This window comes from Paractinoplanes pyxinae, from assembly GCF_026626335.1.
GTDB lineage: Bacteria > Actinomycetota > Actinomycetes > Mycobacteriales > Micromonosporaceae > Actinoplanes > Actinoplanes pyxinae.
The window spans coordinates 56288-113142 of the sequence record NZ_JAPNTZ010000002.1; the positions used below are offsets into that span (position 1 = coordinate 56288).

At 70.3% G+C, this 56855-nt stretch carries 57 protein-coding genes and 1 riboswitch (1 of these 58 cut by a window edge); of the genes, 40 read left to right on the forward strand and 17 right to left on the reverse strand.

Going from position 1 to position 56855, the window contains the following annotated elements; translation table 11 throughout:
* Positions 1 to 87: 87 nt before the first annotated feature.
* The 6 genes from OWR29_RS04925 to OWR29_RS04950 all read left to right on the forward strand — a co-directional run bounded on the left by OWR29_RS04925 (position 88) and on the right by OWR29_RS04950 (position 4623).
* Positions 88 to 717 carry a hypothetical protein gene (locus OWR29_RS04925; RefSeq protein ID WP_267561274.1) on the forward strand — a complete coding sequence of 210 codons (630 nt, stop codon included), beginning with the start codon at positions 88 to 90 and terminating at the stop codon, positions 715 to 717.
* Positions 718 to 743: 26 nt separating this feature from the next.
* Positions 744 to 1172: a hypothetical protein gene (locus OWR29_RS04930; RefSeq protein WP_267561275.1), complete on the forward strand. Its 429-nt coding sequence runs from the start codon at positions 744 to 746 to the stop codon at positions 1170 to 1172.
* Positions 1173 to 1184: 12 nt separating this feature from the next.
* Positions 1185 to 1586 carry a DUF4229 domain-containing protein gene (locus OWR29_RS04935; protein ID WP_267561276.1) on the forward strand — a complete coding sequence of 134 codons (402 nt, stop codon included), beginning with the start codon at positions 1185 to 1187 and terminating at the stop codon, positions 1584 to 1586.
* Positions 1578 to 1715: riboswitch (cobalamin riboswitch) on the forward strand. It overlaps the preceding gene by 9 nt.
* A gap of 109 nt (positions 1716 to 1824) precedes the next feature.
* Positions 1825 to 2760 (forward strand): ABC transporter substrate-binding protein, encoded by a 936-nt coding sequence (locus OWR29_RS04940; RefSeq protein WP_267561277.1) that lies wholly within the window; start codon positions 1825 to 1827, stop codon positions 2758 to 2760.
* A gap of 16 nt (positions 2761 to 2776) precedes the next feature.
* A complete protein-coding gene (locus tag OWR29_RS04945; protein WP_267561278.1) occupies positions 2777 to 3853 on the forward strand; it encodes a FecCD family ABC transporter permease in 1077 nt (358 codons plus the stop codon).
* Entirely contained in the window at positions 3853 to 4623 is a 771-nt protein-coding gene (locus OWR29_RS04950; protein WP_267561279.1) for an ABC transporter ATP-binding protein, read from the forward strand. Before OWR29_RS04945 ends, OWR29_RS04950 begins: the two co-directional genes overlap by 1 nt.
* Before the next feature lie 7 nt (positions 4624 to 4630).
* Here the strand turns inward: OWR29_RS04950 and OWR29_RS04955 are convergent, their stop codons facing one another.
* The 7 genes from OWR29_RS04955 to OWR29_RS04985 all read right to left on the reverse strand — a co-directional run bounded on the left by OWR29_RS04955 (position 4631) and on the right by OWR29_RS04985 (position 10713).
* Positions 4631 to 5158: a GNAT family N-acetyltransferase gene (locus OWR29_RS04955; RefSeq protein ID WP_267561280.1), complete on the reverse strand. Its 528-nt coding sequence runs from the start codon at positions 5156 to 5158 to the stop codon at positions 4631 to 4633.
* Between the two features lie 59 nt (positions 5159 to 5217).
* On the reverse strand, positions 5218 to 5967 hold the full coding sequence (locus tag OWR29_RS04960; RefSeq protein WP_267561281.1) for a VOC family protein: 750 nt from the start codon (positions 5965 to 5967) through the stop codon (positions 5218 to 5220).
* 50 nt (positions 5968 to 6017) lie between these two features.
* A complete protein-coding gene (locus OWR29_RS04965; protein WP_267561282.1) occupies positions 6018 to 6758 on the reverse strand; it encodes an ABC transporter permease in 741 nt (246 codons plus the stop codon).
* A gap of 76 nt (positions 6759 to 6834) precedes the next feature.
* Positions 6835 to 7713 carry an ABC transporter ATP-binding protein gene (locus OWR29_RS04970; RefSeq protein ID WP_267561283.1) on the reverse strand — a complete coding sequence of 293 codons (879 nt, stop codon included), beginning with the start codon at positions 7711 to 7713 and terminating at the stop codon, positions 6835 to 6837.
* The gene (locus OWR29_RS04975) at positions 7710 to 8033 is read right to left on the reverse strand and encodes a winged helix-turn-helix domain-containing protein (protein WP_267561284.1); all 324 of its coding nucleotides are present in this window, start codon (positions 8031 to 8033) and stop codon (positions 7710 to 7712) included. The genes OWR29_RS04970 and OWR29_RS04975 overlap by 4 nt, the downstream gene beginning before the upstream one ends.
* Positions 8030 to 8662 (reverse strand): transporter, encoded by a 633-nt coding sequence (locus OWR29_RS04980; RefSeq protein ID WP_267561285.1) that lies wholly within the window; start codon positions 8660 to 8662, stop codon positions 8030 to 8032. Before OWR29_RS04980 ends, OWR29_RS04975 begins: the two co-directional genes overlap by 4 nt.
* Positions 8663 to 8718: 56 nt before the next feature.
* Complete coding sequence (locus OWR29_RS04985; RefSeq protein ID WP_267561286.1) at positions 8719 to 10713, reverse strand: HelD family protein; 1995 nt, start codon at positions 10711 to 10713, stop codon at positions 8719 to 8721.
* Between the two features lie 210 nt (positions 10714 to 10923).
* Here OWR29_RS04985 and OWR29_RS04990 point away from each other — a divergent pair, with 210 nt between their 5' ends.
* The 7 genes from OWR29_RS04990 (at position 10924) to OWR29_RS05020 (ending at position 16666) form a co-directional block, all read left to right on the forward strand.
* Complete coding sequence (locus tag OWR29_RS04990; protein ID WP_324291218.1) at positions 10924 to 11154, forward strand: hypothetical protein; 231 nt, start codon at positions 10924 to 10926, stop codon at positions 11152 to 11154.
* Positions 11154 to 11456, forward strand: a complete 303-nt coding sequence (locus tag OWR29_RS04995; protein WP_267561287.1) for a type II toxin-antitoxin system PemK/MazF family toxin — start codon at positions 11154 to 11156, stop codon at positions 11454 to 11456. Before OWR29_RS04990 ends, OWR29_RS04995 begins: the two co-directional genes overlap by 1 nt.
* Positions 11457 to 11483: 27 nt before the next feature.
* A complete protein-coding gene (locus OWR29_RS05000) occupies positions 11484 to 12071 on the forward strand; it encodes a helix-turn-helix domain-containing protein (RefSeq protein WP_267561288.1) in 588 nt (195 codons plus the stop codon).
* 44 nt (positions 12072 to 12115) lie between these two features.
* Entirely contained in the window at positions 12116 to 13363 is a 1248-nt protein-coding gene (locus OWR29_RS05005) for an MFS transporter (protein ID WP_267561289.1), read from the forward strand.
* On the forward strand, positions 13360 to 14211 hold the full coding sequence (locus OWR29_RS05010; RefSeq protein WP_267561290.1) for a menaquinone biosynthetic enzyme MqnA/MqnD family protein: 852 nt from the start codon (positions 13360 to 13362) through the stop codon (positions 14209 to 14211). The genes OWR29_RS05005 and OWR29_RS05010 overlap by 4 nt, the downstream gene beginning before the upstream one ends.
* A gap of 63 nt (positions 14212 to 14274) precedes the next feature.
* Entirely contained in the window at positions 14275 to 15750 is a 1476-nt protein-coding gene (locus tag OWR29_RS05015) for an LPXTG cell wall anchor domain-containing protein (protein ID WP_267561291.1), read from the forward strand.
* Between the two features lie 100 nt (positions 15751 to 15850).
* On the forward strand, positions 15851 to 16666 hold the full coding sequence (locus OWR29_RS05020; protein WP_267561292.1) for a class I SAM-dependent methyltransferase: 816 nt from the start codon (positions 15851 to 15853) through the stop codon (positions 16664 to 16666).
* Here OWR29_RS05020 and OWR29_RS05025 read toward each other — a convergent pair.
* Complete coding sequence (locus OWR29_RS05025; RefSeq protein WP_267561293.1) at positions 16655 to 17545, reverse strand: AraC family transcriptional regulator; 891 nt, start codon at positions 17543 to 17545, stop codon at positions 16655 to 16657. The two genes, OWR29_RS05020 and OWR29_RS05025, sit on opposite strands and share 12 nt — an antisense overlap.
* A 111-nt stretch (positions 17546 to 17656) precedes the next feature.
* Between OWR29_RS05025 and OWR29_RS05030 the strand changes: the two genes are divergently transcribed.
* Entirely contained in the window at positions 17657 to 18430 is a 774-nt protein-coding gene (locus OWR29_RS05030) for an SDR family NAD(P)-dependent oxidoreductase (protein WP_267561295.1), read from the forward strand.
* On the opposite strand, the gene OWR29_RS05035 is transcribed toward OWR29_RS05030, so the two are convergent.
* On the reverse strand, positions 18427 to 19374 hold the full coding sequence (locus tag OWR29_RS05035; RefSeq protein ID WP_267561882.1) for an aldo/keto reductase: 948 nt from the start codon (positions 19372 to 19374) through the stop codon (positions 18427 to 18429). The genes OWR29_RS05030 and OWR29_RS05035 overlap by 4 nt on opposite strands.
* Before the next feature lie 186 nt (positions 19375 to 19560).
* Between OWR29_RS05035 and OWR29_RS05040 the strand changes: the two genes are divergently transcribed.
* From OWR29_RS05040 to OWR29_RS05050, 3 genes are all read left to right on the forward strand, one after another.
* Complete coding sequence (locus tag OWR29_RS05040; RefSeq protein WP_267561883.1) at positions 19561 to 21117, forward strand: beta-1,3-glucanase family protein; 1557 nt, start codon at positions 19561 to 19563, stop codon at positions 21115 to 21117.
* A 63-nt stretch (positions 21118 to 21180) separates the two neighbouring features.
* On the forward strand, positions 21181 to 21786 hold the full coding sequence (locus OWR29_RS05045; RefSeq protein ID WP_267561296.1) for a Type 1 glutamine amidotransferase-like domain-containing protein: 606 nt from the start codon (positions 21181 to 21183) through the stop codon (positions 21784 to 21786).
* Positions 21783 to 22220 carry a cytidine deaminase family protein gene (locus tag OWR29_RS05050; protein WP_267561297.1) on the forward strand — a complete coding sequence of 146 codons (438 nt, stop codon included), beginning with the start codon at positions 21783 to 21785 and terminating at the stop codon, positions 22218 to 22220. Before OWR29_RS05045 ends, OWR29_RS05050 begins: the two co-directional genes overlap by 4 nt.
* Here the strand turns inward: OWR29_RS05050 and OWR29_RS05055 are convergent.
* Together OWR29_RS05055 and OWR29_RS05060 are read right to left on the reverse strand one after the other, a co-directional pair.
* A complete protein-coding gene (locus tag OWR29_RS05055) occupies positions 22217 to 23047 on the reverse strand; it encodes an SWIM zinc finger family protein (protein ID WP_267561299.1) in 831 nt (276 codons plus the stop codon). The genes OWR29_RS05050 and OWR29_RS05055 overlap by 4 nt on opposite strands.
* A 1-nt stretch (position 23048) precedes the next feature.
* Positions 23049 to 26114, reverse strand: a complete 3066-nt coding sequence (locus tag OWR29_RS05060) for a DEAD/DEAH box helicase (RefSeq protein ID WP_267561300.1) — start codon at positions 26112 to 26114, stop codon at positions 23049 to 23051.
* Between the two features lie 110 nt (positions 26115 to 26224).
* Between OWR29_RS05060 and mqnC the strand changes: the two genes are divergently transcribed.
* From mqnC to nuoN, 18 genes are all read left to right on the forward strand, one after another.
* Positions 26225 to 27466, forward strand: a complete 1242-nt coding sequence (mqnC, locus tag OWR29_RS05065; RefSeq protein ID WP_267561301.1) for a cyclic dehypoxanthinyl futalosine synthase — start codon at positions 26225 to 26227, stop codon at positions 27464 to 27466.
* A gap of 319 nt (positions 27467 to 27785) precedes the next feature.
* Entirely contained in the window at positions 27786 to 28481 is a 696-nt protein-coding gene (locus OWR29_RS05070; protein WP_267561302.1) for a demethylmenaquinone methyltransferase, read from the forward strand.
* A 63-nt stretch (positions 28482 to 28544) separates the two neighbouring features.
* The gene (locus OWR29_RS05075) at positions 28545 to 28814 is read left to right on the forward strand and encodes a hypothetical protein (RefSeq protein WP_267561304.1); all 270 of its coding nucleotides are present in this window, start codon (positions 28545 to 28547) and stop codon (positions 28812 to 28814) included.
* 97 nt (positions 28815 to 28911) lie between these two features.
* Positions 28912 to 30207, forward strand: coding sequence for a geranylgeranyl reductase family protein (locus tag OWR29_RS05080; RefSeq protein ID WP_267561305.1), 1296 nt, complete (start codon positions 28912 to 28914; stop codon positions 30205 to 30207).
* A gap of 109 nt (positions 30208 to 30316) precedes the next feature.
* Positions 30317 to 30682, forward strand: a complete 366-nt coding sequence (locus OWR29_RS05085) for an NADH-quinone oxidoreductase subunit A (RefSeq protein WP_267561307.1) — start codon at positions 30317 to 30319, stop codon at positions 30680 to 30682.
* A gap of 6 nt (positions 30683 to 30688) precedes the next feature.
* The gene (locus OWR29_RS05090; protein WP_267561309.1) at positions 30689 to 31360 is read left to right on the forward strand and encodes a NuoB/complex I 20 kDa subunit family protein; all 672 of its coding nucleotides are present in this window, start codon (positions 30689 to 30691) and stop codon (positions 31358 to 31360) included.
* Positions 31357 to 32085, forward strand: a complete 729-nt coding sequence (locus OWR29_RS05095; protein ID WP_438872552.1) for an NADH-quinone oxidoreductase subunit C — start codon at positions 31357 to 31359, stop codon at positions 32083 to 32085. Before OWR29_RS05090 ends, OWR29_RS05095 begins: the two co-directional genes overlap by 4 nt.
* Positions 32082 to 33407: an NADH-quinone oxidoreductase subunit D gene (locus OWR29_RS05100; RefSeq protein ID WP_267561311.1), complete on the forward strand. Its 1326-nt coding sequence runs from the start codon at positions 32082 to 32084 to the stop codon at positions 33405 to 33407. The genes OWR29_RS05095 and OWR29_RS05100 overlap by 4 nt, the downstream gene beginning before the upstream one ends.
* Positions 33408 to 34433 carry an NADH-quinone oxidoreductase subunit NuoE gene (gene nuoE / locus OWR29_RS05105; RefSeq protein ID WP_267561313.1) on the forward strand — a complete coding sequence of 342 codons (1026 nt, stop codon included), beginning with the start codon at positions 33408 to 33410 and terminating at the stop codon, positions 34431 to 34433. It abuts the gene before it with no gap.
* Positions 34430 to 35746, forward strand: a complete 1317-nt coding sequence (gene nuoF / locus OWR29_RS05110) for an NADH-quinone oxidoreductase subunit NuoF (protein ID WP_267561315.1) — start codon at positions 34430 to 34432, stop codon at positions 35744 to 35746. The genes nuoE and nuoF overlap by 4 nt, the downstream gene beginning before the upstream one ends.
* Before the next feature lies 1 nt (position 35747).
* On the forward strand, positions 35748 to 38228 hold the full coding sequence (locus OWR29_RS05115) for an NADH-quinone oxidoreductase subunit G (protein ID WP_267561316.1): 2481 nt from the start codon (positions 35748 to 35750) through the stop codon (positions 38226 to 38228).
* On the forward strand, positions 38225 to 39604 hold the full coding sequence (gene nuoH / locus OWR29_RS05120) for an NADH-quinone oxidoreductase subunit NuoH (protein WP_267561318.1): 1380 nt from the start codon (positions 38225 to 38227) through the stop codon (positions 39602 to 39604). The genes OWR29_RS05115 and nuoH overlap by 4 nt, the downstream gene beginning before the upstream one ends.
* Position 39605: 1 nt before the next feature.
* The gene (gene nuoI, locus OWR29_RS05125) at positions 39606 to 40199 is read left to right on the forward strand and encodes an NADH-quinone oxidoreductase subunit NuoI (protein WP_267561319.1); all 594 of its coding nucleotides are present in this window, start codon (positions 39606 to 39608) and stop codon (positions 40197 to 40199) included.
* Positions 40199 to 40942, forward strand: a complete 744-nt coding sequence (locus tag OWR29_RS05130; protein WP_267561885.1) for an NADH-quinone oxidoreductase subunit J — start codon at positions 40199 to 40201, stop codon at positions 40940 to 40942. Before nuoI ends, OWR29_RS05130 begins: the two co-directional genes overlap by 1 nt.
* On the forward strand, positions 40939 to 41238 hold the full coding sequence (gene nuoK, locus OWR29_RS05135) for an NADH-quinone oxidoreductase subunit NuoK (RefSeq protein ID WP_015618499.1): 300 nt from the start codon (positions 40939 to 40941) through the stop codon (positions 41236 to 41238). The genes OWR29_RS05130 and nuoK overlap by 4 nt, the downstream gene beginning before the upstream one ends.
* Before the next feature lie 12 nt (positions 41239 to 41250).
* Entirely contained in the window at positions 41251 to 43176 is a 1926-nt protein-coding gene (gene nuoL / locus OWR29_RS05140) for an NADH-quinone oxidoreductase subunit L (RefSeq protein ID WP_267561325.1), read from the forward strand.
* On the forward strand, positions 43173 to 44714 hold the full coding sequence (locus OWR29_RS05145; RefSeq protein WP_267561327.1) for an NADH-quinone oxidoreductase subunit M: 1542 nt from the start codon (positions 43173 to 43175) through the stop codon (positions 44712 to 44714). Before nuoL ends, OWR29_RS05145 begins: the two co-directional genes overlap by 4 nt.
* 2 nt (positions 44715 to 44716) lie before the next feature.
* Positions 44717 to 46249, forward strand: coding sequence for an NADH-quinone oxidoreductase subunit NuoN (gene nuoN / locus OWR29_RS05150; RefSeq protein ID WP_267561328.1), 1533 nt, complete (start codon positions 44717 to 44719; stop codon positions 46247 to 46249).
* Between the two features lie 59 nt (positions 46250 to 46308).
* Here the strand turns inward: nuoN and OWR29_RS05155 are convergent, their stop codons facing one another.
* Positions 46309 to 47343 carry a polyprenyl synthetase family protein gene (locus tag OWR29_RS05155; protein ID WP_267561886.1) on the reverse strand — a complete coding sequence of 345 codons (1035 nt, stop codon included), beginning with the start codon at positions 47341 to 47343 and terminating at the stop codon, positions 46309 to 46311.
* A gap of 40 nt (positions 47344 to 47383) precedes the next feature.
* Positions 47384 to 48583 carry an MFS transporter gene (locus OWR29_RS05160; protein WP_267561329.1) on the reverse strand — a complete coding sequence of 400 codons (1200 nt, stop codon included), beginning with the start codon at positions 48581 to 48583 and terminating at the stop codon, positions 47384 to 47386.
* Between the two features lie 152 nt (positions 48584 to 48735).
* On the opposite strand from OWR29_RS05160, the gene OWR29_RS05165 reads away from it, so the two are divergent.
* A complete protein-coding gene (locus OWR29_RS05165) occupies positions 48736 to 49530 on the forward strand; it encodes an IclR family transcriptional regulator (RefSeq protein WP_267561331.1) in 795 nt (264 codons plus the stop codon).
* Positions 49531 to 49619: 89 nt separating this feature from the next.
* Positions 49620 to 50342 carry an anti-sigma factor family protein gene (locus OWR29_RS05170; RefSeq protein WP_267561333.1) on the forward strand — a complete coding sequence of 241 codons (723 nt, stop codon included), beginning with the start codon at positions 49620 to 49622 and terminating at the stop codon, positions 50340 to 50342.
* A gap of 15 nt (positions 50343 to 50357) precedes the next feature.
* On the opposite strand, the gene rarD is transcribed toward OWR29_RS05170, so the two are convergent.
* The 4 genes from rarD to eccE form a co-directional block, all read right to left on the reverse strand.
* Positions 50358 to 51299 (reverse strand): EamA family transporter RarD, encoded by a 942-nt coding sequence (gene rarD, locus OWR29_RS05175; protein ID WP_267561335.1) that lies wholly within the window; start codon positions 51297 to 51299, stop codon positions 50358 to 50360.
* A gap of 210 nt (positions 51300 to 51509) precedes the next feature.
* Positions 51510 to 51950, reverse strand: a complete 441-nt coding sequence (locus OWR29_RS05180; RefSeq protein ID WP_267561887.1) for a GNAT family N-acetyltransferase — start codon at positions 51948 to 51950, stop codon at positions 51510 to 51512.
* 283 nt (positions 51951 to 52233) lie between these two features.
* Positions 52234 to 52614: a phage holin family protein gene (locus tag OWR29_RS05185; RefSeq protein ID WP_267561336.1), complete on the reverse strand. Its 381-nt coding sequence runs from the start codon at positions 52612 to 52614 to the stop codon at positions 52234 to 52236.
* 70 nt (positions 52615 to 52684) lie between these two features.
* Positions 52685 to 54538, reverse strand: coding sequence for a type VII secretion protein EccE (gene eccE, locus OWR29_RS05190; RefSeq protein WP_267561338.1), 1854 nt, complete (start codon positions 54536 to 54538; stop codon positions 52685 to 52687).
* Positions 54539 to 54855: 317 nt separating this feature from the next.
* Between eccE and OWR29_RS05195 the strand changes: the two genes are divergently transcribed.
* From OWR29_RS05195 to OWR29_RS05205, 3 genes are all read left to right on the forward strand, one after another.
* Positions 54856 to 55173 (forward strand): WXG100 family type VII secretion target, encoded by a 318-nt coding sequence (locus OWR29_RS05195; protein ID WP_267561888.1) that lies wholly within the window; start codon positions 54856 to 54858, stop codon positions 55171 to 55173.
* 18 nt (positions 55174 to 55191) lie between these two features.
* Positions 55192 to 55488: a WXG100 family type VII secretion target gene (locus OWR29_RS05200; RefSeq protein WP_267561340.1), complete on the forward strand. Its 297-nt coding sequence runs from the start codon at positions 55192 to 55194 to the stop codon at positions 55486 to 55488.
* A gap of 360 nt (positions 55489 to 55848) precedes the next feature.
* Positions 55849 to 56855, forward strand: partial view of an SseB family protein gene (locus OWR29_RS05205; RefSeq protein ID WP_267561342.1) — the 5' portion only. 2629 nt of this gene lie beyond the right edge of the window; the window shows 1007 of its 3636 coding nt (coding positions 1–1007); it begins with the start codon at positions 55849 to 55851; its stop codon lies beyond the right edge, outside the window.

Consider the following 56855-nt stretch of genomic DNA (forward strand, 5'->3'; position numbering starts at 1 on the left):
GCGCGAGCCGAGCGGACACCGCTGCCGGGAGAGTTGTCGGAGGGCGCACGTACTCTCGACGGCAGTTGTCGAGAGGGGCGCACAAAGATGGATGCCGGACTGAAGCGCGAGCTCGAGGCCAAGGTGTACGCCGGCGACCGGCTGACCCGGGCCGAGGGCGAGGCGTTGTACGCGAGCGACGACCTGGCGTGGCTCGGCCGGCTGGCCCACCATCGGCGCACCGAACTGAACGGCGACCGGGTTACCTTCTTCGCCGGCCCCCAGTCCGAAGCGGCTTCGATGATCTACGGCGATCGCGAGAGCCCGGCCGACCGGGTCGATCAGGTGCTGCGGCTGCGCGACCAGCAGGACGGGAACGGCGCTGTGCCGGCTCTGGTCCTGGTGCGTCACCAGCCCGCCGGCGACGGCACCGCGGCCGCGCCGACCGAGACGCTGAAGACGTTCGCCGTTTCCCGCCTCCTGCTCGACAATGTCCGGCACGTGACGTGCTCGTGGGCCAGCCACAGCCTGCCGGTCGCCCAGCTCACGCTGAACTTCGGCGCCGACGATCTGGCCGGCCCGGCCGAGGCGGCCGAGACCGACGACCTGCTCACCCTCATCTGGGACGCGGGCTTCCGGCCGGTCGAGCGCACCGCCGATCACGAGGTCGTGCGCGAGCACGAGCCGGCGCCCTCGCTGGCCGGCCGGCGCAGCGAGCCGCAGCAGGTCTGGGCCTGAGCCCGGCGCGTACCCTGCGAGGTGTCATGACCGAGACGAAGAGCGCGCGCCGCCCGCGCCGTGACCCCAGTGGACGCCTGGCCACCATCGGTGACCTTGTCGGCACCGCGCTGGCCGGGCTGGTGACCGGCGCTGTCCTGCTGCTGATCCTCGAGGCGATCCTGTCGCTGACCCACGTCTCGGAATTCGGCGCCACCAGCGGCTGGCTGGCCATCATCCTGCCGGTGTGGCTGTTCGTCGAAGAGTTCCGGGCCGAGGGCTACGGCGCCTCGCGCGTGGTGGTCGCGCTGCTGGGCGTCGGCTTCGCGGTGGCCGCGGGCATGACTCTGGCCGGGTTCGCCGCCACGTGGTTCCCGACGCTGGTCAGCGGCCTGGCCGGCGCGGCCGGCTTCACTGTGGTCTATTGCCTGATCTGGTTCTACGGCCTGCGGTGGCTCAGCCACCGGGTGGGCTGACGAGAGGGAGACATGAGCCCCGCCATCAAATACACGCTCGGCCGGATCGGCCTGTTCGTGGTGGTTCTCGCCCTGCTCTCGCCGCTCCCGCTCAACATCCTGGTCACCGGCATGATCGCGATCGTGGTGTCCGCCGTCGCGTCGTTCTTCCTGCTGGCCAAGTGGCGCAACCAGATGAACGAGCAACTGGCCGGGGCGGCCGGCCGCCGCTCGGCCGAGAAGCAGCGCCTGCGGGCCGCGCTGGCCGGCGACGAAGAGGCCGCCGCCGCGGGCGACCGCGCCGCCGAGGCGAGCGACCGTGCCGCCGAGGCGAGCGACCGCGCCGCCGAGACGGGCGACCGCGTGGCCGAGACGGGCGACCGTGCCGCCGAGGCCGGCCGCCCGGCCGGAAAGACCTCCGAACCGCCCCGTTGATCACTGTTCGGGTGGGATAGCGTCGGAGGGACCGCGTTCAGCGAAGCCGGTGTGAACCCGGCGCTGTCCCGCAACTGTGTGGCCCTCGGCCGAGGGTCGAGCCAGGTCGCCTGGACGCCGGTCGCGAACCAGCGCTCCCGGGGAGGGGCGCCTCGCGGACAGACCACCCCCGAGGCCCTGTCGGCGAAGCACCCGGCCGACGCCCGTCGGTCAAGCACCCGGCCGACCGGAGGACCTCATGAGACGCGTATTCACCGCCGCCCTCGCGGCCACCACTCTGCTGCTGGCCGGCGCCTGCGGCGGCAACGACGACAACACCGAACCGGCCGGCGGTCCGCCGCCCAGTGCGGGCGCCGCCTCGTACCCGGTGACGGTGGGCAAGCTCACCCTCGACCAGCGACCCGAGAAGATCGTCTCGCTGAGCTCGACCGCCACCGAGATGCTGTTCGCGATCGGAGCGGGGTCGCAGGTCACGGCGGTCGACGACCAGTCCAACTTCCCGGCCGACGCGCCGAAGACCGATCTGTCCGGTCTCAAGCCGAACGCGGAGGCGATCGCGGCCAAGGATCCCGACCTGGTCGTGCTCTCCAACGACATCGACAAGATCGTCGCGCAGCTCGACCGTCTGAAGATCCCGGTGCTGCTCCTCGAAGCCGCCACTGATCTTGATGACACGTACCGGGAAATCGGGGATCTGGGCACGCTGACCGGGCACCCGGCCGAGGCGGAGGCGCTGACCACCCGGATGAAGGCCGACATCGACAAGATCGTCAAGGAGGTGCCGGCTCGCAGCGCGCCGCTCAGCTACTACTACGAGCTCGACCCGACGCTGTACACGGTCACCTCGAAGACCTTTGTGGGCTCGGTCTTCTCGCTGTTCGGCATGACCAACGTGGCGGATGCGGCCGACCCGGACGGGGCCAAGGGCGGCTATCCGCAGCTCTCGCAGGAGGCGCTGGTCAAGTCCGACCCCGACACGGTCTTCCTGGCCGACAGCAAGTGCTGCGCGCAGACGGCCGCGACCGTGGCGGCGCGCAAGGGCTGGAGCACGATCACGGCCGTCAAGAACAAGCAGATCTTCCCGCTGGACGACGACATCGCCTCCCGCTGGGGGCCGCGGACAGTTGATCTCGTGCGAGCGGTCGCCGACGCCGTGGCCAAGGTCCCGGCGTGATCGCCACGGCCGGGCGGTGACCGCCACGGTTCGCCCGGCCGGGGCCACGACCCGGCCGGCCGGTCTGCGGGCCGGCTGGCTGGCCGGTGGCGTCGCTGCGGTGCTGGTGGCGCTGGTCGCGGGGCTGGCCTTCGGGTCGGTCGCGCTGCCGCCGGGCGGGGTGGCCGTCGAACTGCTCAATCTCGTGCCCGGCGTCCACCTGCACAGCGGCCTGACCGCCCGCGAGGTGGCGATCCTGACCGAGCTGCGGCTGCCCCGCGTGGTGCTCGGACTGCTGGTCGGCGGCCTGCTCGCGCTGGCCGGGGCCGCGTACCAGGGTGTCTTCCGAAACCCGCTGGCCGACCCGCACCTGCTGGGGGTGGCAGCCGGCGCCGGTCTGGGCGTGACCGCGGTGATCTCGCTGCGGGCGGCGGCGCCCGGCGACGCCACGGCCAACCTGCCGGTCGGGGTGCCGGTGGCCGCCTTCGCCGGTGCGCTGCTGGCGGTCGCGCTGACCTGGCTGCTCGGCGCGGCCGGGGGTCGCGACCGCTCGCCGGCGACCCTCATCCTGGCCGGGGTGGCGGTCTCGTCGTTCCTGGCCGCCGGGCAGACCTATCTGATGCAGCAGCACGTCGAGACGCTGCGCGAGGTCTACTCGTGGCTGCTCGGCCGGTTGGCCACCGCCGGCTGGCACGACGTGCTGATCGTGCTGCCGTACGCCGTGATCACCGCCGTCATCGTGCTGGCCCAGCGGCGTGAGCTCGACGTGCTGACCGTCGGCGACGAGGAGGCGACCGGCCTCGGCCTGCATCCGCAGCGCAGCCGCTATCTGCTGATCGTGGCCGCCTCGCTGGGCACGGCGGCCGCCGTCTCGGTGTCCGGGCTGATCGGCTTCGTCGGCATCATCGTGCCGCACACCATGCGGCTGCTGGCCGGGCCGAGCTACCGGTCGATCCTGCCGCTCTCGGTGCTGTTCGGCGGCGCGTTCCTGGCCCTGGCCGACCTGCTGGCCCGTACGGCGGGCGGGCAGGCCGAGATTCCGATCGGCGTGGTCACCGCCTTCTTCGGGGCGCCGTTCTTCATCGTGGTGCTGCGCCGCAGCCGGGGGGCGTGATGACCGCTGTCCTCGCGCGCGACCTGCGCGTACGGCTGGACGGGAATGTGATCGTGGACGGGATCGACCTCGACGTCTCCCGGGGTGAGTGGGTCACGGTGATCGGGCCCAACGGCGCCGGCAAGTCGACGGCGTTGCGGGCGATCGGCGGCCTGCTGCCCTTCACCGGCACGGTCGAGCTGAACGGCACCTCGGTCGACCGCCTGCACCGCCGCGAGCGGGCCAAGACGATCGCCACGGTGGCCCAGTCGCCGACCGTTCCGCCGGGCATGCGGGTTCTCGATTACGCGCTGCTGGGGCGTACGCCGTACATCCCCCCGCTCGGCCGGGAATCGGCCGCCGACCTGGCCGCCGTCGAGGAGGTGCTGGAGTCGCTGGATGTGGCCCGGTTCGCGGGTCGGCGGCTCGAGACGCTGTCCGGGGGCGAACGGCAGCGGGTGTTCCTGTCGCGGGCGCTGGCTCAGGGCGCGGGCATCCTGCTGCTGGACGAGCCGACGAGCGCGCTCGACATCGGACACCAGCAGGAGGTGCTGGAGCTGATCGACCGGCTGCGGACCGAGCGCGGTCTGACGGTGCTGATGACGATGCACGACCTGACGACCGCGGGGGAGTACGCCGATCGCATGGTGCTGCTCGCCGAGGGCGCGGTCGTGGCGGCCGGAACGGCGCGCGAAGTGCTCACCGAAGACAATCTGGCCAAGCATTACCGCGTACGGGTAAGGGTCATCGAGGGCGACCACGGCCCGCTGGTCGTCCCGGTGCGTGGTTGACGCCCGATCAGATGTCGCCCTGGACCAGGGCGTGCAAGTGCTGGTCGTGCCACCCGTCCTCATGCAGCAGCGCGCTGCGCATCGTGCCTTCGACGGCGAACCCGGCCTTGGCCGCCACCCGGCACGAGGCCTCGTTGGCCGTCGAGTGACACAGCCGGAGCCGGTGCAGACCGAGGTCGTCGAACCCCCACCGGCTGAGGCGTCTCGTGGCCTCGACCGCGACGCCGCGGCCACGTCCCGCGGGCAGGATCCAGTACAGAACCTCGGCGCTGCCCTCGGCCAGGTCGATGTCGCTCCAGCCGATCAGGCCGACGGGCTCGCCCGCGCCGGTCGGGGCGATGGCCCACAGCGCACTCTGCTCGCTCAGCCAGCGCTCGCGCATCCGCTCGATGCGCCGGCGGGCCTCCGTGGGTGAGTCGACGACGAAGCGGTTCCACCGGCGGATCGCCGGATCCTGGCCGGCCGCGACCATCGCGGCGGCGTCGTGGACCCGCCAGGGACGCAACTCCAGACCGGCGGCGTCCAAGGCGAGCACGGGCTGGTCCTGCTGAGCGATGCGGCCGGCGGGAACGACGGGTGGGACGACCGACGGCACTAGCGGGCGCCGGCGAGGACGGAGAAGAGGCCGCCCTGGGGGTCGGCGAGGACGGCGTACCGGCCGATCGGCAGCGTCGTCGGGGGCTGCACGACTGCGCCGCCGAGGGCCAGCGCGTGGCCGGCGGAGTCGTCCACGTCGTGCACCGAGAAATACACCATCCAGTGCGGACTGACGTCGTCCGGCCACAGGTCGGCCAGCATGGGCTGGATGCCGCAGACCGGGGTCTCGTGCACCTTGGCCACCACGTACGGCACCCCGGACATCGAGCTGTTGCGGAACTGCCAGCCGAACACCGCGTGGTAGAACGCCATCGACCCCTCCAGGTCGCGGGTGTTCAGCTCGTTCCAGGTGAGCGCCCCGGGCACGTCGAACACCTCGGCGCCGCGCATGGTGCCCGGCTCCCACACGCTGAACGGCGCGCCGCCGGGGTCGAGGAAGGCCGACATCCGCCCCTGGTCCTGCACGTCGAACGGCGGCACCAGCACCTTCCCGCCGTTGGCGGCGACCCGGGCCGCCACGCCGTCGGCGTCGTTGGTGCCGATGTACGTGCTCCAGGCGGTCGGCTGGCCGGCGCCGTAGAGCGGACCGGCGCCGGCCACCGGGAGGCCGTTCAGGGTGAACGTGACGTAATCACCGGCCACCTCGGCCGACCACCCGAACAGCGAGGTGTAGAAGAGCTCGGCGTCGGCGAGGTGGGAGGTGCCGAGATCGACCCAGCTGGGTGCTCCGGGCGTCGATGGGGTCATGGCCGCATCGTCGCATCGCGCACCTTTGGACGGGCTTAAGTGTCGTTGTTCTAGCTGAACCGCCGACCCTCATCGCGTCGATAGGCCCATACGGCCAGCCCACCGAGGACAAAAGTCCAGGCCACGAGCGCGGCGATAGATCGGAAATCGTACGAGAAATCGCCTACCGCCGCCCACATCAGCCGAGCCGCACCACCGGTGGGCAGATAGGGCGCCAGATCCTCGACGATGCCGGGCGCCATGCCGGGGCCGGTCATCAGCCCGCCCAGGAAGGCCAGCGGGAAGAACAGCACCTGAGCCACCACGATCGCCGCCTTCTGCGGCATCGAGTAGCCGATCGCGAGTCCCATCAGGATGAACGGGATCGCGATGAGGAAGGTGGTCACGGCGGCCAGGGCGAAGCCGGCCGCGGTCACCGTGGCCTCGGTCAGGAACGCTGCGATCAGCACGACCGGCACGAGCGAGACCGCCATCAGGCACAGGCCGGAGAGGATGCGGCCGGCGAAGCGGGGCATGGCCCCGGCGGGCAGGGTGCGAACGTACGGGTCCCAAGGTTGGGCCCGGTCCTCCGAGACGCCGACGCCGTGCTGGAAGAGGTTGGTCGTCATCACCGAGAACGTGATCATCGAGACGGTGGCGTAGGTCGCGTACTCCGCGTTGTCACCGACGAACGGCACCACGAAGGCGAGCATGGCGGCCGACGGGAAGAACGCGCTGCCGAACACGGCGATCGGGATGCGGATGGTCTCGAGCAGCTGGAACCGGGCGTGGGTGAGCGCGAGGGATGTCATGGAAGCAGCCTTCAGTCGGGTCAAAGGGGTGGCTGGCCGGGGTGGTTGGAAGGGCTCCTTAGACGGGACTGGCTCCTTAGACGGGACTGGGTTCGCGGGTCAGGGCGAGGAACGCCTCTTCCAGTGAGGTCGGGCGCACCTCGAGATCGTGAAAGCCGATTTCGTACGTCACCAGGTCGCGCACCAGTTGGTCGGCGTCCCCGGTCAGCAGGTGCACCCGGTCGCCCTCGCGCTCGACGCCGGTGACGCCGCTCAGCTCGGGCAGGGGCGCGCGGACGGTGAGGCTGACCCGGCGGACGGCGACCAGGCCGCGTACGGCGCCGACCGTGTCGTCGGCGAGCACCCGGCCACCCCCGATCACCACCACCCGCCGGGCCAGGGCCTCGATCTCTTCCAGGTAGTGGCTGGTCAGCACGACCGTGCCACCCTCGGCCGAGTACGAGCGGATGCCGTCCCACAGCATGCGGCGAGCCTGGACGTCGAGGCCGGTGGTCGGCTCGTCGAGGAAGATCATGCGGGGCCGGCCGACGAAGGCGAGCGCCACCGCGACACGACGCTTCTCACCGCCGGACAGGCCGCCCGTCTGACGACGTACGAGATCGGAAAGCCCGAACCGCTCGAGCAGCTCCCCCTTGGGCAGGGGGTTGTCGTAGTGGGCGGAGACGAAGTCGACGACCTCGCCGACGCGCAGCGAGGCGGGCAGACCGGTCTCTTGTGGAGTGACACCGAGCTCGCGCCGGGCGGACGGCACCCGCGGATCGGCGCCGAAGAGCTCGACCCGGCCCGACGTCGGCCGCCGGATGCCGGTGAGCAGGTTGACCAGGGTGCTCTTGCCGGCGCCGTTCGGGCCGAGCAGGCCGACCAGCTCGCCCGCCTCGACGTCGAAGGACACCCGGTCGAGGGCCAGCTTGTCGCCGTAGCGACGGGTCACCTCGACGGCGCGGGCCAGGGTCACGGCTCCTCCTGAGGGTTGAGCAGCGCCCGCAGCGCCGCGGTGTATTCGTCGAAGGCGAGCCGGCCGCGGCGGGTGAGCCGGACCAGGGTGGCCGGGGTGCGCCCGTGATGGGTCTTGGTGACCTCGACGTACTGCGCGTCCTCGAGCTTGCGCAGGTGGACCGAGAGGTTGCCGGCCGTCATCCGCAGCGATTCCTGCAGCTGAGGGAAGGTGATGCGGTCGTCCTCGCGGAGCACCGAGAGGGCCGAGACGACGCGCAGCCGGGCCTGGGCGTGAATCACCGGGTCGAGCTCGGTGACCATGGGTTTCGGGTCGGTCATCGCTGCCGCAGCCAGCCGATCAGGCCGGCCGCCATCATGCCGCCACCGCCGGCCACGGCCACGATCAGCGAGTGCCAGCCCGGGCCGGCCAGGATGCCCACGATGTTGATCAGGCTGGTCCACGAGCCGAGGATGAACATGTCCCGGTCGTTCCAGATGGCGGCGCCGGCCATGTGCAGGGCGCCGGTGACCGCGACCATGCCGCCGGCCCACAGCAGGCCCGCCTTGTCTTCCGGCAGGACGTCGCTGATCTGCGAGAAGAGCACGGAGAAGGCGGTGAAGGCGACCGACCAGCTGATGCCGTACATGGCGCCCTGGCGGTTGCTGGGGCCCATGACGCGGCGGCTGACCCGGCTGCCCGCCACGCCGGTGACGATGCCGGCGGCGATCATGCACACCGCGAGGGCCACCAGCGGCAGCCAGCCCGGCAGGTCGACGAAGACGCGGCCGTCGGGGCCGTAGCGCAGGAAGAACAGCGTGAAGGTGACGAGCCAGGCGATGCCCCACGGCCAGTACATGAGGCGCGGATCGGGTGAGAGGTCGCGGCCGACCTGGGCCCGCTCGCGCTCGATCAGGGCCAGCGACTCGGCCGGGTCGAGCGGAGGGGCGTCGTCATCGATCGGGGTCATGCAAAGAACTTTACCGCACAAAGTCAAAGAGGTTTGTGCCATAAAGTTGGCGGCCCTCAGCCGAGCGGCCCCGGCAGAGGCTTCGCATGCACCACCGAGAGCCGCGAGACCGCGCGTGTCAGCACCACGTACAGCCGGTTCAGGCCCTTGGCCTCGGCCGCGACGATGTCGGCCGGCTCGTGAACGACCACGTGGTCGTACTCCAGGCCCTTGACCACCGTCGCCGGCACCACGGTGACCCGAGCCTCGGACTCGACGTCGTCGGGGGTCGCGTTCTCGATGCCCGCGGCGTCGAGATGCCCGCGCAGCCGCTTGACCGCCTCGTCGGCCGCGATCAGCGCGACCGAACCCTCATGGGCCAGGGCCGCGGTCACCTCGGCCAGCGTCGCGGCGTCCAGATCGGATGGCTCGGCGACCGGCACGACGGCCAACTCGCCGTCGCGGCGCAGCGATACCGCCTCGGGCACGTCCACGCCGAGCGCGGGCAGCAGCCGGTTGGCCAGGGTCAGCACCGAGGCGGGCACGCGGAATCCGATGGTCAGGGGCACCACGGCGGCCTCGGGCTTGCCAAGATGGCCCAGCGTGTCCCGCCACTGGGCGGCGGCCCACGGAGCCGTGCCCTGAGCCAGGTCGCCGAGCACCGTGATGGAACCGTGCTCGCTGCGCCGGGCGATCGCGCGGGCCTGCATGGGGGAGAGGTCCTGGGCCTCGTCGATCACCACGTGGCCGAAGCTGGCCGCGCGCTCCAGCAAGCCGGCCGCCTCGTCGATGAGCAGCAGGTCGGCCGCCGAGAACTTGGCCGCCTTGACCGTACGGGGCGGCTTGGCCCAGCGGATCGCCGAGCGCTCGTCGTCGGAGAGCACGCCCTCGGGCGGATCGGTCAGCACCTCGGCCACCAGCGACTCGGGCGTCACCGCGGGCCAGGCCGCATCGAGGAACTCGGTCACCGGCGCGACCTTGCTCATCTTGCGCAGCCAGGGCTCGCTCGGGGAGTTGCCGGTGCGGTACTCGGACTGGCGCTGGAGCAGGCCGACCACGCGCGCCCGCACCCTCTCCCGGCCCACCGCGTACGGCAATCCCTCGCGACGCGCCTCGTCGACGATCCGCCGCAGCGGCTCGGCGTCGATGCGCCACCGGTACGAGCCGTCCGACACCATGATCGGCTCGGTGGGCTTGGTCAGCTTGCGCCAGAGCGCCTTACGCAGCACCTCGGCCATTCGGACGTCGTGCTTGACCAGCGCCGCGTCCGGGGTGTCGGTCGCGCGCACCGGCACCCGGCCGGCCAGTTCGTCCACGGTGGCCTGCTGCACCTCGACCTCGCCGAGCGCGGGCAGAACAGCCGAGATGTACGACAGGAAGGCCGTGTTGGGCCCGACGATCAGCACGCCCGAGCGCCGCAGCCTCTCCCGGTGCAGATACAGCAGGTACGCCGCCCGGTGCAGGCCGACGGCGGTCTTACCGGTGCCCGGGGCGCCCTGCACGCAGATCGAGTCGCCGAAGTCGGCCCGCACCAGCTCGTCCTGCTCGGGCTGGATCGTCGCCACGATGTCGCGCATCGGGCCGACGCGGGGGCGCTCGATCTCGGCGGTCAGGATGCGGCTGCTGGTGCCCAGCTCCTCGCCGCGATCCAGGTGCTCGTCCTCGAAGCTGGTCAGCTCGCCCCGGACGAAACCGAACCGGCGGCGGGTCGAGACGCCCTGCGGGTCGCGGACGCTGGCCCGATAGAAGGAGCGGGAGAGCGGCGCCCGCCAGTCGAGCACCATCGGCTCGCCGGCGTCGTCGGTGACGTGCCGCCGCCCCACGTGATAAGCCGCCTCTTCGATGTCGAGGCGGCCGAAGAACAGCGGCGTGGTCGGGTCGTCGGCGAGCTCCTTGACGCGGCGGGCCATGTGCCGGCCGAGCTGCTCGGCGGTGTAGGCGTCGCCGGCCACGCGGTCGCCGGTGGAGAACAGGGCCTCGGCGCGGCCCCGCATGCGGGCCAGGGCGGCCCGCGACTCGGTGAGGTGGTGACGTTCGGCGGTGAGTTCGGTGTCCAGGTCGAAGGCGCGCACGGTGCATCCTCAGGCAGGTGTTTCGTCATCTGCTCGCGTATCCGAAGGGCGCATCGGCTTCACCCCCGGCGCGCGGGACGTCCGGTGCGGTGCATGCTCACCACGGCCGTCAAGCGGCCGACAACGTTACGCCCCGTGCGCTCCCCGTTCCACCGATTTACCATCGACTCGGTGGTAGCGACGTGCATACCAGAGCGGTACCGTCTAGGTATGACTACTCAGATTGCTGTTCGGCTTCCGGACGAGCTCATGGATTTTGTGGACGGGCAGGTGAGTTCGGGCACCGCCGCCAGTCGTGCCGCGGTGGTGGTGCGCGCTCTGGAGCGGGACAAGCGTCGTGCGGCGGCCGAACGTGATGCGGCGATTTATGCCGAAGGTGAGACCGGCGACCTCGACGGCCTGGCCGCATGGGCTGGCGCCCAGCCGCTGGACCTCGACTGATGCGACCGATTCACCTCGCCTCCCTCGACAAGACCCGACCCGTCCTGGTGCTGACGCGCGAGCAGGTCCGTCCCTACCTGAAGTCCATCACCGTCGCTCCCATCACCAGCACGATTCGAGGGCTTTCGACCGAAGTGCCGGTCGGCAAGGCCAATGGGCTCGACCATGACTCGGTGGTGTCGTGCGACAACGTCACGACCATTCCGCGCTCAGCGATCGGCCGGCGCGTCGGCTATCTGCTGCCTGCTCAGGAATCCGCGCTGGCCGAGGCGATCGTCGCGGCGTACGACCTCGACGGGTGAGGCGCGAGCCCGTTGGACAATGAGGGCATGAGTGACGGTGCTGGGCGGGGTGGGGTGCGGATCTCGGATCCGCAGGTCATGCGGGCGTTGGCTCATCCGGCTCGGATCGCGATCGTCGAGTATTTGAACAACACCGGGGCCGTGGTGACGGCTACCGAGACGGCTGAGCTGGTTGGGCTGTCGCCCAGCGCCACCAGCTATCACCTGCGGGAACTGGCCAAGTACGGGCTGGTCGAGCAGGCGCCCAGCCGGGGGGACGGGCGGGAACGGGTCTGGCGGAGCACCGGCTCGGCGTTGCGGGTGGACGCTGATCTGGACGAGCCGGCGGCGGCCGCGGCAACGGTGGCGCTCGTCGAGGTGTTTCTCGAGCGGGACATGGAACGCGCGCGGCGGTGGATCAAGCGGCAGCCCGCCGAGTCGGAGGAGTGGCGGGACGTCGGCTCGCTCGACAGCCAGAAGCTGCTTCTCACGGCCGATGAGCTCCGTGCGCTCCACGAGAAGATCCGCGCGCTGACCGAGCCTTACCGGTTTCGCGAGCGGCGGGACGACGCGCCGGACGGCGCGCGGGCGGTCCACGTCAACTTCATGGCCTTTCCGGACGATGCCAATACCTGACTGAGATCTGGTGCCGGCCAGATGTGAAGGATTACTTTCGAAGTATGTCCTTCACATCTGTTGAGCAATCGCGCGAGCGGTCGTGTGAGCGGTCGCGCTGGGGCGACGTCTATCTGGTGGCGGGGTCGCGGGCCGTCTCGGTCTGCGGCGACTTCCTGGCCGCGACCACCCTTGCGCTGGTGCTGGCCGAGCGCGGGCACGGTGGCCTGGCCGTGTCCGGGTTGATGCTGGCCGCGAGCCTGCCCCTGGCCCTGCTGGCGCCGATCACCGGGCGCGTCGCCGACCGGGTCGACAGCCGCGTGATCCTGACCGTCGTGCCTACGCTGCAGGCCGTCGTCTGCCTGGTGCTGGCGTTCACCAGTCATCCGGTGGCGATCATCGGGCTGGTCGCTCTGCTCGCCTGCGGGCTCGCCTTCACGCAGCCGGTGCTGGGTGCGCTGCTGCCCGAGATGGTGCGCCCGGCCGATCTGCCCAAGGCGAGCGGGCTGAGCCAGACCGCCGGCAACATCGGCATGCTGGTCGCGCCCGCGCTGGCCGGGGTGCTGGTCGGACAGACGGGTTCGCAGCTTCCGCTGCTCATCGACGCCGCGAGCTATCTCGCGCTGGTCGGGGCGGCTCTATTGGTGCGTACGCGTCGACGGGCCCACCCATCAAGTCGGGGCGCACTGGTTCCGTGGCGCCTGCGTGACGATCGGACGCTCACCGTCATGGTCGGGGTGCTGGCCGCCACGATCGCGGCGGTCAGCGCGATCGGCGTGATCGAGGTGTTCTTCATCCGGGACACGCTCGGCGCCTCGACCACGGTGTTCGGCATCGTGGCCGCGGCCTGGACCGGCGGCATGCTGCTCGGCAACGTGCTGTTCAGCCGGGTGCCACCGCGCTTGATCACCGTTCCCGCCCTGCTCCTGGTGGTGATCGGCTCGTGCGTGCCCGTGCTGGTGGCGGCGGCCGTCCCCGGGCCGTACTGGATCCTGCCGCTCTGGATCGCCGGCGGCGTCTGCAACGGCGGCATGAACGTGTTCATCATGGTGATCGTCTCGGGCCGTACGCCGGCGGCCGCCCGGGGCCGCGCGTTCGCCACGCTGAGCGCCGCGGTGCAGGGGGCCGGGATGGCCGGGCTGCTGGCCGCCGGGCCGCTGGTCGACCGGTTCGACGCTCGCCTGCTGTTCGCCCTGGTGGGTGCGTTCGGCCTGGTCACGGCGATTTGCGGGCTGGCCGTGGTGCGACGTGAGCCACCTTCGGATCCGGTCACGAGCACTTCCCGGCCGCCGCGGGATAGCGTCGCAGCATGAGCGACAGCGCCGGTCGGCCCCGGGTCGGGCACATCCAGTTCCTCAACTGCCTCCCGATCTACTGGGGTCTCATGCGTTCCGGCGCCCTGCTCGACGTCGACCTGCACAAGGACACTCCCGACCGGCTCAGCGCCGACCTCGTGGCCGGCCACCTCGACATCGGCCCGATCACGCTGGTCGAATACCTGCGTCACGCCGACGAGCTGCTGCTCCTGCCCAACCTGGCCGTCGGCAGCGACGGGCCGGTGCTCAGCGTCAACCTGATCTCGACCCGTCCGCTGGCCGAACTGGACGGCCGGCCGGTCGCGCTGGGCTCCACCTCGCGGACGGGTGTGCTGCTGGCCCAGATGCTGCTGGCCGAGCGGTACGGCGCCGAGCCGGAGTACTTCCGCTGCCCGCCCGAGCTCACCCAGATGCTGATCGAGGCCGACGCCGGCGTGCTGATCGGCGACCCGGCCCTGCGCGCCATGTACGAAGCCCCCCGCAACGGCCTGCACGTCACCGACCTGGGCGAGGCGTGGAAAGAGTGGACCGGCCTGCCGATGGTCTTCGCGGTCTGGGCCGTCCGTAAGGACTTCGCGGCCGCCCACCCCGGCGTGGTCAAGGACGTGCACGAGGCCTTCCAGCGCTCCCGCGATCTCAGCCTGACCGAGCTCGACGAGGTCGCCACCGCCGCCGCCCGGTGGGAGCCGTTCGACGCCGCGACGCTGGCCAACTACTTCCGCGCCCTCGACTTCTCGCTGGGTGAGCGCCAGATCGCCGGAATTCGTGAGTTCGCCCGGCGTGCGGCGGCTCGGGGCGAGGTGCCCTCGTTGCCCGGTGAAGGGCCCCTTTTCGCCGAAGTTTGATCTTCCGGCGCGCACACGCTACGTTCCGCGGACCTCTCAGCTGGTTCATAGGAACGGGGAACAATGCGCCTGCGCCCGATCGCTTTGCCGGCGGCCCTCGCCGCTCTGGCCCTCGGCGGTCTCGCCGCCCCGGCGCAGGCCGCGCCCGAGGACGGCCTGCCCGACATCGGCGTGCTGATCCCCGAGCAGATCGCCGTCATCGCCGGGAAGACCAAGACCGTCCGGGCCGAGGTCGTCAACGTCGGCCCGCGGACGGTCAAGGACGCCGTCGTGGACTTCCCCTACATCGACCCGGCGCTGAAGCTTTCCCTTCCGGCCACCTGCGAAGCCACCTCGTGCCGGATCGGCGACCTCGCGCCCAACGGCCGCAAGACCCTCTCGATCACGGTCGCCATCACCGGCGACAAGCTCGTCTCCGACTTCGACATCACGATCGGCGGTTACACCTCCAACGTGAGCGTCGTGCGCTCCGCCGGCGGCGTCGACCTCGAGCTCGAGCCGATCGGTGACCTGAAGCTCAACCGAGGCCAGTCCAAGGCCCTGCCGATCACCGTGCACAACACCGGCAGCGAGCCGGTCGACTCGATCGGTCTGCTGGTGCTGGGCGAGCCGGGCCTGTCGGCGTTCGGCGACTACCGCAACTGCCTTCCCCTCGACGAGGTGGACGAAGAGGTCGACCAGCCGGGTGTTCTCTGCAAGTTCGACGAGGAGTTCACGCCGGGCTCGACCTTCCAGGTGCCGGCGGCCAGCCCGATCAAGGTCGGCCTCGACAAGGACGCGGGTGGCCCGTACACGTACGTCGGGGCCGTTCTGGCCGTCGGCGTGAACGACGCCGACGCCGCGCTGCTGGCCAGGAAGAAGTCCGGCAAGACGTTGTCGCTCGACGCGGTCAGCAAGGCCTCCGGTATCGCCGACGGGGACGCGCCGGACGACATCAACGCCGAGGACAACATCGCCGAGTTCGGTGTCGCGGCCGGCAAGTCGGCCGCGGACAGCACGGCGATCGGCGCCACCATCACCGGAGCCGGCGGCGAGCGGAAGACCTTCGAGGTCGGAGTGCGCAACCTCGGCCCGACCACGGTCATCCCGGTCAGCGAGGACTTCGAGTGGTTCGCGTCGGCGCGGGTCTCCATCCCGGCCGGGCTGAAGTTGACCGAGGTCGACGAGTTCTGCATGCCCGACACCGGCGACGGCGACTTCATGAAGCCCGGCATTGTGGACGGTCAGAACTACATCTGCGTTCCCGACCTCGGCCTGGGCGTCGGCCGGACCAGCAAGTTCACCTTCACCGGCACGCTGACCGGCGACAAGTCCGAGGCGGGCTCGGTCGTGGTGGACGGCGGCGTGCAGGACGGCAACGCCAAGAACGACAAGGCCGCGATCACGGTCGCGCTGACTGACGAAGGCGGCGAGGGCGGCGGTCTGCCGGTCACCGGCGCCCCGGCCGGCTGGGTCGCGCTGGGCGGCGCGCTTCTGCTGCTCGCGGGCGGTGCGGCGGCGTTCCTCTTCCGCCGCCGCCGGATCGTCACCACCCTCTGATCTCGCAGGCGTCAGGGCCGTCCGGGTGAACCGGGCGGCCCTGACGTCGTTGTGAGCGGGGCCCCCGGGGTTGCCGGTCCTTACTAGGATCCGACGGATCATGAGGAGTCCCGAATTCGACGGGCTGGAGCGTGCCCGGTGGGCCGGGCGCGCCGCCGCCTACGACCGCAGCTTCGCCCGTCTCTGCGCCCACCCGGCCGCCGCCCTGCTCGAGGCGGCCGGGGTGGACAAGGGCACTCGGTTGCTCGACGCGGGCACGGGCACCGGCACGGTCGCCGCGCTGGCCGCCTCGCAGGGTGCGTCGGTGCTGGCCGTGGACGCCGAACCGTCCATGCTCGACATCGCGGCCACCCGCCTGCCCGAGGGCGCCACCGTGCTGGCCACTCTGCCGGTGCTGCCGTTCCCGGCCGGGATCTTCGACGCGTCGGTGGCCAATTTCGTGGTCAACCACGTCGGCAATCCGGCGTCCGCCGTGGCCGAACTGGCCCGCGTGACCCGGCTCGGCGGACGGATCGCGCTGACCGTCTGGCCGTCCCCGCCGCCGACGGCCCAGCGCCTGTGGGGTGAGATCTTCGATGCCGCCGGTGCGGAACGGCCGTCGGGTCTGCCCCGCCTCGACCCGGGCAACGACTTCCCTCGTACGCGGGAAGGGGTCTCGGCCCTGCTCGAGGGAGCCGGCCTCATCGGGGTCACCTGCACCACCGTTTCGTGGACCCTGCACATCGATCCCGACGACTGGTGGGCCGGGCCCGCGGCCGGTCTCAGCACCGCCGGGCTGATCCTGGACCACCAGCCACCGTCCGTGGTGGACGAGGTGCGCGCGGCGTTCGACCAGGTCACCGCCCGGTATCGCGGGAGCGGCGGGATGCTCGCGCTGCCCGCCGAAGCCCTGCTGGCGGTCGGCCTAAAGAACTGACATCGCGGGTGCCGGAGCGCCTTCGCGCAGGCGGGCGGCGTCGCGGCTCGGGGGCTCGCCGAACTGGCGGCGGTACTCGCGGCTGAACTGGGACGGGCTGTCGTAGCCGACCCGCTGGCTGACGCCAGTCACGTCGTTCGGGTGGGCGGCCAGCAGCAGCCGGGCCTCCTGCAGGCGGATGCGCTTCTGGAACTGGATCGGGCTCATCGCGGTGACCGCCTGGAAGTGGCGGTGGAACGCCGAGACGCTGAGGCCGGACCGCCGGGCCAGGTCGTCGATGCGGAACGACTCCCGATAGTGGTCGCGGATCCAGCGCACGGCCTGCGCGACCTGGGTGACACTGCTGCCGGCGAGACCCGATTGGCGTACGGCGGCGCCCTGCTCACCCGTGATCAGGCGCCACAGGATCTCGCGGCGGATGAGCGGCGCCACCACCGGAATGTCACGCGGGGTCTCGAGCAGCCGCAGCATGCGGACGGCGGCGTCGATCAACTCGTCCGGGGCGTCACTGACCGCGATGGCCGACGTCGGGCCGCCGGGCTGAGGCAGTAAGCCGCGCGGCACCGTCAGCAGCAGTTCGGCTATCTCGGCCGGGTCGAGCACCAGCCCGAAGCCGATCGCCGGCGCCTCGGTGTAGTGGCCGCTCACCGGCAGGTCGACCGACGCGACCAGGTACTGGCCGGCGCGGTATTCGTAGACGCGGTCGCCCAGCGCCAGCGTCTTCGCGCCCTGGGCGATGAGGGCCAGCACGGTGCCCGACATCGAGGCCGACGACTCGTAGGCCCGGGTGGCCCGGCCGATCAGCACGCCGTCGATGGCGGTCGAGGCATCCGGCCGGGCGTGGCGGTCGAGCAGCGTACGCAATTCTTCGAGCGGCACAGCATCGAGAGTAATAGGCAAGGATCGGCGAGGCTCGTTCTACTGACCACGGGCGTGAGCTGGTGCCATGGAGAGGAGGAAACAACACCGTACGAAATGAGGGGTTGCATCATGCGAGTCGCGATCGTGCTCGGGGGCAGTTCCGGCATCGGCCAGGCGACGGCCGTCGAGCTGGCGCGGCGGGGCGTCGGCGTCATCGTGACCTACAACGGGAACCCGGCCGGCGTGCAAGAGACGGTGGCCCTGGTCGAGAAGGAGGGCGGCACGGCGATTGCGCTGCGGCTCGACATCGGCCGCACCGAGGGCTTCCCGGCGTTCCGGGACCAGGTCGTCGTCGCGCTGCGGGAGAACTGGCAGCGCGACACGTTCGACTACCTGGTCAACAACGCCGGCTTCGGCGGCAGCGCGATGTTCGCCGACACCACCGACGAACTGTTCGACCGGTTCCTGCGGGTGCTGCTCAAGGGCCCGTACTTCCTGACCCAGACGCTGCTGCCGCGGCTGGCCGACGGCGGCGCAATCGTCAACGTCAGCAGCTCGTCGGCCCTGCCCACCGGGCACGTCGACGTGGGCTACTCGGCCTACGCGACCATGAAGGGCGGGCTCAACACGCTGACCCGGTTCCTGGCCAAGGAGCTCGCGGCGCGCCGCATCCGGGTCAACGCGGTCTCGCCCGGGCCGACCCGCACGCGGCTGGCCGACGCCGACGGGGTGGTCGGCTTCGAGGCGTACCCCGAGGTCATCCCGATGCTGGCCGGGAAGACCGCGCTGGGCCGGCTGGGCGAGCCCGAGGACGTCGGCGCGGCGATCGCGAGCCTGCTCTCCGACGAGAGCCGGTGGATCACCGCGCAGAACGTCGAGGTCTCGGGCGGCTTCGACCTCTAGCGGTGGAGCAGCTCGTCGAGGGCGGCGACGTCCTCGGCGGACAGCTGCCAGGCGGCCGCGGCGGCGTTGGCGTGCACCTGCTCGGCCGTCGTGGCGCCGGCGATCACGCTGGTCACGGCGGGCCGGGCGGCGAGACCGGCGATGGCGAGGTCGAGCAGGCTGTGGCCCCGGTCGGCGGCGAAGTTCTTCAGCGCCTCGATGGTGTCCCAGTCGGCGCCGTCGATCCAGCGCTGGTAGCGGGGCAGCGACAGCCGGGTGCCCGCGGCCGGCTTCTGGTCGCGGCTGTACTTGCCGCTGAGCAGGCCCGAGTCGAGCGGGAAGAACGGCAGCAGGCCCAGCCCGAACTGCTCGCAGGCGGGCACGACCTCGGCCTCGACCTCGCGGTGGAGCAGGCTGTACTGGTTCTGGGCGCTGATGAACGGGGTGAGGTTGCCGGCCCGGGCCGTCCAGTCGGCGTCGGCGATCTGCCAGCCCGCGAAGTTCGAGTTGCCCAGGTAGCGCACCTTGCCCGAGCGCACCAGGTCGTCCAGGGCGGCCAGCGTCTCTTCGATGGGGGTCTGCGGGTCGGGGCTGTGCAGCTGGTAGAGGTCGATGTAGTCGGTCTCGAGCCGGCGCAGCGAGGCCTCGGCCGCGCGCACGATGTAGCGCCGCGAGCCGCGGGCCCCGAAGTCGTTGCCGTTCAGCCCCTCCATGTCGAGGCCGAACTTGGTCGCCACCACCACGTCGTCGCGCCGGCCCTTGAGCGCGGCGCCCAGGCATTCCTCGGAGGCGCCGTGCGGGGTGCCGTAGACGTCGGCCGTGTCGAACAGCGTGATCCCGGCGTCCAGGGCGGCGTCCACGACCTCGCGGGTGCCGTCGGCGTCGAGCTTGCGGCCGAAGTTGTTGCAGCCGATGCCCACGACCGAGACGACCAGGCCCGAGAGGCCCAGCCGGCGGTAGCTCATCTCACTCATGAGCAGAACCCTATGCCCGAAGGTGCCGACGTTTGCCCGGGACGCCACGACATCGGCCGGCATCTATTGACATAGTTCCGAAACAAAAAGGACTCTTTCCTGAGAGCGCTCTCCCCGTTCCTTCTGCGGAAGGTGTCCCCCGTGCGTACCGTCCTTCGAACTCTGGCCGCGCTGGCCATGGCCGTGCCGGCCGCGGTCGCGGTGTCCCCGCCCGCGGCCCAGGCCATCGGGCCGAACATCCTGCCCGTCACCGTTTCCAACAACACCGGCCGCGGCGACGCGGTCTACCTGTACGTCATCGGCATCCAGCTGTCGTCCGGCCGGCTCGGCTACGTCAACCAGGGCGGCACCTTCTCGCCCTGGACCGGCGGGGCGCTGCCCCCGGCGCCCGCGCCCGACGTGTCCATCCCCGGCGCCGGCAACGGTGGAAGCACCACCATCAACTTCCCGCGCGGCTTCTCGGGCCGGGTGTACTTCTCGCTGGGCGAGAAGCTGAAGTTTTTCCTCACCCCGGACGGGCTGGTGCAGCCGGCGCCGTGGGCGGGCGGGGACGCCAACGCGAACACCCTGTTCGACTGGAGCGAGTTCACCTACAACGACGCCGGACTGTGGCTCAACAGCTCGCAGGTCGACATGTTCGCCGTGCCGCACGCGGTGTCGGTGACCGGGGCCTCGGGCGCCTCGAAGCGCACGGGTGACCTGGTCGCGAACGGCCGGGACAACGTGATCAACACGCTCCGCGGGGCGTCGGGCTGGGCCAACACCGTGCGTACGCGGTCGGACGGCACAGTTCTGCGGGTGCTCGCGCCGGGCAAGGCAGCGGGCGCGGGGCTGCTGAGCACCACCTACCTGGACCCGTACATCTCGTCGGCCTGGAACGCGTACACGGGAAAGACCTTGACCGTCGTCCCGTTCGGCGACCAGCCCAACACGAAGTACTTCGGCCGCACCTCGGGCAACGTCATGCGCTTCACCAATTCGGCGGGCGCGCAGGTGGCCCAGTTCAACCGCCCGTCGTCGGCCTCTGTGTGGGGCTGCGACGGTGATCTGCCGGCTCCCAACGACCAGGTCGTCGGACCGATTTCCCGTACGTTGTGCGCCGCGCTCAACCGCGGCACGCTCGGCACGATCGACACCCAGCCGAGCACCAACGCGGCCGACTTCTACAAGAGCAACCCGACCAACGTGTACGCCAAGGCGATCCACGCCAACATGCAGGACGGCAAGGCCTACGCGTTCGCCTTCGACGACGTCGGCGCCTTCGAGTCGCTGGTGCACGACGGCGACCCGCGCTCGGCCGGCATCCACCTGACCCCGTTCACCGGGGGCGGCGGCCCGTCCAACCCCCAGCCGACCGGCGTCTCGGTGATCAGCTCGCTGAACAACAAGTGCATCGACGTGCCGAGCAGCAACTTCGTCGACAGCGCGCCGCTGCAGATGTGGACCTGCAACAACTCGGGCGCCCAGAAGTGGACCTTCACCGGCGGCACCCTGCAGGCCGGCGGCAAGTGCATGGACGTGCAGGCCGCGGGCACCGCCAACGGCACGCCGATCCAGCTCTACACCTGCAACGGCACGGCGGCCCAGCAGTTCGTGCTGAGCGGCGCCGGCGACCTGGTCAACCCCCAGGCCAACCGGTGCGTCGACATCAAGGAAGTGAACCAGAACGACGGCGCCCGCCTGCACCTGTGGGACTGCGTCGGCGCCAGCAACCAGAAGTGGCGCAAGGGCTGACCGCCTAGTGGTTTCGTCGCGGACCGGTTGGGGCCGGTCCGCGACGAGCATTACGTTGGTCGCGTGATCTTTCTGGGCGGCGGCGGCAGCGAACACGACGAGGCGCGGCTCTGGGATGAGGTCTTCCGGCCCGGGGCCCGCCTCGCTGTATGGCCTGAAGCCATGCCGCGTCCACAGTGGCCGGCGACGTTGTCCTGGTTTCGCCAGGCGTTGGCGCCGCGCGGCGAGTTCACCTTCGCCGACGCCCTGGCCGATGCGGACGTGCTGGTCATACCCGGCGGAAACACGTTCGATCTGCTTCATGCCGTGCGCGGCCGGCTGGGCGAGCTGCCGGCTTTCCTGGCGCGCGGCGGTCACGTGTACGGCGGCAGCGCGGGCGCCATCCTGCTGGGCGCCGACATCGCGATCGCCGGCGTCCTCGACCCGAACGACGTCGGGCTTACCGACACCACGGGCGCCGACCTGCTCTCCGGCTTCGTGATCCTGCCGCACTACACCGTCGGGCAGGAAGTCGGCACCCATGCGCCCGTTGTGGCGATCCCCGAAACCGCCGGCGTCATCGTCGACGGCGTCCAGGCTCGCAACGCCGGCCCGTCGCCCGTCCACGTCATCACGGCCGGCGCCGTCACTGCTTATGCCGCAGGAGAGACCTTTACGCTCGGCGCGTGAAGATCCCCACGCGTGACCTCACCGCGGACGACCTCGAGCTGATCGCCTTCGCGCAGAAGATCGTCGACGAGAACACCGACGGCGAGGACGGCATCCATACGATGGGCGCCGCCGTCCGGGGCGCCGACCGGCGGATGTACGGCGGCATCAACCTCTACCACTTCACCGGTGGGCCGTGCGCCGAACTGGTGGCGCTCGGTCACGCCCGGGCCTCGGGGGCTCGGGAGCTGACGACGATCGTGGCGGTCGGCAACTACGGGCGCGGGCCCATCGACCCGTGCGGCCGTGACCGTCAGATCCTGTTTGACTACCACCCGGGCATCCGGGTCATCCTGCCCACGGCCGACGGCGTCCGCAGCGTGGCCGTCACCGACCTGATGCCGCTGGCCGGGCGGTGGAGCCCCGAGGCCGGCGCGCAGCCCTTCGCCGGCTAGGCGTCGGGTGGGGTGGCCAGGTCTCGGTAGGCCGGGCGGAGCAGGTCGACCAGGGGGATGTGGCGGACCCGGACCGGTGGGGCGTCGAGAGCTCGGAGCAGCAGTTCGGGCGGGGCGGTGACGCGGGACGGGCGCTCGCGCAGGCGGCTCAGGCTGATCGCCGGGGTGTAGAAGTCGGCAAGGTGAGCCTCCAATGGGGACTCATCTACAGCCAGCGGGTCGATCGGCGGGGCCGGTTCGGCGGTGCCGCGCAGGGCGTCGAGCAGGACGTCGCGTTCGCGGCCGCGCCAGGCCAGGATCAGGAACGGGTCGTCGTCGAACGCCTCGGCCAGCACATAGAGCACCGCGGAGCCGTGCTTGCAGGGCACGCTCCAGTCTGGACAGCTGCACCTGATGTCGAGGCGTTCCGGGAACAGTGGCGCCTCGTGGGCCGTGAACAGGTCGACGATCTCGTGCGGCATTTCGCCCGCCAGCAAGGCCGCTCGGTAGAGCGCCTGTGATCCGAGGGCTTCGGTCAACTCCGTCCACTGTGTTTCGCCGAATGCGGCGATCTCGATCGTCACCTCGTACGGCAGGGGGCGGGAACCCTGCACCCGGCCGGTGACCCGCCCGGGGGAAAGCGCGAAATCCATCACCTGGCCCTTGCGCGCGTAGGCGCGGCCGCGGGCGAGCCGGCCGCCGTCGCAGATCTGCTCGAGCACGTCGACGAAGCGGCGCGACCACCATTGCTCGCCGATCTTGCCGCGCTTGGCCCGGACGGCGATGCCGCCCTCGACCTCGATCGCCTTGCCGCCCTCGAAAAACCGTTCGTTCTGGTCGATCGGCATGTCAGCGCACCGCCGCGGGGTCGAGCGCGAACAACTCGCGCAGCTGGTCGGTGTTCAGGTCGGTGATCCAGTCCTCGCCGGTGCCGACGACCGACGAGGCCAGCGCCTTCTTGCGCTCGATCATCGCGTCGATCTTCTCTTCCAGCGTGCCGGTGCAGATGAACTTGCGGACCTGCACGTTGCGCGACTGTCCGATGCGGAATGCGCGGTCGGTCGCCTGATCCTCGACGGCCGGGTTCCACCACCGGTCGAAGTGGACGACGTGGTTGGCCGCGGTGAGGTTGAGGCCGGTGCCGGCCGCCTTGAGCGACAGCAGGAACAGCATCGGCTCGTCGTCGGTCTGGAAGCGGTCGACCAGTTCGTCGCGCTTGGCCTTCGACAGTCCACCATGGAGCCATAGCACCGGCCGGTCGGTGTGGGCCGCCAGATACGGCTGCAGCAGCGAGCCCCACTCGGCGTACTGCGTGAAGATCAAGGCCTTGTCGCCGTCCTCGATGATCTCCTCGGCCAGCTCCTCGAGGCGGGCCAGCTTGCCCGAGCGTGCGGGTAGGCGCGAGCCGTCCTTGAGCAGGTGGGCCGGGTGGTTGCAGACCTGCTTGAGCTTGGTCATCGCGGCCAGCACGTTGCCCCGGCGCTGGATGCCCTCGCTGCCTTCGATCTCGTCCATCATGTCTTCGACCACGGCCTGATAAAGCGTCGCCTGCTCGGGGGTGAGCGTGCACCAGACCTTCATCTCGTTCTTCTCGGGCAGGTCCGAGATGATGGTCTTGTCGGTCTTGAGCCGGCGCAGGACGAACGGGCCGGTGGCCCGCTTGAGCGCGGCCGCGGCGTCCTCGTCCTGGCGCACCTCGATCGGCTCCTGGAAGCGGCGGCGGAACCGTTTGGCCGGGCCGAGCAGGCCGGGGTTGCAGAAGTCCATGATGGACCACAGTTCGGCCAGGTGATTCTCGACGGGTGTGCCGGTGAGGGCGAGACGGGTGCGGGCCGGCACCGCGCGGACGGCCTGCGCCTGCCGGGTGCCGCTGTTCTTGATGGCCTGCGCCTCGTCACACACGACGCGTCCCCAGTGGACGTTGCGTAACGTCTCCAAGTCTCGGACCGCGGTGCCGTACGTGGTGACGACGAGATCCGCGTTGGCAACGGCCGCGTCGAAGTCGGCGCCGCGTTGCCGGGTGCCGCCGTGGTGCACGTAGACCCGAAGGCTCGGCGCGAACTTGCCCGCCTCTTTGAACCAGTTGCTGACCAGCGACATAGGACAGATGAGCAGGGTCGGCGCGACATCGGGCGGCTGAAGGAACTCGGGCACGTCTGCATCCACAGTGGAGACGCGCTCGGCCAGGAGCAGCGAGAGGGTCTGTGCCGTCTTGCCCAGGCCCATGTCGTCGGCCAGGATGCCGCCCAGCCCCAGGCGCGACAAGAAGTGCAGCCAGGAAAGACCGCGTTCCTGGTACGGACGGAGAGTGCCCTGGAAGGCCGGCGGCGTGGGCACCAGCGCCAGCCGCTCAGCGGCCTGGCCGGAGAGCAGATCGCCCAGCATGCCGTCGGCGTCGACCTCGACCAGGGGCAGGTCTTCCTCACCGCCGTCGACGACCTGTTGCAGCACCTCGCCCGCGGTCAGCTCGCCGTCGCGGCGCCGGCCGACGGCCTTGAGCGCCGCTTTCAGCTGCCGGTCGTCGAGTTCGACCCACTGCCCGCGCACGCGGACCAGTGGCACCTTGAGCCGGGCCAGCTCGGCCAGTTCCTCGGCGGTGACCTCGCTGTCGCCGATGATCAAGTCGATCTTGAAGCTGACGATCTCGTCCAGCCCGAAGCCGGAATCGGCCACCGCCCGCGACGACGAGCCGCGGGACTTGGAACGGGTGGTCAGCTTGAGCCCGACCCCCTTGCGCCCGGCCCAGGCCGGCAGCTGCACGCCGAAGCCGGCCGCCTGCAGCAGCGGCGCCGCCTGCCGCAGGAACTCGTGCGCCTCGGAAGTGTCGATCTTTAAGCCGGTCGGCTGCTGGTCGCGCAGCGCCACGTGCAGCAGCCGGAACAGCCGCACGGCCCGGCCCAGCCCGGCCAGCAGCACCTCGTCCGGCCGCGACGGCAGACCGGGGAACGATCCGCCGTCCCACACGTCGGTGGCCGGCAGATAGAGGCTCGGGTCCTCGGCCGACTGCAGCGCGAACTCCAGCCGCCACATGTCGGTCTCGGGCTCCGGCTCGAACAGCCGGAAGCTGACCCGGATCGGGCCGTTGGCCTCGTGCGCGGCGTGCAGCCAGTCGTCGAGGGCCGACCGGAGTTCCCGTTCCTCTTCGGGCCGGGCGCCGGGCAGCGTGGGGTCGTCCGCCGTGAGGGCGGCGATCCATCGGTCGGGAAGCGGGGCCTTGGGGCCGGCGCGGTGCCCGATCAGGATGCGTTCCGGCATGACGGTCCGCGCGGCCCCGTCGACCAGCGAGTCGAGCGCGTCGCCCAGGGTGGCGGAGACTCCGGCGCCGGTTGCGCGGACGACCGCGGGCATGGCGGTGGCGAAGTCGCGATAGGTGGCGGCGTCGGCGCCGGTGACCACCGGTCGCCAGCGGGCGGTGGCCAGGCCGGACTCGGTGACCAGCTGGGGGAGCATCCGGCCGCGGCGGGCCAGGTCGCAGGCGTGGCCGGCCAGGACGCCGAGGTAGCGCAAGGACGAGCCCGGCAGCCACACGCCGGCCGGGTCGCCGTCGGACAGGACGCTCAGGGCCGACAGAGCTGCCTCGCCGGGCAGCAGGAGGACCGGCACCTCCCAGGTGTCGAGCCGAGCGCCGCGGGTGGCCGCCTCGGCGCCGGTGTCGGGCGAGGGGTGCGGCCCGCGGGCGGAACCGGGCAGCTGAAGCGGCAGTGCTCCGACGTCGGCTTTGACCACTTCACTCCGGACGTCATCGGAAGTTTCGGTCAAAGCGGCCAGCAGGGTTTCGCCGGTCACCGCGAACGGATGCGGGCGCTGCCGTGCGCGAGACGAAGTGGTGAGGGGCAGCGAGACGTCCTCGGCCCAGAGCGCGAGCTGACCCGGCCGGCCCGCGCCCGGCAGCCAGCCGCCATGCACGACGAGCACCTTCACCCCCTGAAAGAACCCATCGAGAGTAGCGACGCGCCACCCGAAGTGCTCATTGCCACGCGACCGGCCGCCTGACGACCGCGGGGAGGGGACGTAATGTCGACGGTGTGACGGCGAACCCGGAGATCGACAGCATCCTGCAGCGAGCCGCCGACGGCGGGCGGATCACGCCCGAGGAGGCGCTGCTCATCTACACGGAGGCGCCCTTCCACGCGCTGGGCGAGGCCGCCGACGCTGTCCGCCGCCGGCGCCACCCGGACGGGATCGTCACGTACCTGATCGACCGCAACATCAACTACACGAACGTCTGCGTGACGGCCTGCAAGTTCTGCGCCTTCTTCCGTGCCCCCAAGCACAAAGAGGGCTGGTCGCACCCGATGGAAGAGATCCTGCACCGCTGCGGCGAGGCGATCGACCTCGGCGCCACCCAGGTGATGCTGCAGGGCGGCCACCACCCCGAGTTCGGCGTGGAGTACTACGAGAACCTGTTCTCGTCGGTTAAGCAGGCCTACCCGCAGCTGGCCATCCACTCGATCGGCCCGAGCGAGATCCTGCACATGGCCAAGGTCTCGGGCGTCTCGATCGAAGAGGCGATCATCCGGATCAAGGCGGCCGGGCTCGACTCGATCGCCGGGGCCGGGGCCGAGATGCTGCCCGACCGGCCGCGCAAGGCGATCGCCCCCCTCAAAGAGAGCGGCGCCCGCTGGCTCGAGGTGATGGCGGTCGCGCACCGCAACGGCCTGTCGTCGACGGCCACCATGATGATGGGCACGGGCGAGACGCACACCGAGCGCATCGAGCACATCCGCATGATCCGCGACGTGCAGGACCTGGCCGTGGCCAACGGCTACCGCGACGACGCTGTGGAGACCAGCCACGCGGTCGGGGGCTTCCGGGCCTTCATCCCCTGGACCTACCAGCCCGAGAACAACCACCTCAAGGGCCGCACCCAGGCCACGACCATGGAATACCTGCGCTTCCTGGCCATGTCGCGGCTGTTCTTCGACAACGTCTCGCACCTGCAGGCGTCCTGGCTCACCACGGGCAAAGAGGTCGGCCAGCTCTCGCTGCACATCGGCGTCGACGACCTGGGCTCGATCATGCTGGAAGAGAACGTGATCTCGTCGGCCGGCGCCCGGCACCGGTCCAACCTGCACGAGCTGATCTGGATGATCCGCACCGGTGACCGCATCCCGGCCCAGCGCGACACGCTCTACCGCCACCTGGCCGTGCACCACACGCCGGCCGACGACCCCACCGACGACCGCGTGGTCTCGCACTTCTCATCGATCGCGATGCCCGGCGGCGGCGCCGGACGCACCCAGCTCCCGCTGGTCGAAGCGTCCTGACAGCCAGTCGCGGTTGACCGTTCGGTCAGGTGCCCCTCCCCGAATCGGCGAGGGCGGGTTGCTCCTCGATAACGAGGAGCGTGAACCTCTGTTGCCGGTGTTGCACGCCTGGTTACGTTGCCTGCGTAACACCGAGGAACTTCATCGTCGGGACCTGATAGCCCGGTGATGGCAGCGGACCCGACCGATGGCGGTCGTATATATAACGCACAAGGAACGGGCGGGATGGGTCACCATCCCGCCCGATCTGTATGCCGGCCTTCAGTCGGGTTCAGGGTGGTGGGCGGGGCGGTCGGATGGGGGTGAGAGGCTTGTGGGCGTGACGCGCGCAGACCTGGACAAGCAGCCGCACGAGGTCGCCGAGATGTTCGACGGCGTGGCCGAGCGGTACGACCTGACCAACACGGTGCTCTCGTTCGGGCAGGACCGGGGATGGCGGCGGGCCACGCGGGCGGCGCTGGGCCTGCGCCCGGGGGAGAGGGTGCTCGACGTCGGCGCCGGCACCGGAATCTCCACCGAGGAGCTGAGCCGGTCGGGCGCGTACGCGGTGGGGGCCGACCTCTCGACCGGCATGCTGCGGGCCGGCCGCCGGGCGGGACGGCAGGTGCCACTGGTCGCCGGGGACGCGCTGAAGCTGCCGTTCGCCGACGAGACGTTCGACGCGGTGACCATCTCGTTCGCGCTGCGCAACGTGGTGGACGTCGAGGGGGCGTTGCGCGAGCTGGCCCGGATCACCCGGCCCGGCGGGCGGCTGGTGGTCTGCGAGTTCAGCCACCCCACCCTCGCGCCCTTCCACACCGTCTACATGCAGTACGTCATGCGCTCGCTACCGGCGGTGGCCCGCAGCGTGTCGAGCAACCCCGAGGCGTACGTGTACCTGGCCGAGTCGATCCGCGCCTGGCCCGACCAGCAGGCCCTGGCCGCCCGCATCGCCACCGCCGGGCCGTGGAGCCGGGTCGGCTGGCGCAACCTGACCGGCGGCATCGTCGCTTTGCACCGCGCTACGAAGATCTGAGCCATAAGAGTGTAAAAGCGGGCTTTGGCCCCGAAACGCGCCGAACGCTGCTTCGCTCGATGTATGACGACGTTCGGGCAACTCGAAGACACCGACATCGACATCGCGATCGACGAGAGCGACGCCGGCGAGCGCCGCGGCATGGAGCTGGCCACCCGCCTCCGCCTGGTCGCCGCGCAGGACCCCGATCTGGCCCAGGAGCTGGTCGACAGCCTGATCGTGGCCCTCGACAAGGCCATGGAGGGCAACTTCCGCGACTACCTGGAGGGTGAGGCCCGCACCGCGGCGGACAGAGTTCTCGCACAGGGCAATTCACCCAGCCGAAATAGTTAGGGTTCCCTTACCGGAACGACCTTCGATGGCCGTCCTAGACTCCGACTTGGGCTGCTTGTGAACTGTTTCACGAGCCGCTGCGAGACGGAGGTGTGGTGTGCGCAACCAAGTACCATCCGGGCTCATCGCCGACGAGGCTGATGTCATCGTCGTCGGGGCCGGTCCGGGCGGCTCAGCGGCGGCTTATCACCTGGCACGGCACGGACTCAGAGTCCTGTTGCTGGAGAAAACCGAATTCCCGCGCGAGAAGGTCTGCGGCGACGGGCTGACCCCGCGCGCCGTCCGCCAGCTGGTGCGGATGGGCATCGACACCTCGGAAAAGGCCGGCTGGCTACAGAACAAGGGCTTGCGGGTGATCGGCGGCGGCGTCCGCCTCGAGCTCGACTGGCCTGACCTGGCCAGTTTCCCCAGCTACGGCCTGGTCCGCACCCGCCTCGACTTCGATGACATGCTCGCCCGGCGGGCCGTCGAGGCCGGCGTCCTCCTGCGCACCGGCGTCAACGTGACCGGCCCGGTGCTCGACGAGGACGGCCACGCGATCGGCGTCGAGGCCAAGACCGGCCCCGAGAAAGAGGTCGTGCAGTTCCGGGCGCCGCTGGTCATCGCGGCCGACGGCGTCTCGGGCAAGCTGCCGATCGCGATGGGCCTGACCAAGCGCGACGACCGCCCGCTCGGCGTGGCCGTCCGGCGCTACTACCAGTCGCCGGTCCGCGCCGACGACGACTATCTCGAGTCGTGGCTCGAGCTGCGCAGCGCCAGCGACCGCGACCGCCTGCTCCCCGGGTACGGCTGGATCTTCGGCCTGGGTGACGGCCGGGTCAACGTGGGCCTGGGCATCCTCAACAGCTCGAGCGCCTTCGGCAAGACCAACTACCGCGCGATGCTCACCGACTGGCTGGCCGGGACGCCGGCCGACTGGGGGCTGCGCGACGAGGCCAACGCGGACGGGCCGATCCTGGGCGCCGCGCTGCCGATGGGCTTCAACCGGGTTCCGCACTACACCCGCGGCCTGATGCTGGTGGGCGACTCGGGCGGCATGGTCAACCCGATGAACGGCGAGGGCATCGCGTACGCCATGGAGAGCGGCGAGCTGGCGGCCGAGGTGGCCGTCCAGGCGCTCGCCCGGCCCGCCGGCCCCGACCGCGAGCGGGCTCTGCGGGCGTACCCCACGGAACTCAGTCTCCGGTTCGGCGGCTATTACCGCCTCGGTGGCGTATTCGTGAAGTTGATCGGCAACCCTCAGATCATGCGGATCGCCACCAAGCACGGCATGCCGCACCCGACGCTGATGCGGTTCGTTCTGAAGCTGCTGGCCAACCTCACCGACCCGCGCGGCGGTGACGCGATGGACCGGGTGATCAACGGTCTGACGAAGGTGGCGCCTGCCGTATGAACACCCCGCGTGAAACTAGGTTAAAACGGACTAATAGTGTGCACGAGCTGAGCTTGCCCGCAGCGGAAAACCGAAAGAAACCAAATCGGGTACTCGAGCAGGAGATCTCATGACGGTCAACCCATACGTCCCGATCGTCGGGTTGCTGATCCTCGGCGCGCTCTTCGCGTTGTTCTCGGTGTCGATCGCGCCGATCGTCGGCCCGCATCGCTACAACCGGGCCAAACTGGACGCCTACGAGTGCGGCATCGAGCCGGCGCCGCAGCCGGTCGGGGGCGGCCGCTTCCCGGTCAAGTTCTATCTGACCGCGATGCTCTTCATCATCTTCGACATCGAGACCATCTTCCTCTACCCGTGGGCCGTCTCCTTCGGAGCGCTCGGCCTCTTCGGATTCATCGAGATGGTCCTCTTCATCGTCACCGTCTTCATCGCCTACACGTACGTGTGGCGGCGCGGCGGACTCAACTGGGACTGATGCGCCATGGGTATCGAAGAGAAACTCCCCGCTGGAATCCTGCTCACCTCCGTCGAGAAGGTCTCGAACTGGGCCCGTAAGTCCTCGTTCTGGGGCGCCACGTTCGGCCTGGCCTGCTGCGCCATCGAGATGATGGCGGCCGGCGGACCGCACTACGACCTGGGCCGCTGGGGCATGGAGGTCTTCCGGGCCTCGCCCCGCCAGGCCGACCTGATGATCGTGGCGGGCCGGGTGAGCCAGAAGATGGCCCCGGTCGTGCGCCAGATCTACGACCAGATGCCCGAGCCGCGCTCGGTGATCTCGATGGGCGTGTGCGCCTCGTCGGGCGGCATGTTCAACAACTACGCGATCGTGCAGGGCGTCGACCACATCGTCCCGGTCGACATCTACCTGCCCGGCTGCCCGCCGCGGCCCGAGATGCTGATCGACGCCATCCTCAAGATGCGCGAGAAGGTCATGGCCCAGCCGCTCGGCCCGAACGGGCGCAAGATGCTCGAGGCGCGCAAGGCCGAGGGCAAGGTGCCGGTGGTGGCGCCGGGCGCGATGCCGTCGTCGTACCGGGTCGACAAGGCCCGGCGCGCGGAATGGACGCAGGCGGTCAAGGAAGGCCGCGAGGAACAGCTGCGCATCGAGAACTGGATGAAGCTGCAGCCGCACCTCCGGGAGGAGGGCAAGTGACCATCGAACCCAACGAGTCCACCACCGAGGGCGTGCCGGTCAAGGCCGAACCGGTCGGCGCCGACATCGACGCGCCGGCCCAGGTGCCCTCGAGCCCGCGCAAGGGCATGTTCGGCATCACCGGCACCGGTGACGTCTCCGGCTTCGGTGGCCTGGTCCGCCGGCACCCCGAGGTCGTCGGCACCCCCAAGCCGTACGGCGGGTACTTCGACGAAGTCACCGACGCGCTGGAAGAGGCGTACCCGGGCTTCGCCGACGCCATCGAGAAGGTCGTCGTCGACCGCGGCGAGCTGACCCTGCACATCAAGCCCGAACGGATCCTCGAGGTCGCGCAGATCATGCGGGACGACGAGTCGCTGCGCTTCGAGCTGTGCTCCTCGGTGTCCGGCGTGGACTACCTGAACAGCGACGCCCGCCGGCTGCACGTGACCTACCACCTGACGTCGATGACGTTCCGGCGGCGGGTGCGCCTCGAGGCGGCCGTCCCGGCCGGTGGCAGCCTGCCCAGCGTCACCAGCGTCTACCCGACCGCCGACTGGCAGGAGCGGGAGACGTACGACATGTTCGGGGTCATCTTCACCGGCCACCCCAACCTGACCCGGGTGCTCATGCCGGACGACTGGGAGGGCTTCCCGCAGCGCAAGGACTACCCGCTCGGCGGCGTGCCCGTCGAGTACAAGGGCGCCGAGATTCCGCCTCCTGACCAGCGGAGGGTCTACCAATGACACAGTCCGGATACGCCAGCGAACGAGAGACCACCGAGGGCCGCGTCTTCACGGTCACCGGCGGCGACTGGGACACCGTCACCGGCAGTGTCGACCCGCTGAGCAACGAGAAGATCGTCGTCAACATGGGCCCGCAGCACCCGTCCACGCACGGCGTGCTGCGGCTGGTGCTCGAGCTCGAGGGCGAGACGGTCACCGACGTCCGCCCGGTCGTCGGCTACCTGCACACCGGCATCGAGAAGAACCTCGAGTACCGGAACTGGACGCAGGGCACCACCTTCGTGACCCGCGCCGACTACCTGGCGCCGCTGTTCAACGAGGCCGGCTACTGCCTCGCGGTCGAGAAGCTGCTCGGCATCACCGACGACATCACCGAGCGGGCCAACACGATCCGGGTGCTCTTCATGGAGCTCAACCGGATCTCGTCGCACCTGGTGTGGCTGGCCACCACGGGCATGGAGCTCGGCGCCATCTCGATGATGCTCTACGGCTTCCGCGAGCGTGAGTACATCCTCGACATCTTCGAGGAGACCAGCGGCCTGCGGATGAACCACGCGTACTTCCGCCCGGGCGGCGTCGCGCAGGACATCCCCGAGTCGGCGATCAAGAAGATCAGGGACTTCCTGGTCTACCTGCCCAAGAAGCTCAAGGAATACGAGGACATGCTCTCCGGCCAGGTCATCTGGCAGGAGCGCACGCAGGGCGTGGCCGTCCTGGACGTCACCGGCTGCCTGGCCCTGGGCGTCACCGGCCCGGTGCTGCGCGCGTCCGGCCTGGCCTGGGACCTGCGCAAGACGATGCCGTACTGCGGGTACGAGAACTACGAGTTCGACGTGCCGACCGCCACCACGGCCGACGTCTGGGGCCGCTATCAGGTACGCCTGGCCGAGATCCGCGAGTCGCTGAAGATCGTCGAGCAGGCTCTGGACAAGCTGCGGCCGGGCCCGATCTTCATCAGCGACAAGAAGATCGCCTGGCCCGCGCAGCTGGCCGTCGGCCTCGACGGCATGGGCAACTCGCTCGAGCACGTGGCCAAGATCATGGGCCAGTCGATGGAGTCGCTCATCCACCACTTCAAGCTCGTCACCGAGGGCTTCCGGGTGCCGCCGGGACAGGTCTACGTCTCGATCGAGCACCCTCGGGGCGAGCTGGGCGTGCACGCCGTCTCGGACGGTGGCACCCATCCGTACCGGGTCCACATGCGGGACCCGAGCTTCGTGAACCTGCAGGCCATTCCCGCGATGGCCGAAGGTGCGCTGCTGGCCGACGTGATCGCCGGCGGCGCGTCCCTGGACCCCGTGATGGGTGGGTGTGACCGCTAAATGACCAACACCGAGGTGGAATTCTCTCCCGCCGCCGCTCCTCTGGCCCAGCGTCTGCTGCCGGCCGCGCTCGAGATCATCGCGCGCTACCCGGCCGACCGCAGCCGCTCGGCGCTGCTGCCCCTGCTGCACCTCGTGCAGACCGAGGAGGGGCACGTCAGCCCGAACGGCGTGGCCTTCTGCGCCGAGGTGCTGGGCATCAACAAGGCCCAGGTCGGCGCCGTCGCCACGTTCTACACGATGTACAAGCGCCGCCCGACCGGCGAATACCTGGTCAGCGTGTGCACCAACACGCTGTGCAACGTGCTGGGCGGCCAAGAGGTCTACGACCAGCTCTCCGAGCACCTGGGCGTCGGTCACGACGAGACCACCGGCGACGGCCGCATCACGCTGGAGCACGCCGAGTGCCTGGCCGCCTGCGACTACGCGCCGGTGGTGACGGTCAACTACGACTTCGCCATCGACGAGGCCACGCCGGACACGGCGATCGGGCTGGTAGAGAAGCTGCGCGCCGGTGAGCGGCCCACGCCCAGCCGGGGCGCGCGGATCTGCTCGCTCAAAGAGATGCAGACCCAGCTGGCCGGTTTCGCCGACCCCCGCGAGGGTGCGGTGGCCGACGGCCTGGCCGGGGCCCCGACGCTGCGCGGCGTGACGCTGGCCCAGGAGCACGGTGTCGCGGTGCCCGACTTCAACCTGGACACGCCGATCACGAAGACCAAGCCGTCTCCCCGTGAGGAGAACAAGGGCAAGGTCGCCACCGTGGTCGACAAGGTCAAGAGCGCGGTCAGCAGCGTCACCCCCGGCCACGCCGGCAAGACCACGCGGGCCGGCGACGTCAAGGACCCCCAGACCCGTACGGCCGAGCAGCGCAACCCCGACGCGAGCACACCGGACAAGACCGGGACGGCCGACGAGAAGAAGCCCGTGCCGTCGAACCCGGCCGAGGCCGCTGGGACGTCCTCCAACCAGCCTGCCGGCGACGGCAAGCCCGCCGGGGACACCGCCCGAACCGAGGAGGCGAAGTGACTCAGCCGCGGCGTGAGATCCTGCAGAAGCTGACCCCCGTCCTCACCAAGCGCTGGCTGTCGCCGGATGCCTGGAAGATGGACGTCTACGAGCGGCTCGACGGCTACGCGGCGCTCCGCAAGGCCCTCGACGTGCACCCCGACGATCTGATCCAGCTGATCAAGGACTCGGGTCTGCGCGGCCGCGGCGGCGCCGGCTTCCCGACCGGTCTCAAGTGGGGCTTCATCCCGCAGGGCGACGGCAAGCCGCACTACCTCGTCATCAACGCCGACGAGGGCGAGCCCGGCACCTGCAAAGACCTGCCCCTGATGACGTACGACCCGCACTCGCTGATCGAAGGGGCGATCATCGCCTCGTACGCGATCCGCGCCAGCCGGGCCTTCATCTACATCCGCGGCGAGGCCGTCCACGCGGCCCGCCGCCTGCGCAACGCCGTGGCCGAGGCCAAGGCCAAGGGCTACCTGGGCGAGAACATCCTGGGCTCGGGCTTCGACCTGGAACTGGTCGTGCACAGCGGGGCCGGCGCCTACATCTGCGGTGAAGAGACGGCACTGCTCGACTCGCTCGAGGGCTTCCGCGGCCAGCCCCGGCTGCGCCCGCCGTTCCCGGCCATCGCGGGCCTGTACGCCAGCCCCACGGTGGTCAACAACGTCGGCACGATCGCCTCGGTGCCGTACATCGTGCTCGGCGGGGCCGACTGGTGGAAGAGCATGGGCACGGAGAAGTCGTCCGGCCCGATGATCTATTCGCTCTCCGGCCGCATCGCCAACCCCGGCCAGTACGAGTGCGGCCTGGGCATCACGCTGCGGGAGCTCATCGAGCTGGCCGGCGGCATGAAGCCCGGGCACACGCTGAAGTTCTGGACGCCCGGCGGCTCGTCGACGCCGCTGCTGACGGCCGAGCACATCGACACCGCGATGGACTTCGAGGGCGTCGCCGCGGCCGGCTCCATCCTGGGCACCACGGCCATGCAGATCTTCAGCGACCAGGACTGCCCGGTCTACGCGACCTGGCGGTGGCTCGAGTTCTACCACCACGAGTCGTGCGGCAAGTGCACCCCGTGCCGCGAGGGCAACTACTGGATGGTGCGGACCTACCGCCGGATCCTCTCCGGCGAGGGCACGTACGCCGACCTGGACACCCTGCAGGACACGGCCGACAACATCTTCGGCCGGTCGTTCTGCGGCCTCGGCGACGGCGCCGCGACCCCGGTGATGTCCACGCTCAAGTTCTTCCGCCAGGACTACCTGGACTACATCGAGGGCCGGACCGCTCCGCGGCTGTCCGCCAAGGCCCTGGTTGGAGCGCACTGACATGACCGACGTCGCCAAGAAGGTCGACACCGTCACCCTCACCATCGACGGGATCGAAGTCACCGCCGAGAAGGGCGAGCTCGTCATCCGGGTCGCCGAGCGGATGGGCATCGCGATCCCGCGGTTCTGCGACCACCCGCTGCTGGCCCCGGCCGGCGCCTGCCGCCAGTGCCTGGTCGACATCGAGGGCCAGCGCAAGCCGGTCGCCTCGTGCACCCAGACGGTGGCCGAGGGCATGGTGGTCAAGACCCAGCTCACGTCCGAGGTCGCCGCCAAGGCGCAGGGCGGCGTGATGGAACTGCTGCTGGCCAACCACCCGCTGGACTGCCCGACCTGCGACAAGGGCGGCGAGTGCCCCCTGCAGAACCAGGCGATGACCAACGGGCGGGCCGACTCGCGCTTCAAGGAGCACAAGCGCGAGTACGAGAAGCCGATCCACATCTCCAGCCAGGTGCTGCTCGACCGTGAGCGCTGCATTCTCTGCCAGCGCTGCACCCGGTTCTCCGAAGAGATCGCGGGCGACAAGTTCATCGACCTGATGGACCGCTCGTCCGGCGAGCAGATCAACGTCTACCGCGACGACTTCTTCGGCGGCCGGGGCACCGGTGACGGGCAGGCCGGCGAGGGCGAGGGCGACGTTCCCTTCAACTCGTACTTCTCGGGCAACACGATCCAGATCTGCCCGGTGGGCGCGCTCACCGGCGAGCAGTACCGGTTCCGGGCCCGCCCGTTCGACCTGGTCTCGACGCCGACCGCCTGCGAGCACTGCGCGGCCGGCTGCTCGATGCGGGCCGACCACCGCCGGGGCAAGGTGCTGCGCCGACTGGCCGGCGACGACCCGGCGGTCAACGAGGAGTGGAACTGCGACAAGGGCCGCTGGGGCTTCCAGTACCAGACCGCCAACGACCGGATCATGACGCCGCTGCTGCGCGACGCCGCGACCGGTGAGCTGCGGGAGGCGTCCTGGAGCGAGGCCCTGCTGGCGGCGGCCGAGGGGCTGACGGCGGCGCGGGGCAACGGCGGCGTCGGGGTGCTGGCCGGGGGCCGGCTCACGGTGGAGGACGCGTACGCGTACGCGAAATTCGCCCGGGTCGCCCTGGGCACCAACGACGTCGACTTCCGGGCCCGCCCGCTCAGCGCCGAGGAGGCCGACTTCCTGGCGTCCTCGGTGGCCGGGGTCTCCGACGTCACGTACGAGGATGTCGAGAACGCGCCCTCGGCGGTGATCGTCGGGCTCGAGCCCGAGGAGGAGTGCCCGATCCTCTTCCTGCGCCTGCGCAAGGGCCACAACCGCAAGAAGCTGCAGGTCACGGCCGTGGCGCCGTTCCTGTCGCGGGGCTTCGAGAAGCTGGGCGCGGCCCTCGTGGCGGCGGCGCCCGGCGACGAGGCCCGGCTGCTGGCCGGCGACCCGGCGGTCGCCGCCGCGCTCGCCGTGCCCGGCGCCCTGCTGATCGTGGGCGAGCGCCTGGCCACCGTGCCCGGCGGTCTCTCGGCGGCGGCCGCGCTGGCGGCCCGCACCGGCGCCCGCCTCGCGTGGGTGCCCCGCCGGGCCGGTGACCGCGGCGCCATCGACGCCGGCTGCCTGCCCAACCTGCTGCCCGGTGGCCGTCCGGTCGGCGATCCGGCCGCCCGGGCCGAGATCTCGCTGGCCTGGGACACCGAGGCGGGCGCGCTGCCCAGCGCGCCCGGCCGGGACACCGACGGCATCGTCGCGGCGGCGGCGGCCGGTCAGCTCGGCGGCCTGCTGGTCGCCGGCGTCGACCCGGCCGACCTGGCCGACCCGCGGCTGGCCGAGCAGGCGCTCGACGCGGCCGGCTTCGTGGTCAGCCTCGAGCTGCGGCACAGCGCGGTGACCCGCCGCGCGAATGTCATCCTGCCGGTCGCTCCGGCGGCCGAGAAGTCGGGCACCTACCTGAACTGGGAGGGCCGGCTGCGGTCCTTCGAGACGGTGCTGCGGACGACGGCGATGACCGACGGCCGCGTGCTCGAGGCCATCGCCGCCCTGATGAACGTCACGCTGGGAACCGGCGACGTCATGGCGATCCGCCGGGAGCTCGGCACCATGCCGGCGACCCGCTCGGCCCGCCCGGTGGCCCCCGCGGTCGCCGCGGTCGCGCTGCCCGAGCCCGGCGAGCACGAGGCCGTGCTGGCCACCTGGCGTCAGGCGATCGACCAGGGCTCGCTGCTCGACGGCGACGACGTGCTGGCCGGCACCGCCCGGCCGCCGGTCGTGCGGATCGGCAAGGAGCTGGCCCGCTCGCTCGGCGTTATCGACGGGGACGCGGTCACCGTCGGCGCCGACCGCGGCGCTGTCACCCTGCCGGTTCTGGTCACCGACCTGACGCCGGGCACGGTGTGGCTGCCCACCAACTCGCCCGGCTCGACCGTCGGTCGCAGCCTCGGCGTCACCGCGGGTGCGGTCGTCCGGCTCTCCGCCGGTAAGGCCGGTCCGATCCTCGCCTCGTCGGAGGTCACCGCATGAACACGTCGATCCTGGCGGCCCACGCCGTCGATCCGACGCTGCAGACGTTCGAGAACGACGTCTGGTGGATCTCGCTGATCAAGCTGTTCGGCGTGTTCGTCCTGCTGCTCCTGTTGACGCTCTTCACGATCAACTACGAGCGCAAGGTCGTGGCCCGGATGGCGGTCCGGCCCGGCCCCAACCAGGTCGGGCCCAAGGGCTGGCTGCAGAGCCTCACCGACGGCGTGAAGCTGCCGTTCAAGGAAGAGATCATCCCGAAGACGGCCGACAAGGTCGTGTACTTCATCGCGCCGGTCATCTCGGCCACGGTGGCGTTCACGGCGTTCTCGGTGATCCCGTTCGGCGGTGTGGTCAACATGTTCGGCCACCAGACGGCCCTGCAGCTCACCGATGTGCCGGTCTCGGTTCTGGTGCTGCTGGCCTGCTCGTCGATGGCCGTCTACGGCGTGGTGCTGGCCGGCTGGGCCTCGGGTTCGACATACCCGCTGCTCGGTGGCCTGCGTTCGAGTGCGCAGATGATCTCGTACGAGGTCGCGATGGGTCTTTCGATCGTGGCGGTCTTCATGACGGCCGGGTCGATGAGCACGTCGCAGATCGTGGCCGCCCAGGCCCACGGCAACCCGATCAACATCTTCGGGTGGGAGGCGACGACCCCCAGCTGGTACGCGGTGCTGCTGCTGCCGAGCTTCATCATCTACTGCATCGCGGCCGTCGGTGAGACCAACCGCGCCCCGTTCGACCTGCCCGAGGCGGAGTCCGAGCTGGTCGGCGGTTTCCACACCGAGTACTCGTCGTTCAAGTTCGCGCTGTTCTTCCTGGCCGAGTACATCAACATGATCACCGTCTCGGCCTTCGCCACCACGCTGTTCCTCGGCGGCTGGCGGGCGCCCTGGCCGATCACCTGGTTCTGGGAGGGCGCGAACTCCGGCTACTTCGCGCTGATCTGGTTCTTCGCCAAGGTGCTGCTGCTGCTCTTCGGCTTCATCTGGCTGCGGGCCACGCTGCCCCGCATGCGCTACGACCAGTTCATGCGCTTCGGCTGGAAGGTCCTCATCCCGGTCAACCTGGTCTGGATCCTCTTCCTGAGCTACGTCAAGGTCGCCAACAACGAGCTGTCGCAGCAGGCCAAGTGGTTCTCGATCGTCGGCATCGTGGTCGTGATCCTGCTGATCGCCATGCTCTGGCCGGCCGCCCGCAAGCCACGGCAACTCTCCATCGAGGAGGAGCTGGCCTCCCGACCACCGGGCAGCTTCCCCGTACCACCGATGGACCTGCAGGTTCCCCCCAGTCCACGGGCCCGCCGGGCCGTGGCCGAGCGTGCCCCGGCCACTGTCGGCGCCGACTCCTTGCCCGACGAAGAAAACAAGGAGGTGTGACGTGGGTACGTTCACCGGCTCGTTCAAGGGCTTCGGGGTGACCTTCGCGCACATGTTCCGCAAGGTCATCACGACCGACTACCCGTTCACGCCGCCGACGCCGGCCCCGCGCTACCACGGCCGGCACATCCTCAACCGGCACCCGGACGGCCTGGAGAAGTGCATCGGCTGCGAGCTGTGCGCCTGGGCCTGCCCGGCCGACGCGATCTACGTCGAGGGCGCCAACAACACCGACGAGCAGCGGTTCTCGCCGGGTGAGCGCTACGCCGGCATCTACCAGATCAACTACGCCCGCTGCATCTTCTGCGGGCTCTGCATCGAGGCCTGCCCGACCCGCTCGCTCACCATGAGCAACGAGTACGAGCTGGCCCGCGACAGCCGGCAAGACCTGATCTTCACGAAGAAGGAGCTGCTGGCCCCGCTGCTGCCGGGCATGGAGCAGCCGCCGCACCCGATGCGCCTGGGCGACACCGACAAGGACTACTACGTCGGCGCTCTGACCAACCCGGGCACCTCGGTCGGCGCCGAGCGCGCGCCCTGGGCCACCAACGAGGCCGAGGACGCCACGGGCCCGGCCTCGAAGGAGGCCGTGTGATGGACCACGTGTCCACCGGCGAGGCCGTCGCCTTCTGGATTCTCGGCTCGCTCGCCGTCATCGGGGCGCTGGGCATGGTGCTGGCCCGCAACGCGGTCCACTCCGCCCTCTGGCTCGTCGTGACGATGCTCTGCCTGGGCTTCCTGTACGTGGTCAACGCGGCGCCGTTCCTGGGCGCGGTGCAGATCATCGTCTACACCGGCGCGATCATGATGCTGTTCCTGTTCGTGCTCATGCTGGTCGGCCGGGACGCTTCGGACTCGCTGATCGAGACGTTGCGCGGCCAGCGGGTGGCCGCGATCCTGCTCGGCGTCGGCTTCGCCGCGCTGATCGGCACCGGCCTGGCCCGCTCGCTGGGCGACACCACGGCGGTCGGGCTGACCGACGCCAACGCCAACGGCAACGTGCAGGGCCTGGCGTCGCTGCTGTTCACCCGGTACGTGTTCGCCTTCGAGGTCACCTCGGCCCTGCTGATCACGGCCGCGGTCGGCGCGATGATCCTGGCCCACGTCGAGCGGGCCAAGGCCGACATCGCCGACCAGGTGACTCGGATGAAGGAGCGCTTCCGGCCGGGCAACTACCCGGGCGCCAAGGCCGGTCCGGGCGTCTACGCCAACACCATGTCGGTCGCCGCGCCCGCGCGGCTGCCGGACGGCAACGGCTCCGAGCGCAGCATCTCCCCGATCCTGCCCGTCCGTGAACTCACCGCGGATGAGGCGGCTCCGAAGGGAACGGACAAGTGACCCCCGACTACTACCTCGTACTAGCGGCGATTCTGTTCACCATCGGCGCCGCCGGGGTGCTCGTCCGCCGCAACGCCATTGTGCTGTTCATGTGCATCGAGCTCATGCTCAACGCCGCGAACCTCGCGCTGGTCACCTTCAGCCGCATCAACGGCAGCCTGGACGGCCAGATCATCTCGTTCTTCGTGATGGTCGTCGCGGCGGCCGAGGTTGTGGTGGGGCTCGCGATCATCATGTCGATCTTCCGTACGCGACGCTCCGCGAGCGTCGACGACGCGAACCTTCTGAAGTACTAAAGGGGCCTTCACGTGGAACAGACAGTGGAGTTCGCTCCCGCGTCGGGGGTGCTGAGCGGAATCTGGCTGCTCGTGGCCATTCCGCTCGCCAGCGCCGCGATCCTCTTGCTGCTCGGCAAGCGGGCCGACAAGTGGGGTCACTGGCTCGGCGTCCTCGCGGTGGCCGCCACCTTCGTCCTCGGGCTGATCTTCTTCCTCGACCTGCGCGGGCTCGACGCCGAGGCGCGGTCGGCCCAGGTGAGCCTGTGGGACTTCATCGCCGTCGGGAACCTGCACGTCGACTTCGGGCTGCTGTTCGACCCGCTGGCCGGCGTCTTCGTCCTGCTGATCACGGGCGTCGGCTCGCTGATCCACCTGTACGCGGTCGGCTACATGGAGCACGACCCGGGGCGGCGCAAGTTCTTCGGCTACTTCAACCTCTTCGTCGCGGCCATGCTGTTGCTCGTCCTCGGCAACAACTACGTGATGCTCTACTTCGGCTGGGAGGGCGTCGGTCTGGCGTCCTACCTGCTGATCTCGTTCTGGTACACCCGGCCGTCCGCGGCCACCGCCGGCAAGAAGGCGTTCCTGATGAACCGGGTCGGCGACGCCGGCCTGGCCATCGGCATCTTCGTGATGTTCGCGACGCTCGGCACCACCCAGTACGACGAGGTCTTCGGCAACGTCAGCGCCCTGAGCTCGACGACAGTGCTGATCCTGGGCCTCCTGCTGCTGCTCGGCGCGGCCGGCAAGTCCGGTCAGTTCCCGCTGCACGCGTGGTTGCCCGACGCCATGGAGGGCCCGACCCCGGTCTCGGCTCTCATCCACGCGGCGACGATGGTCACCGCGGGCGTCTACCTGATCGCCCGCTCCAACGCCATCTTCACCGCCAACACCGTGCTGCAGACGGTCGTGGTCAGCGTGGGCGCGCTCACGCTGCTGATGGGCTGCATCATCGGCGCCGCCAAGGACGACATCAAGCGGGTGCTGGCCTGGTCGACGGTCAGCCAGATCGGCTACATGTTCCTCGGCGTCGGGCTCGGCGGCGGGGCGTACGCGCTGGCCATCATCCACCTGCTGGCGCACGGCTTCTTCAAGGCCAACATGTTCCTCGGCGCCGGCTCGGTCATGCACGGCATGCACGACCAGGTCGACATCCGGCGCTTCGGCGGCCTGCGCAAGTACATGAAGTGGACCTGGCTCACCTTCATGATGGGCTGGCTCGCGATCATCGGCATCCCGCCGCTGTCCGGCTACTTCTCCAAGGAGCCGATCATCGCGGCGGCCTTCGAGCGCGGCGACTGGACCTCCTGGCTGTACGGCATGGCGGCGCTGCTCGGCGCGGGCCTCACCGCGTTCTACATGACGCGGCTGTTCGTGCTCACCTTCCACGGGCCCGAGCGGTACACCGAGGACAACCAGCACCCGCACGAGTCGCCGTTCATCATGACCGTGCCGCTGATGCTGCTGGCCCTGGGCTCGATCGGGGCCGGCTGGCTGATGTCGACCTCGGTGCCGGACTGGCTCGAGCCGGTCTTCGGCGCGGAGGAGGGCCACCACGAGGCGGTCCTGTCGCACACGCTGATCACGATCCTCAGCCTGGTCGTGACGGTGCTCGGTGCGGGCCTGGCCTGGGCGATGTTCCGCCGTGGAACCGCGCTCGCGCCGCAGCCGGCCGGGGTCGTGGTCACCGCGGCCCGCCGCAATCTGTACACCGACGCGATCAACGAGGCGGTGTTCGAGCGGCCCGGCATCTACCTCACCCGGGCGCTGGTCTTCCTCGACAACAAGGGCATCGACGGGCTGGTCAACGGCATCGCGGCCGGCATCGGCGGCACGTCCGGCCGGCTTCGCAGGCTGCAGACCGGCTTCGTGCGGTCGTACGCCCTCTCCATGCTCACCGGTGCCGTTCTTGTCGTCGGCGCCTTCCTCGCGATCCAGCTTGGGTGGTTGGCGTGAACGACTTTCCGTTCCTGTCCATTCTGACGCTGCTGCCCCTGGTGGGCGCCATCGTCGTGGCGCTCGTCCCGAAGCAGAAGGCCGAGCTGGCCAAGACCATCGCCTTCGCGTGGTCGCTGGTCGTGCTCGTGCTGAGCATCGTCATGTGGATCGCCTTCAACGTGGGCGGCGACCGCTTCCAGTTCCGCGAGTCGTACGCCTGGATCCCGTCCTGGGACGCGCGGTTCACCTTCGCCGCCGACGGCATCGCGCTGGTCATGCTCATGCTGATCGCGATCCTGTTCCCGATCGTGATCCTGGCGTCGTGGCACGACGTCGAGAAGTCCAACCGCTCGGCGCCGATCTACTTCTCGCTGCTGCTGGCCTTCGAGTTCACGATGATCGGCGTCTTCGCGGCCGCCGACATCTTCCTGTTCTACGTGTTCTTCGAGGTCATGCTTATCCCGATGTACTTCATCATCGGGTCCTTCGGCGGTCCCCGGCGCCAGTACGCGGCGGTCAAGTTCTTCCTCTACAGCCTGGTCGGCGGTCTGTTCATGCTGGCCGCGGTGATCGGGCTGTGGGTGGTCGGCGGCCACACGTTCGACTGGGGCAAGCTGGCCGAGGCGGCCGGGTCGATCGACCAGAACACCGCGCGCTGGCTGTTCCTCGGCTTCTTCGTGGCGTTCGCGATCAAGGCGCCGTTCTTCCCGTTCCACACCTGGCTGCCGGACGCCGGTGGTGCGGCCCCGGCCGGCGCGGCGGCGCTGCTCGTCGGCGTGATGGACAAGGTCGGCACGTTCGGGATCCTGCGCTACTGCCTCTCGCTGTTCCCGGAGGCGTCGCGCTGGTTCGCCCCGGCGGCGCTGGTGCTCGGCGTCATCGGCATCATCTACGCCGCCCTGCTGGCGGTCGGCCAGAACGACCTGAAGCGCCTGGTGTCGTACACGTCGATCGCGCACTTCGGCTTCATCGGCATCGGCATCTTCGCCTTCACCACGCAGGCCGGCACCGGCTCGGTGCTCTACATGGTCAACCACGGCCTCGCGACCGGTCTGCTGTTCATCGTGGTCGGCATGTTCGTCGCCCGCCGCGGCTCCAACCTGATCAGCGACTTCGGCGGGGCCGGCAAGCTCGTCCCGGTGCTGGCCGGGGTGTTCTTCTTCGCCGGTCTGGCCTCGCTGGCCCTGCCCGGCACGGCCCCGTTCATCAGCGAGTTCCTGGTGCTGATCGGCACCTTCACCGTGCACCCGGCGTACGCGGTGGTGGCCACGGCCGGCATCATCCTGGCCGCCGCCTACGTGCTCTGGATGGTGCAGCGCACCACGCAGGGCGATCTGAACCCGGCCCTCACCGAGGTGCCGGAGATGCGCAAGGACATCACGCTCCGCGAGAAGGTCGTGGTGGCCCCGCTCATCCTGCTCATCATCGTGCTCGGCTTCTATCCCAAGCCGGTCACCGATGTGATCAACCCCGCGGTCGAGGCGACCATGCAGGACGTCGGGAAGCAGGATCCGGGACCGACGGCGGTCGTCGCTAACGAAAGGGTGGCGCGCTAGCCATGGAGGACCTGAAACTACCCGGCATCGACTACGGCGCGCTGTTGCCGATGCTGATCCTCTTCGGGGCGGCGTGCGTCGGCATCCTGGTCGAGGTGTTCACGCCGCGCCGGTCGCGCAACGTGATCCAGTTGAGTCTGGCCTTGCTGGCGGTCGTGGCGTCGTTCGTCGCGGTGATCTTCCAGCACGACACCCGGACGATCACCATCGGCGGCGCGGTCGCCATCGACGGGCCCACGCTGTTCCTGCAGGGTTCGCTGCTGGCCCTCGGCCTGGTGTCGCTGCTGCTGATCGGCGAGCGCCAGATCGAGCGGGGCGGCCCGTTCGTCTCGCAGGCGGCCATCACGGTGGGTTCGCAGAAAGATCTCAGGCAGGCGGGCGACCAGCCCGGCGCCACCGAGGTCTACCCGCTGACTGTCTTCTCGCTCGGTGGCATGCTGCTCTTCGTCGCGGCGAACGACCTGCTCACCATGTTCATCGCGCTCGAAGTGCTCTCGTTGCCGCTCTACCTGATGTGCGCGCTCGCTCGCCGTCGCCGCCTGCTCAGCCAGGAGGCCGCGCTCAAGTACTTCCTGCTCGGCTCGTACGCCTCGGCGTTCTTCCTGTTCGGCGTGGCCCTCATCTACGGCTTTGCGGGCGGCATCGCGCTGTCGCAGGTGCACGAGGCGGTGGCCAACCCGGAGCGGAGCCAGGTGCTGCTGTACGGCGGTCTGGCCCTGATCGCGATCGGCCTGCTCTTCAAGGCCGCGCTCGCGCCGTTCCACGTGTGGACGCCGGACGTCTACCAGGGCGCGCCGACGCCGGTCACCGCGCTGATGGCCGCCTGCACCAAGGTGGCCGCGTTCGGCGCGCTGCTGCGGATCCTGTACGTGGCCTTCGACGGGGTGCGCTGGGACTTCCAGCCGGTGCTGGGGACGATCGCGGTGCTCACCATGCTGGTCGGGGCGGTCCTGGCGATCACCCAGACCGACATGAAGCGGCTCCTGGCGTACTCGTCGATCGCGAACGCCGGCTATGTGCTGGTCGGCGTCCTCGCGCTCAACGAGGAGGGACTCAGCAGCACGATGTTCTATCTGGTGGCGTACGGCTTCTCGGTCCTCGCCGCCTTCGGCATCGTGACCCTGGTGCGCGACGCCGACGGCGAGGCCACCCACCTGGCCCGGTGGGCCGGGCTCGGGCGCAAGAGTCCGTTGGTCGCCGGCGCCTTCACGTTCATCCTGCTGGCCTTCGCCGGCATCCCGCTGACCAGCGGCTTCACCGCCAAGTTCGCCGTCTTCGGGGCGGCCGTCGAGGGCGGTCAGACCTGGCTGGTCGTGTTCGGCGTGATCACCAGCATGCTGCTGGCCTTCCCGTACCTGCGGGTGGTCGTGCTGCTGTGGCTGTCGGAGCCGTCCGAGACGACGCCCACGGTGTCGATCCCGGGCTTCCTGACGTCGGCCGCCCTGGTCATCGGGGTGGTCGCCACGATCGCCCTGGGTGTGGTGCCGGCGCCGCTGATCGATCTGACCCGGGACGCCGCGCAGTTCGTGCGCTGATTTACCCGTACGACGAAAAGGGCCCCGGCGACATCGCCGGGGCCCGTTCTTATCTGGTCTCAGCTGGTGCGATCGGCGATGAAGTCGCAGAGAGCCGCCATGGCCCGCTTGGCCTCGCCGTCGGGCAGGGGCGCCAGCTGGGCCCGCGCGTCCTCGGCGTAGGTGCGGACGGTCTCGCGGGCCTTCTTCATCGCGGCCGATTCCCGCAGCAGTCCCAGAGCCTCGGCGTGCAGAGCGTCGTCGGTGATCGGCCCGGCCGACAGCAGCTCGCGCAGCCGCACGGCCGACGCGTCGGTGTCGTCGCCGGCCAGCGCGTACAGCACCGGCAGGGTCGGCACGCCCTCGCGCAGGTCAGTGCCGGGGGTCTTGCCCGACTGCACCGACTCGGAAGCGATGTCGAGCAGGTCGTCGGAGAGCTGGAAGGCCACGCCGATCGTCTCGCCGTAGCCGGCCAGGGCCTCGACGTACTCGGCCGGGGCGCCGGAGAACAGGCCGCCGAACCGGGCCGAGGTGGCGAACAGCGACGCCGTCTTCTCGCCGATGACGTGCAGGTAGTGCTCGATGGGGTCGGAGTCGCGCGGGCCGACCGTCTCGGCGATCTGGCCGTGCACCAGGCGGGCGAACGTGCGGGCCTGCAGGTGCACCGCCTCGGGGCCGAGGGAGGCGGCGATGTCGGCGGCGCGGGCGAACAGGTAGTCGCCGACCAGGATGGCCACCGAGTTGCCCCAGCGGGCGTTGGCGCTGGGCGCGCCGCGCCGGACCAGAGCCTCGTCCATGACGTCGTCGTGGTAGAGCGTGGCCAGGTGGGTCAGCTCGACCACATTGGCGGCGGCGATGATCTCGTCGGCGTCCGAGTTGCCGAACTGGGCCCCGAACGCGACCAGGATCGGCCGGATTCGCTTGCCGCCCGCGTCGGCGAGATGGCGTGCGGCCTCGGCCACCAGCGGGTCGGCGCTGGCGACGTTCTCGCGCAGCGCGTCCTCCACGGCGGCCAGCGTCGCCGACACCGATGCATCGATCGCGGGATCGATGTCGAGGCCGAGCGACGACAGCGTCATTTCACCAGTGCTCACCACACTTTCACGATGCCACATGAGTCCGATGCTCATGGCCTCAGGGTCGCGGCGAGCAAGATCAAAATGAACTTCTGGCACGCGGGTCGCCGCCATCCGCGTGCCGGCGCAACAGGTGGCTGCCGAGCAGCATGGCGGCGGCCGCGCCGAGCATCGCCACGGCCGCCACCGCCCACATCGTCGGGTAGCTCGCGTGCGTGGCCACGAAGCCGAGCCCGAGCGGACCGAGGCAGCCACCCGCGTACACGCCGGTCTGGGTGATCGACGTGGCGGCGGCCGGCGCCTGCGGGTGCAGCCGCACCACGGCGAAGTTCATCAGGCCGGGCCAGGCCCACCCGAATCCGAAGCCCAGCACCACGCCGGCGACGAGCGGCAGGCCGCCCGGCACGGCGAGCAGCCCCAGTCCGGCCGCTCCGGCCAGCAGCAGGCCCGAGATCATGGTGACCGCGCGGCCCGGCCACCGATCGGCCAGCCATCCGCCGAGAACGCGGGACGTGACGCAAACGGCGCTACCGAGCGTGAGTGACAGACCGGCCGGGCCCGGAGAAATACCGCGAGCAACCGCCGAGTCGACCAGGAACGTGCCCAGCGCGTTGGCCGCCCCGGCCGCCAGAGTGGCCCCGACGCCGACGACGATGAGCGCCCCGGTCGCCCGCTTCGCGGCTTTCGCGGGCTTGGCCGCGGCCGCCGCGGGCTCGTCCGGAACCAACAGGAGGGCCGCCGCGGCGAGCCCGGCGACGAAGACGAACGCCCACCGCCAGCCCAAGGTCAGCGCGACCACCGGCACGGCCGCGCCGGAGAGCAACGTCGCCACCGGGATGGCGGCCTGCTTGATGCCGAACGAGAGGCCCTGCCGGCGCGGCGGCACGTGCCGGGACAGTGCGGTGTTGCTCGCCAGCTGCCCCATCGCGTTGGCCCCGGCGCCCAGCGCCAAGATCAGAATGAGACTCCACAGTGTATTCGCGAACGCTGCTACACCGAGCAACGAGGCGACGGAGAGCGCGATGCCGGCCCGGGAGACCCGTGTCGCGCCGAACCGCTCGACCAGAAAGCCGGCCGGGACCGAGGCGAGCGCACTGGCGCCGAAGTAGGCCGAGACGGCCAGGCCGAGCCCGGCCGGCGAGAAGCGGAGCTCGTCGCCGATCTGCACGGCGAGGCCACCGACGAGGAAGACCGGCACGCTGACGGCGATCGTGGTCGTCAGGGCGCCGATCGATGCTCGTAAGGCACTGGTCGGCGCGGCCGGGGGCGAGACAATCACTCCTCGCAGCCTAGGCCGACAGAATGCATCCGAGCGCGCTGAGTGCTAATGACCACACGGGTCGTGTAAATCGACCGTGATCCACATGCTTTTGGCATTCCCTCAGAGGAAGATTATTCATATGGTGTAAGTCCCTGGCGTCGGAGGTAGCAGTGCGCGACCCCCTGGCGGAGCCGTCCGACCTGATTCGGAGCGTGTCACGTGCCCTGCGCGTGCTCGAGTCGGTTGGCCGGGCGCCCCGCGGACTCACCGTGAAGCAGATAGCGCGACGGTGCGAATTGACCGTCGCGACGACGTATCACCTTGTGCGCACCCTGGCCTACGAGGGCTACGTGATCCGCCGCGAGGACGGCACGTACATCGTGGGCCTGGAGATCGCCGACCGGTACCGGGAGCTGGTCTCCGCCTTCCGTGGCCCGCCCGCCGTCGGTGAGGCGTTGCGGCGGGCCGCGCTCGACAGTGGCTACACCCACTATCTCGGCCGGTTCGTCGGCGGCCGCATAGCGGTGACCGCGTCGGCCGAGGGCGCGAGGTCGCCGTTCGTCGACGACATGTCGCCCGGCTTCGACGAGGGCGGTCATGCCACCGCGCTCGGCAAGGCCCTGCTGGCCACGCTGACTCCCGACCAGCGGGCGCGTTACCTGCGCGACTACGGCATGCGGCAGTTCACGCCGGCCACCCTGACCACGCCCGAGGCGCTCGAGGCCGACCTGGCGGCGGGCGAGAGGCGCGGCATGCAGCTCGAGATGGGCCAGTTCCGGCAGGGTCTGGCCTGCGCGTCGGTGCTCGTCATCGCCGACCGCGACATCGAGCGGCGGCTGGTGCTGGCGTGCGCGCTGCCCGCGGCCGAAATGCTCACCTCGGCCCGTGTGGTGCGGGCCAAGTTGACGGCGGCCGCCCGAAATGTCACCGAAGCCCTCTCGGCAGGGGAGTCGGCCACGGCCTGACTTGCGTATCTAAGACTCCGTTGAACCTCCCGCCGGGCTGACCCGTAAGACAGTTTGCAGGCGGGAGATCAGCGGAGGGTGGTGACGGGGTGCACTGCGAGCACGAGCACGACGACGGAGCCTATGTGCTCGGCGCCTTGTCACCGGCGGAACGTGCCGCGTACGAAAGTCACCTGGCCACCTGCTCGTTCTGCCGCGAGGCGGTGGCCGACATCTCGGCCCTGCCCGACGTGCTCTCCCGGCTCGACGCGAAAGAGTTCGCCAAGCTGCTCGACCCCACGCTGACCAGCGGGTCGGGCCACCCCGGGGCCGAGCTGCGGGACTGGGCGACGAGCGAGTGGGCCACCTTGAACCCCGACGCCAAGCGGGGCAAGAAGAAGCGCAAGACCTTCAGCGTACGGGTGTTGAGCACCGCCGCCGCGGCCGTCCTCGTGGCGCTGATCGGCGTCGGCCTGTTCGCCTGGACCCGCGACAATGCGGCCCCCGCGGCTCCGCCGGCCGGTCCGGCCATCGCCATGACCGCGGTGCAGAAGTCGTCGCCGGTCAAGGCCTCGGTCCGGCTGACCAGCACGCCCGGCGGCACCAAGATCGACCTCGTCTGCTCCTACAGCAGCGCGGCGTCGCGGCCCTACACGTTCCGACTGGTCGCGTACGGGCCCGACGAGCAGACCGAACAGCTGGGCTCCTGGCAGGCCGCACCCGGCGCGGAATTCACGATGCCCGGGGTCACCCACTTCGGCCCGGGCAGCCTGAGCCGGCTCGAGCTGGTGCAGTTCGACGGAAAGGCGCTTCTCGCCTACGACGTCCCCTGATCCTCTGATTCCGGATCAGCGGGGTGGCAGGGTGGTGGCCGGTTCGACGGTGGCGGCCGTCGCGCCGGCCGCCGTCTTTTCGGCCCGGGTCCGGCGGCGCAGGGCGTCGAACGTGAAGATGATCAGCGCGACCCACACCAGGGCGAAGCCGGCCAGGCGGGCCGGCGGCATCGGCTCGTGATAGATCAGCAGCCCGACGGCCAGCTGCAGGATCGGCGCCACGTACTGCAGGATCCCGATGCCCACCATGGGCACCCGGTTGGCCGAGGCCGCGAACAGCAGCAACGGCAGCGCGGTGGCCAACCCCGAAAAGATCATGAGGACCGTGTGCGTCGCCGACACGTTCCCGAACTTGGCGTCGCCCGAGGCGGTGAGCCAGCCGACGAAGACCAGGGCGGGCACGGCCAGCACGGCCGACTCGACGAACAGGCCCTCGGCCGGCGGGAGTGACAACCGCTTCTTCACGAGGCTGTAGGCGCCGAAGCTGGCCGCCAGCAGCAGAGCGATATACGGCAGATGCCCGTAGTCGATGGTCAGCACGACCACCGCGACCGCACCGACCCCGACGGCCACCCACTGCAGGACGCGCAGCCGCTCCCGCTGCACGGTGACGCCCAGCAGCACGATGACCAGGGGCGTGATGAAGTACCCGAGCGCCGTCTCGACCACCCGCGACGAGTTCACGCCGTAGATGTAGGTGCCCCAGTTCACCGCGATCAGCAGGGCCGCGAGCGCCAGGCCGCCCAGCAGCCGGGGGCTGCGGGCGAGACGCTTGATAAATCCCCAATTGCGAACGACAGCCAGCAGCAAACTGATGAAGACGACCGACCAGATGACCCGATGAGCCAAGATCTCGAACGGCGACGCCGGCTGCAGATGCTTGAAGTAGATCGGGAAAAATCCCCACAACACGTACGCCGCGAGGCCGTAGAGATATCCGCGTCGCTCGTCGCTCATGCCCTCACCGTAAGGCCTGTACGACGTTTTGCCCCTTGCCGTATGGCTGACCTCACGGCCCACGAGCCGCTTCAGGCGCTTACTGTCCGCTTCAGCTTCAGGCACTCGCCGCCTGCCGCGAGTCAGTCCGAGTGTGCGGCTTCAGGCGCTCGCCGCCCGCCGCGAGTCGGTTCGAGGGTGCGGCTTCAGGCGCTCGCCGCCTGTTGCGAGTCAGTCCGAGTGTGCGGGGGTGCGGAGGTCGCACTCCATCCAGCGGCCCGGTTCCACGTCGGTGAAGCCGTGCGGGGCGTAGACGGCGTGCGCGTCCCGGGTGACCAGCACGAAGCGCGTCAGCCCCCGGGCCGCGTAGTGGTCGCGCAGATGTTTCACCAGCCAGCCGCCGAGGCCGCGACCGCGATGCGCCGGCTCGACGTAGACGTCGCAGAGATAAGCGAAGACGGCCCCGTCGGTGACCACCCGCGCGACCGCCACCTGCTCGCCGCCGCGCTCATAGATCCCGTACGGCTCGGACCCGGCCAGCGCGGCCCGCATCCGCTCGAGCGGCCGCCCCATCGCCCAATAGGCGTCGGTCGAGATCCACCGGTGCACCCGGGTCAGGTCGATCCGCTCCCGGTCGGAGCTCAGCTCATATCCGTCTTCGCGTTCGTGCAGCACGGCCAGATTCAAACCCGGCCATCGCCCCGCCGCCAGCCGATTCCCGCCGCCGCTTTCGCCGTGGGCGGAGGACGGGTGGCGGGTTCAGTCGTCCCGCCGCCCACCGATTCCCGCCGCCACATTCGCGTCGGCGGAGGATGGCGGTGGGGTCATCGCCCCGCCGCCCGCCGATTCCCGCCGCCGCTTTCGTGTCGGCCGAGGATGGGTTGGTGGGGTCAATCGTCACGCCACCAACCGATTCCTACCGCCGGTTTTGCGTCGGCGGAGGGTGGGTGGTGGGTCAGTCGTCGCCGTCGGGGACGAGCATGTTGAGCAGCCAGCTGACCACGCCGACCAGCAGGGCGCCGAGCACGGCGCTGGGCCAGAAGTCGTCGACGTGGAACGGCAGGTCGAACTGGCCGGCGACCCAACTGGTCAGCAGGAACAGAGCGCCGTTGACGACAAGAGCGATCAGCCCGAGCGTGAGCACGTAGAACCCGCACCCCACGACCTTGATGATCGGCCGGAGAACCGCGTTGATCACGCCGAAGATGACCGCGACGATCAACAGCGTGATGATCTGCTCCGACACGGAGTCGGTGGTCAGCTCGATCCCGTCGATCAAGACGGTGGCCAGCCACAACGAGAACGCAGTGATCAGAAGCCGAATGATGAGGCCCATGGCCCCGAATGGTGCCACGATCATGCAAATCCGGGCCGCGACACTCCCTGAGCTCGTCTATGTTTCCCGGTCAGCGGCCTGGCGGGCCGATCAGCTGCGCCTCGATCGGGGTGTAGGCCAGGGCGGCCCAGCGGACGGCGCGGCGGTTGACGACGCCGACCATGTCGGGGCGGATCCGGGTCATCCACTGGGCGACCTCGCCCAAGCCGAGCGCGCCGCCGACGAGGGTGGCCTCCTCCGGCCGCAGGGGCTGCAGGATGAGCAGGTCGGCCCGGGAGGCCACGTCGATGTCGGCCGCCGAGAACTCGTCGCGGACGACCAGGGTGGCCTGCCAGCCGTCGCCGGGACGGTTGTCGGCGCCGACCGGGCCGATGTCGACCACGACGAGCAGGGGGTGCAGGGCAGAGCCGGGGGCTATCTCGATCGGGCGGCCGGGCGGCACCACGGCGATCGACTCGCCTGGGACGGCCGCGCCGCGTACGAACGGCTCCCATGCCCGCGGCCGCGCGGTCTGCACGACGACCCGGGCCCCCAGGGCCATGGCCCGCAAGGCGACCAGCTGGGCGCAGCGGACGCCCCCGACCACGAGCGCGCGGGTCTGTTCGGGCCGGAACAGCCGTGCCACCACCGGATTGCCGTGCCGGTTGCGGCCGAGCATGAGGCCGGACACCCCGACCTGGAGGTGCAACCCCTCCAGCTGCTCGGCCGGCTGCACACCGTCGAGGGCGAGACCGGGGACAGCGCTGGGCCGGCCGCCGAGCGGGAGAGTCGCGAAGAGGCCCTGCACGTGCTCGCCGTCGAGCCGCTGAGCCCCGGCATGCTCGGCCGCCAGCAGCTTGCGCAGGGCCTGGGTGGCCGTGCCGAGCGAACCCGGCTCGGGGGCGGCCAGCCGGACTGTCACGTCGATCGGGGTGGGGCCGTGGGCCGCTTGCGGGCCAGCGGTCAGTGACACCGTCGTCGCGGCGGAGGGCAGGGTGAGCATGCGCGACACCAGCCGCCGGGACGTCTCGACCCGCAGGTCGGGCCAGCGCCGCAGCCGGAACGTGGTCTGCGCCAGCCCGCCCACCCGCAGACCGGGCCACGACTCGTGGGCCGAACCGGCGCCGTCGTCATGGGCCAGTTCGGCGATGACCCGCAGCGCGGCCGCCTCACCCAGCGGGCGGGCCGGCACTGCCGAGAGCCGGCGCACCAGCTTGCGGACCAGGCCGGACAGCGCCCGCCGCAACTCTTCCTCGGACCAGCCCTCGGCGCGCAGCACCCGCACGGCCAGCAGCGCGCGGCTGTGCCCGAGCAGGCGGCCCTCGGTGAGCTGGCGGTAGGAGTTGGCCGGGGTGCCCGCCCCGGCCCGCAGTGAGGGCGCCGGGGCCCCGGTGAGCAGTAGTTGGATCAGCACCGGCGGCACCTCGGCCTCGGCCGAGGGCAGCAAACTCGCCGGTGAGGGCAGGTCGGGCGTCTCTTCGGCGAGCAGACCGGCCGGGTCGCCCAGCTCGAGAACGGCGGTGAGGCCGTGCCCGTCGATCAGGACCGCCGACGGGTCGCCGGCCAGGTCGGTCTGCTCGACCCGGGCGCCGGGGGCGAGGAACTGGAGCAGGGCCGTAGGGCCGCCCGCGAGCGTGGCCGAATGACGCCGGCCGCCGAAGCGCAGGCCGACGCCCAGCCACTCGAACGCCCAGCGGCCGCGCAGCCGCAGCCACGTGAGACCGAGGACGGCCAGGGCGACCACCGCCCCCGCGACGAGCCCGATCGGCCCGTTGACGGCGCCGACCGCGACCGCGACGGCGGCGACCTGGGTCGCGACCAGTTGGCCGGCCCGCAGGCCGAACAACCGTCCACGTCGGAGCGGCTTGGTATTGACCTTGGGTAGTTGCTTGACCGGACCGGAGAGCTCGCGATAGTCGCGCTCACCCGCCACGCCAACCGTCACGACACACCGCCCCTCGCCCGCATTCGTCCTTGTGCGGGCCATCGTAGGGGCTCCGGTCACCCCGCGGGGCGCCCTGTGGACAACGCCGAGTTATCCACAGGTTCCGATCCCCACTTCACCTCCGCTTGACGCCTTTCGCTACGGTCGGCGACGTCATGGAAGAGTAATCGGCCGCTCACGGGCCGCCCCCCGCCGCTTGTGGACAGGGGTTAGCCTGGTGGCCGACGTCGATATGTCGAGGACGGTGCTCACCGTCCGTCCACAACGGATCGCGACATGATCGGCGACCCGAACGAGGAAGCGGGGTGACATCCGGGGTGGCCGGAACGCAAGCTGAATCCCAGGTGATGGCGAGTACCGCCGTCAAGTTCGACCAGGTCAACGAGCAGCTGCAGACGATGCTGTCCACGCTCATGTCCGAGCTGTCCACGCTCAGTGGCACGTGGAAGGGTCTTGGCGCCGCGGCGTTCGAGCAGGTCAAGGTCCAGTACGAGCAAGACCTGAAGAAGCTCAACTCGGCTCTCGCAGTGACTGCTGAGTCGATCAAGCAGTCCGGCACCAGTTACGACGCGACCGACACCGAGGCGGCCAGCCGGGTGTCCAGCACCGGCGGCAACTTCTCGCTGCCGCTCTGACCCGGGGGAGAACCAGACATGCCCAACGACGGAGTGCTCCTCGTCAATTTCGCTGCTCTGCAGCAGGCGGGCTCCGACATCCAGAAGGCGATCAACACGCTGCGCTCGCAGCTCGACCAGCTCGAGCGTGACGCCGCCCCGCTGGTCGCCACCTGGGACGGCGAGGCTCAGCAGGCCTACCAGCAGCGCCAGGCGACCTGGCGCGCGGCCTCGGAGAACCTGACGAACATCCTGCAGAACATCCACGGCGCCGTCGGCCAGTCCGTCGACGACTACGTCAGCACCGAGAAGCAGGCGACCGCCCGCTTCCAGTGAGCCGCACCGACGGCCGGACCAGTCCTTCAGGGCTGTGCCGGCCGTTTTCCTTTCCGTTTCCTCTCCCGTTTCCTTTCCGGGCGGGTGACCGATTCACCCTCCGTCCCTTTGGTCCGTTGTTGCGAAGCTTGTTGTCCCTCGAACGCGTACTGGCCCGAGTGGCCGATATCGCTACGATCGGTTGTTGTTTGATCGCTTCGCGCGACCGAAAAAGGCGTTCCTGAGCGCTTCGGGGCGCGTACGGAGGGCCTCTTACACACCGTTCGCACGTCTGCCTACCGCCGCCCATTGTGATCGCGGGCTGACCTTGTAGGTTGTACGCGTTGAGATGGGCTCGTCGCGCGGTGGGGAGAGGTGGACGTGTCCGAGTGGGAGCCGGCTACGGACGCCGAGGTCGCTATGCGCGATGCGTTGCGCACCGACGACCAGGAGTCCTACTTCCGCATTCTTTCTGGCGTTGACCTGCTCTTACCGGTCTCGGCCGACGCGCTGGCCGGGCTGGCCCCGCTCGGCTGGGGCACCTGGAGCACCGGCGGCCGCACTCACGTGCTGGCCTTCACGTCGACGGCGGCATTGCAATCGTGCCTGGCCGACTACACCGGTTCCGCTCGGCGGGTTCCGTACGCCGAGCTGGCCAACACCTGGCCCAATCTCGAGTGGTGGCTGGCGGTCAACCCCGGCCTGCCGATCGAGGGATATCTGCCCGCCTGGTTCGTGGCCCAGCTGTCCCGCGGCGACCTGAGGCTGCCCACCCGCGGCCCCGGCCGGGCCGAGTCGAAGACGGGCAACAACAAGCTCCAGGATCTGCAGGCGGCCGCGATGGCCGCCAACGCCGCGGCCGTCAACCAGGAAGAGGCCGGGCGTCCCGGCGGCCCGACCCACGAGGACACGCCGCTCACGGCGGCCACCGGCTCCTATCCGCAATACCCGTCGGGAACGTACGGCCAGCCGGCGCCCGCCGCCTACGGCCGACCGGCCTCGGCCGCGCCCGCCGGCTACGGCCAGCCGTCTCAGCCTCCGGCCACGTCCGTGCCCGCCGCGTACGGCCAGCCGTCTCAGCCTCCGGCTCCGGCTTCGCCCGCGCCGGGCCCGTACGGTCAGCCTTCAGTACCGGTCGCGCCCGGGTACGGCCAGCCGGCTCAGCCTTCGGCTCCGGTCGCGCCCGGGTACAGCCAGCCCGCCGCACCCGCGGCTTACGGCCAGGCCGCGGCCAACACGTACGGCGGCGCCTACGCCCAGCAGGCCGGTCAGCCGCCGTCCGACACGCTTCCCGAGCGCGCCCCTGCCGGCGACAACTCGCCCGCGGCGACCGGCGGCCTGCCCACCCGCATGCCGTCCAGCCCCGACGGCCTGCCTGCCCGGACGCC

Coding starts and splice junctions, on each gene's coding strand:
- OWR29_RS05015 (WP_267561291.1), top strand. CDS start 14,275: ATGCGCCTGCGCCCGATCGCTTTGCCGGCGGCCCTCGCCGCTCTGGCC.
- nuoE (WP_267561313.1), top strand. CDS start 33,408: ATGACCAACACCGAGGTGGAATTCTCTCCCGCCGCCGCTCCTCTGGCC.
- rarD (WP_267561335.1), bottom strand. CDS start 51,299: ATGAGCGACGAGCGACGCGGATATCTCTACGGCCTCGCGGCGTACGTG.
- OWR29_RS05115 (WP_267561316.1), top strand. CDS start 35,748: ATGACCGACGTCGCCAAGAAGGTCGACACCGTCACCCTCACCATCGAC.
- OWR29_RS05010 (WP_267561290.1), top strand. CDS start 13,360: ATGAGCGACAGCGCCGGTCGGCCCCGGGTCGGGCACATCCAGTTCCTC.
- OWR29_RS05005 (WP_267561289.1), top strand. CDS start 12,116: ATGTCCTTCACATCTGTTGAGCAATCGCGCGAGCGGTCGTGTGAGCGG.
- OWR29_RS05185 (WP_267561336.1), bottom strand. CDS start 52,614: ATGGGCCTCATCATTCGGCTTCTGATCACTGCGTTCTCGTTGTGGCTG.
- OWR29_RS04930 (WP_267561275.1), top strand. CDS start 744: ATGACCGAGACGAAGAGCGCGCGCCGCCCGCGCCGTGACCCCAGTGGA.
- OWR29_RS04975 (WP_267561284.1), bottom strand. CDS start 8,033: ATGACCGACCCGAAACCCATGGTCACCGAGCTCGACCCGGTGATTCAC.
- OWR29_RS05020 (WP_267561292.1), top strand. CDS start 15,851: ATGAGGAGTCCCGAATTCGACGGGCTGGAGCGTGCCCGGTGGGCCGGG.
- OWR29_RS05100 (WP_267561311.1), top strand. CDS start 32,082: ATGACACAGTCCGGATACGCCAGCGAACGAGAGACCACCGAGGGCCGC.
- OWR29_RS05055 (WP_267561299.1), bottom strand. CDS start 23,047: ATGCCGATCGACCAGAACGAACGGTTTTTCGAGGGCGGCAAGGCGATC.
- OWR29_RS04935 (WP_267561276.1), top strand. CDS start 1,185: ATGAGCCCCGCCATCAAATACACGCTCGGCCGGATCGGCCTGTTCGTG.
- OWR29_RS05075 (WP_267561304.1), top strand. CDS start 28,545: ATGACGACGTTCGGGCAACTCGAAGACACCGACATCGACATCGCGATC.
- OWR29_RS04965 (WP_267561282.1), bottom strand. CDS start 6,758: ATGACATCCCTCGCGCTCACCCACGCCCGGTTCCAGCTGCTCGAGACC.
- nuoN (WP_267561328.1), top strand. CDS start 44,717: ATGGAGGACCTGAAACTACCCGGCATCGACTACGGCGCGCTGTTGCCG.
- OWR29_RS04960 (WP_267561281.1), bottom strand. CDS start 5,967: ATGACCCCATCGACGCCCGGAGCACCCAGCTGGGTCGATCTCGGCACC.
- OWR29_RS05030 (WP_267561295.1), top strand. CDS start 17,657: ATGCGAGTCGCGATCGTGCTCGGGGGCAGTTCCGGCATCGGCCAGGCG.
- OWR29_RS04995 (WP_267561287.1), top strand. CDS start 11,154: ATGCGACCGATTCACCTCGCCTCCCTCGACAAGACCCGACCCGTCCTG.
- OWR29_RS05090 (WP_267561309.1), top strand. CDS start 30,689: ATGGGTATCGAAGAGAAACTCCCCGCTGGAATCCTGCTCACCTCCGTC.
- OWR29_RS05130 (WP_267561885.1), top strand. CDS start 40,199: ATGGACCACGTGTCCACCGGCGAGGCCGTCGCCTTCTGGATTCTCGGC.
- OWR29_RS04925 (WP_267561274.1), top strand. CDS start 88: ATGGATGCCGGACTGAAGCGCGAGCTCGAGGCCAAGGTGTACGCCGGC.
- OWR29_RS05035 (WP_267561882.1), bottom strand. CDS start 19,374: ATGAGCTACCGCCGGCTGGGCCTCTCGGGCCTGGTCGTCTCGGTCGTG.
- OWR29_RS05155 (WP_267561886.1), bottom strand. CDS start 47,343: ATGTGGCATCGTGAAAGTGTGGTGAGCACTGGTGAAATGACGCTGTCG.
- OWR29_RS04940 (WP_267561277.1), top strand. CDS start 1,825: ATGAGACGCGTATTCACCGCCGCCCTCGCGGCCACCACTCTGCTGCTG.
- nuoH (WP_267561318.1), top strand. CDS start 38,225: ATGAACACGTCGATCCTGGCGGCCCACGCCGTCGATCCGACGCTGCAG.
- OWR29_RS05200 (WP_267561340.1), top strand. CDS start 55,192: ATGCCCAACGACGGAGTGCTCCTCGTCAATTTCGCTGCTCTGCAGCAG.
- OWR29_RS04990 (WP_324291218.1), top strand. CDS start 10,924: ATGACTACTCAGATTGCTGTTCGGCTTCCGGACGAGCTCATGGATTTT.
- OWR29_RS05085 (WP_267561307.1), top strand. CDS start 30,317: ATGACGGTCAACCCATACGTCCCGATCGTCGGGTTGCTGATCCTCGGC.
- OWR29_RS04980 (WP_267561285.1), bottom strand. CDS start 8,662: ATGACCCCGATCGATGACGACGCCCCTCCGCTCGACCCGGCCGAGTCG.
- OWR29_RS04950 (WP_267561279.1), top strand. CDS start 3,853: ATGACCGCTGTCCTCGCGCGCGACCTGCGCGTACGGCTGGACGGGAAT.
- OWR29_RS05000 (WP_267561288.1), top strand. CDS start 11,484: ATGAGTGACGGTGCTGGGCGGGGTGGGGTGCGGATCTCGGATCCGCAG.
- OWR29_RS05040 (WP_267561883.1), top strand. CDS start 19,561: ATGGCCGTGCCGGCCGCGGTCGCGGTGTCCCCGCCCGCGGCCCAGGCC.